The sequence below is a fragment of the Phenylobacterium sp. genome (assembly GCF_031360265.1).
In the GTDB taxonomy this organism is placed as follows: Bacteria; Pseudomonadota; Alphaproteobacteria; order Caulobacterales; family Caulobacteraceae; genus Phenylobacterium.
On sequence record NZ_JANMBF010000104.1, the window covers coordinates 1 to 56,325 of the forward strand.

General features: G+C 68.9%; 52 protein-coding genes and 1 tRNA gene. 33 read left to right on the forward strand and 20 right to left on the reverse strand.

All coding sequences use genetic code 11. The features are described 5' to 3' along the window. Window positions 1–175: 175 nt before the first annotated feature. Window positions 176–262 (reverse strand) — tRNA-Leu (locus tag RMN86_RS09400). 114 nt (window positions 263–376) lie between these two features. Between RMN86_RS09400 and RMN86_RS09405 the strand changes: the two genes are divergently transcribed. Further along, window positions 377–1,348, forward strand: coding sequence for a complex I NDUFA9 subunit family protein (locus tag RMN86_RS09405; protein WP_309605582.1), 972 nt, complete (start codon window positions 377–379; stop codon window positions 1,346–1,348). Window positions 1,349–1,361: 13 nt separating this feature from the next. On the opposite strand, the gene RMN86_RS09410 is transcribed toward RMN86_RS09405, so the two are convergent. The 4 genes from RMN86_RS09410 to RMN86_RS09420 form a co-directional block, all read right to left on the reverse strand. Further along, window positions 1,362–1,604 (reverse strand): BrnA antitoxin family protein, encoded by a 243-nt coding sequence (locus tag RMN86_RS09410; RefSeq protein ID WP_309605583.1) that lies wholly within the window; start codon window positions 1,602–1,604, stop codon window positions 1,362–1,364. 10 nt (window positions 1,605–1,614) lie between these two features. Continuing rightward, window positions 1,615–1,908: a BrnT family toxin gene (locus tag RMN86_RS18150; protein ID WP_405041337.1), complete on the reverse strand. Its 294-nt coding sequence runs from the start codon at window positions 1,906–1,908 to the stop codon at window positions 1,615–1,617. Window positions 1,909–2,000: 92 nt separating this feature from the next. Beyond that, entirely contained in the window at window positions 2,001–2,804 is an 804-nt protein-coding gene (locus RMN86_RS09415) for an undecaprenyl-diphosphate phosphatase (protein ID WP_309605584.1), read from the reverse strand. 200 nt (window positions 2,805–3,004) lie between these two features. Next, window positions 3,005–4,168, reverse strand: coding sequence for a citrate synthase (locus RMN86_RS09420; RefSeq protein ID WP_309605585.1), 1,164 nt, complete (start codon window positions 4,166–4,168; stop codon window positions 3,005–3,007). A gap of 89 nt (window positions 4,169–4,257) precedes the next feature. On the opposite strand from RMN86_RS09420, the gene RMN86_RS09425 reads away from it, so the two are divergent. The 7 genes from RMN86_RS09425 to rsfS all read left to right on the forward strand — a co-directional run bounded on the left by RMN86_RS09425 (window position 4,258) and on the right by rsfS (window position 10,779). Next, window positions 4,258–5,373, forward strand: coding sequence for a citrate synthase/methylcitrate synthase (locus RMN86_RS09425; RefSeq protein WP_309605586.1), 1,116 nt, complete (start codon window positions 4,258–4,260; stop codon window positions 5,371–5,373). Window positions 5,374–5,422: 49 nt separating this feature from the next. Next, window positions 5,423–6,367, forward strand: a complete 945-nt coding sequence (locus tag RMN86_RS09430; RefSeq protein ID WP_309605587.1) for a cation diffusion facilitator family transporter — start codon at window positions 5,423–5,425, stop codon at window positions 6,365–6,367. 65 nt (window positions 6,368–6,432) lie between these two features. Then, window positions 6,433–7,119: a glutathione S-transferase family protein gene (locus tag RMN86_RS09435; protein WP_309605588.1), complete on the forward strand. Its 687-nt coding sequence runs from the start codon at window positions 6,433–6,435 to the stop codon at window positions 7,117–7,119. Continuing rightward, a complete protein-coding gene (gene queG, locus RMN86_RS09440; protein WP_309605589.1) occupies window positions 7,100–8,293 on the forward strand; it encodes a tRNA epoxyqueuosine(34) reductase QueG in 1,194 nt (397 codons plus the stop codon). Before RMN86_RS09435 ends, queG begins: the two co-directional genes overlap by 20 nt. 70 nt (window positions 8,294–8,363) lie before the next feature. Continuing rightward, on the forward strand, window positions 8,364–9,641 hold the full coding sequence (locus RMN86_RS09445) for a glutamate-5-semialdehyde dehydrogenase (protein ID WP_309605590.1): 1,278 nt from the start codon (window positions 8,364–8,366) through the stop codon (window positions 9,639–9,641). Next, window positions 9,607–10,269: a nicotinate-nucleotide adenylyltransferase gene (locus RMN86_RS09450; RefSeq protein WP_309605591.1), complete on the forward strand. Its 663-nt coding sequence runs from the start codon at window positions 9,607–9,609 to the stop codon at window positions 10,267–10,269. Before RMN86_RS09445 ends, RMN86_RS09450 begins: the two co-directional genes overlap by 35 nt. Window positions 10,270–10,302: 33 nt before the next feature. Continuing rightward, a complete protein-coding gene (rsfS, locus tag RMN86_RS09455) occupies window positions 10,303–10,779 on the forward strand; it encodes a ribosome silencing factor (RefSeq protein ID WP_405041340.1) in 477 nt (158 codons plus the stop codon). A 14-nt stretch (window positions 10,780–10,793) separates the two neighbouring features. On the opposite strand, the gene RMN86_RS09460 is transcribed toward rsfS, so the two are convergent. Beyond that, entirely contained in the window at window positions 10,794–11,060 is a 267-nt protein-coding gene (locus tag RMN86_RS09460) for a DUF2061 domain-containing protein (RefSeq protein ID WP_309605592.1), read from the reverse strand. A 166-nt stretch (window positions 11,061–11,226) separates the two neighbouring features. On the opposite strand from RMN86_RS09460, the gene RMN86_RS09465 reads away from it, so the two are divergent. The 3 genes from RMN86_RS09465 (at window position 11,227) to RMN86_RS09475 (ending at window position 13,297) form a co-directional block, all read left to right on the forward strand. Beyond that, window positions 11,227–12,612 (forward strand): amidase family protein, encoded by a 1,386-nt coding sequence (locus tag RMN86_RS09465; protein WP_309605593.1) that lies wholly within the window; start codon window positions 11,227–11,229, stop codon window positions 12,610–12,612. A 42-nt stretch (window positions 12,613–12,654) separates the two neighbouring features. Continuing rightward, the gene (locus tag RMN86_RS09470; protein WP_309605594.1) at window positions 12,655–12,852 is read left to right on the forward strand and encodes a hypothetical protein; all 198 of its coding nucleotides are present in this window, start codon (window positions 12,655–12,657) and stop codon (window positions 12,850–12,852) included. Window positions 12,853–12,928: 76 nt separating this feature from the next. After that, window positions 12,929–13,297, forward strand: coding sequence for a hypothetical protein (locus RMN86_RS09475; protein ID WP_309605595.1), 369 nt, complete (start codon window positions 12,929–12,931; stop codon window positions 13,295–13,297). Between the two features lie 143 nt (window positions 13,298–13,440). Here RMN86_RS09475 and RMN86_RS09480 read toward each other — a convergent pair whose 3' ends face one another. Together RMN86_RS09480 and RMN86_RS09485 are read right to left on the reverse strand one after the other, a co-directional pair. Continuing rightward, on the reverse strand, window positions 13,441–14,556 hold the full coding sequence (locus RMN86_RS09480) for a serine hydrolase (RefSeq protein ID WP_309605596.1): 1,116 nt from the start codon (window positions 14,554–14,556) through the stop codon (window positions 13,441–13,443). Beyond that, window positions 14,553–15,476, reverse strand: coding sequence for a cation diffusion facilitator family transporter (locus RMN86_RS09485; RefSeq protein ID WP_309605597.1), 924 nt, complete (start codon window positions 15,474–15,476; stop codon window positions 14,553–14,555). The genes RMN86_RS09480 and RMN86_RS09485 overlap by 4 nt, the downstream gene beginning before the upstream one ends. Window positions 15,477–15,618: 142 nt before the next feature. Between RMN86_RS09485 and RMN86_RS09490 the strand changes: the two genes are divergently transcribed. After that, window positions 15,619–16,101, forward strand: coding sequence for a 2Fe-2S iron-sulfur cluster-binding protein (locus RMN86_RS09490; RefSeq protein ID WP_309605598.1), 483 nt, complete (start codon window positions 15,619–15,621; stop codon window positions 16,099–16,101). Next, complete coding sequence (locus tag RMN86_RS09495) at window positions 16,098–18,194, forward strand: molybdopterin cofactor-binding domain-containing protein (protein WP_309605599.1); 2,097 nt, start codon at window positions 16,098–16,100, stop codon at window positions 18,192–18,194. Before RMN86_RS09490 ends, RMN86_RS09495 begins: the two co-directional genes overlap by 4 nt. A 23-nt stretch (window positions 18,195–18,217) precedes the next feature. On the opposite strand, the gene RMN86_RS09500 is transcribed toward RMN86_RS09495, so the two are convergent. After that, window positions 18,218–19,048: an enoyl-CoA hydratase-related protein gene (locus RMN86_RS09500; protein ID WP_309605600.1), complete on the reverse strand. Its 831-nt coding sequence runs from the start codon at window positions 19,046–19,048 to the stop codon at window positions 18,218–18,220. Between the two features lie 58 nt (window positions 19,049–19,106). Further along, on the reverse strand, window positions 19,107–19,739 hold the full coding sequence (locus RMN86_RS09505) for a glutathione S-transferase family protein (protein ID WP_309605601.1): 633 nt from the start codon (window positions 19,737–19,739) through the stop codon (window positions 19,107–19,109). A 79-nt stretch (window positions 19,740–19,818) separates the two neighbouring features. On the opposite strand from RMN86_RS09505, the gene RMN86_RS09510 reads away from it, so the two are divergent. Continuing rightward, complete coding sequence (locus tag RMN86_RS09510) at window positions 19,819–21,465, forward strand: acyl-CoA dehydrogenase family protein (RefSeq protein ID WP_309605602.1); 1,647 nt, start codon at window positions 19,819–19,821, stop codon at window positions 21,463–21,465. A 225-nt stretch (window positions 21,466–21,690) separates the two neighbouring features. Here RMN86_RS09510 and RMN86_RS09515 read toward each other — a convergent pair whose 3' ends face one another. Both RMN86_RS09515 and RMN86_RS09520 read right to left on the reverse strand, forming a co-directional pair. Further along, a complete protein-coding gene (locus RMN86_RS09515) occupies window positions 21,691–22,911 on the reverse strand; it encodes a CoA transferase (protein WP_309605603.1) in 1,221 nt (406 codons plus the stop codon). A gap of 1 nt (window position 22,912) precedes the next feature. After that, window positions 22,913–23,842 carry an aldo/keto reductase gene (locus RMN86_RS09520; RefSeq protein WP_309605604.1) on the reverse strand — a complete coding sequence of 310 codons (930 nt, stop codon included), beginning with the start codon at window positions 23,840–23,842 and terminating at the stop codon, window positions 22,913–22,915. A gap of 201 nt (window positions 23,843–24,043) precedes the next feature. On the opposite strand from RMN86_RS09520, the gene cpaB reads away from it, so the two are divergent. From cpaB to RMN86_RS09555, 7 genes are all read left to right on the forward strand, one after another. Then, window positions 24,044–24,988, forward strand: coding sequence for a Flp pilus assembly protein CpaB (cpaB, locus tag RMN86_RS09525; protein WP_309605605.1), 945 nt, complete (start codon window positions 24,044–24,046; stop codon window positions 24,986–24,988). Window positions 24,989–25,008: 20 nt separating this feature from the next. Continuing rightward, entirely contained in the window at window positions 25,009–26,403 is a 1,395-nt protein-coding gene (locus tag RMN86_RS09530) for a type II and III secretion system protein family protein (protein WP_309605606.1), read from the forward strand. 5 nt (window positions 26,404–26,408) lie between these two features. Next, the gene (locus tag RMN86_RS09535) at window positions 26,409–27,605 is read left to right on the forward strand and encodes an AAA family ATPase (protein ID WP_309605607.1); all 1,197 of its coding nucleotides are present in this window, start codon (window positions 26,409–26,411) and stop codon (window positions 27,603–27,605) included. Beyond that, window positions 27,605–29,029, forward strand: a complete 1,425-nt coding sequence (locus tag RMN86_RS09540; protein ID WP_309605608.1) for a CpaF family protein — start codon at window positions 27,605–27,607, stop codon at window positions 29,027–29,029. Before RMN86_RS09535 ends, RMN86_RS09540 begins: the two co-directional genes overlap by 1 nt. Next, window positions 29,026–29,985: a type II secretion system F family protein gene (locus RMN86_RS09545; protein WP_309605609.1), complete on the forward strand. Its 960-nt coding sequence runs from the start codon at window positions 29,026–29,028 to the stop codon at window positions 29,983–29,985. The genes RMN86_RS09540 and RMN86_RS09545 overlap by 4 nt, the downstream gene beginning before the upstream one ends. A gap of 15 nt (window positions 29,986–30,000) precedes the next feature. Then, the gene (locus RMN86_RS09550; RefSeq protein ID WP_309605610.1) at window positions 30,001–30,960 is read left to right on the forward strand and encodes a type II secretion system F family protein; all 960 of its coding nucleotides are present in this window, start codon (window positions 30,001–30,003) and stop codon (window positions 30,958–30,960) included. 100 nt (window positions 30,961–31,060) lie between these two features. Continuing rightward, window positions 31,061–31,471: a hypothetical protein gene (locus tag RMN86_RS09555; RefSeq protein WP_309605611.1), complete on the forward strand. Its 411-nt coding sequence runs from the start codon at window positions 31,061–31,063 to the stop codon at window positions 31,469–31,471. Window positions 31,472–31,492: 21 nt separating this feature from the next. Here RMN86_RS09555 and RMN86_RS09560 read toward each other — a convergent pair whose 3' ends face one another. After that, on the reverse strand, window positions 31,493–32,575 hold the full coding sequence (locus RMN86_RS09560; protein WP_309605612.1) for a hypothetical protein: 1,083 nt from the start codon (window positions 32,573–32,575) through the stop codon (window positions 31,493–31,495). A 97-nt stretch (window positions 32,576–32,672) separates the two neighbouring features. Between RMN86_RS09560 and RMN86_RS09565 the strand changes: the two genes are divergently transcribed. The 7 genes from RMN86_RS09565 to RMN86_RS09595 all read left to right on the forward strand — a co-directional run bounded on the left by RMN86_RS09565 (window position 32,673) and on the right by RMN86_RS09595 (window position 39,358). After that, window positions 32,673–33,983, forward strand: a complete 1,311-nt coding sequence (locus RMN86_RS09565; protein ID WP_309605613.1) for a cytochrome P450 — start codon at window positions 32,673–32,675, stop codon at window positions 33,981–33,983. A gap of 12 nt (window positions 33,984–33,995) precedes the next feature. Continuing rightward, window positions 33,996–35,021 carry a phosphotransferase family protein gene (locus tag RMN86_RS09570; RefSeq protein WP_309605614.1) on the forward strand — a complete coding sequence of 342 codons (1,026 nt, stop codon included), beginning with the start codon at window positions 33,996–33,998 and terminating at the stop codon, window positions 35,019–35,021. After that, window positions 35,018–35,401: a hypothetical protein gene (locus RMN86_RS09575; RefSeq protein ID WP_309605615.1), complete on the forward strand. Its 384-nt coding sequence runs from the start codon at window positions 35,018–35,020 to the stop codon at window positions 35,399–35,401. The genes RMN86_RS09570 and RMN86_RS09575 overlap by 4 nt, the downstream gene beginning before the upstream one ends. A gap of 9 nt (window positions 35,402–35,410) precedes the next feature. Beyond that, window positions 35,411–36,940 (forward strand): DHA2 family efflux MFS transporter permease subunit, encoded by a 1,530-nt coding sequence (locus RMN86_RS09580; RefSeq protein WP_309605616.1) that lies wholly within the window; start codon window positions 35,411–35,413, stop codon window positions 36,938–36,940. Between the two features lie 70 nt (window positions 36,941–37,010). Further along, window positions 37,011–37,703, forward strand: a complete 693-nt coding sequence (locus RMN86_RS09585; RefSeq protein WP_309605617.1) for a winged helix-turn-helix domain-containing protein — start codon at window positions 37,011–37,013, stop codon at window positions 37,701–37,703. A 91-nt stretch (window positions 37,704–37,794) separates the two neighbouring features. Continuing rightward, a complete protein-coding gene (locus tag RMN86_RS09590; protein ID WP_309605618.1) occupies window positions 37,795–38,193 on the forward strand; it encodes an OB-fold domain-containing protein in 399 nt (132 codons plus the stop codon). A 4-nt stretch (window positions 38,194–38,197) separates the two neighbouring features. Next, complete coding sequence (locus tag RMN86_RS09595) at window positions 38,198–39,358, forward strand: thiolase C-terminal domain-containing protein (RefSeq protein WP_309605619.1); 1,161 nt, start codon at window positions 38,198–38,200, stop codon at window positions 39,356–39,358. Here RMN86_RS09595 and RMN86_RS09600 read toward each other — a convergent pair. Continuing rightward, entirely contained in the window at window positions 39,355–41,865 is a 2,511-nt protein-coding gene (locus tag RMN86_RS09600; RefSeq protein WP_309605620.1) for an ATP-binding protein, read from the reverse strand. The genes RMN86_RS09595 and RMN86_RS09600 overlap by 4 nt on opposite strands. Before the next feature lie 107 nt (window positions 41,866–41,972). After that, entirely contained in the window at window positions 41,973–42,398 is a 426-nt protein-coding gene (locus RMN86_RS09605; protein ID WP_309605621.1) for an Lrp/AsnC family transcriptional regulator, read from the reverse strand. Between the two features lie 119 nt (window positions 42,399–42,517). Here RMN86_RS09605 and RMN86_RS09610 point away from each other — a divergent pair, with 119 nt between their 5' ends. Continuing rightward, window positions 42,518–43,624: a saccharopine dehydrogenase family protein gene (locus RMN86_RS09610; protein ID WP_309605622.1), complete on the forward strand. Its 1,107-nt coding sequence runs from the start codon at window positions 42,518–42,520 to the stop codon at window positions 43,622–43,624. A gap of 10 nt (window positions 43,625–43,634) precedes the next feature. Then, window positions 43,635–45,182 carry an aldehyde dehydrogenase family protein gene (locus RMN86_RS09615; RefSeq protein ID WP_309605623.1) on the forward strand — a complete coding sequence of 516 codons (1,548 nt, stop codon included), beginning with the start codon at window positions 43,635–43,637 and terminating at the stop codon, window positions 45,180–45,182. A 6-nt stretch (window positions 45,183–45,188) separates the two neighbouring features. On the opposite strand, the gene RMN86_RS09620 is transcribed toward RMN86_RS09615, so the two are convergent. Beyond that, window positions 45,189–45,689, reverse strand: coding sequence for a group 1 truncated hemoglobin (locus RMN86_RS09620; protein ID WP_309605624.1), 501 nt, complete (start codon window positions 45,687–45,689; stop codon window positions 45,189–45,191). 1 nt (window position 45,690) lies between these two features. Then, a complete protein-coding gene (locus RMN86_RS09625; protein ID WP_309605625.1) occupies window positions 45,691–46,563 on the reverse strand; it encodes a DUF3034 family protein in 873 nt (290 codons plus the stop codon). Window positions 46,564–46,651: 88 nt separating this feature from the next. Here RMN86_RS09625 and RMN86_RS09630 point away from each other — a divergent pair, with 88 nt between their 5' ends. Next, on the forward strand, window positions 46,652–47,290 hold the full coding sequence (locus RMN86_RS09630; protein WP_309605626.1) for a methylamine utilization protein: 639 nt from the start codon (window positions 46,652–46,654) through the stop codon (window positions 47,288–47,290). Between the two features lie 16 nt (window positions 47,291–47,306). On the opposite strand, the gene RMN86_RS09635 is transcribed toward RMN86_RS09630, so the two are convergent. Further along, a complete protein-coding gene (locus RMN86_RS09635; protein WP_309605627.1) occupies window positions 47,307–49,631 on the reverse strand; it encodes an EAL domain-containing protein in 2,325 nt (774 codons plus the stop codon). Between the two features lie 248 nt (window positions 49,632–49,879). On the opposite strand from RMN86_RS09635, the gene RMN86_RS09640 reads away from it, so the two are divergent. Together RMN86_RS09640 and RMN86_RS09645 are read left to right on the forward strand one after the other, a co-directional pair. After that, complete coding sequence (locus RMN86_RS09640; protein ID WP_309605628.1) at window positions 49,880–50,848, forward strand: MoxR family ATPase; 969 nt, start codon at window positions 49,880–49,882, stop codon at window positions 50,846–50,848. Window positions 50,849–51,035: 187 nt separating this feature from the next. Continuing rightward, entirely contained in the window at window positions 51,036–52,388 is a 1,353-nt protein-coding gene (locus RMN86_RS09645) for a VWA domain-containing protein (RefSeq protein WP_309605629.1), read from the forward strand. A gap of 38 nt (window positions 52,389–52,426) precedes the next feature. On the opposite strand, the gene RMN86_RS09650 is transcribed toward RMN86_RS09645, so the two are convergent. Both RMN86_RS09650 and RMN86_RS09655 read right to left on the reverse strand, forming a co-directional pair. Further along, on the reverse strand, window positions 52,427–52,789 hold the full coding sequence (locus RMN86_RS09650; protein WP_309605630.1) for a hypothetical protein: 363 nt from the start codon (window positions 52,787–52,789) through the stop codon (window positions 52,427–52,429). 83 nt (window positions 52,790–52,872) lie between these two features. Continuing rightward, window positions 52,873–56,241, reverse strand: a complete 3,369-nt coding sequence (locus tag RMN86_RS09655; protein ID WP_309605631.1) for a carboxyl transferase domain-containing protein — start codon at window positions 56,239–56,241, stop codon at window positions 52,873–52,875. Between the last annotated feature and the right edge of the window lie 84 nt (window positions 56,242–56,325).

Here is a 56,325-nt window from a genome sequence, read left to right on the forward strand (position 1 = left end):
TCTGCACCACGCAGAGCGGATCGCGGCCGAGCCGCAGGCCCATGGTCTCGGAATCCACCGCGACCGAGGTCGCGCCGGCGAAGGCGCCCTTGGGTAAATCGCCGATGTGCAAATGATTCGCCAAGGTCGCCTCGCTCCGGCGCAAACTAGATCCTCTCCCATATAGAGAGAGGGATGGTGCCCAGGAAAGGACTCGAACCTTCACGGCCGTTAAGCCACTGGCACCTGAAGCCAGCGCGTCTACCAATTCCGCCACCTGGGCCCGACCCGTCGGATCGCGCGAGCCGGCTTCCTTAGGGCGCCGCCCCTCCCTGGTCAACGCTGCTGAAGGCCAGCGGATTGCGGCGCCGCGCGGCATCGTCTATCCGCATCGGTCATGCAGAACCTCGTCACCGTATTCGGCGGATCCGGCTTTGTCGGCGCGAACGCCGTGCGCCAGCTCGCCAAGGCCGGCTGGCGGATCCGCGTCGCCGTGCGCAATCCGAACCTGGCCTACGCCATGCGCCTGGCCGGCGATGTCGGTCAGATCGACATTGTCCAGGCCAATGTCCGCAACGAGGCCTCGCTGCGCCGCGCGCTCGCCGGCGCGAGTGCGGCGGTGAACCTGGTGGGCGTGCTGCGCGAGTCCGGCCGCCAGGGTTTCCAGGCGGTCCACGCCATGGGCGCACGCAACATCGCCGCCGCTGCCCGGGCCGAAGGCGTGACGCGGATGGTGCAGATGTCGGCGCTGGGGGCCGACCCGGCGTCTGAGTCGAGCTACGCGCGCAGCAAGGCCCACGGCGAGGCCGCCGTGCGCGAGATCTATCCGGACGCCGTCGTGCTGCGCCCCTCCATCGTGTTCGGGGCCGAGGACGCCTTCTTCAACCGCTTCGCCGCCATGGCGCAGATTAGCCCGGTGTTGCCGCTGATCGGCGGCGGCCACACCCGGTTCCAGCCGGTGTTCGTCGGCGACGTGGGGCAGGCGCTGGCCCACGCCGTCAACCTGCCCCAAGCCGGCGGTCAGACCTATGAACTTGGCGGCCCGGCGGTCCTGACCTTCCGACAGCTCATGGAACTGTTGCTGGCGCAGATCGGCAAGCGCCGGTTCCTGGCGCCGGTGCCCTGGCCAGTGGCCGGGCTTCTGGGCGCGGCGGGAAATCTGGCCGGCGCCCTGATCGAGCCGCCGGTGACCGCCGATCAGGTCCGGCTGCTGAAGACCGACAATGTGGTCAGCGGCGCCCATCCCGGCCTGGACGAACTCGGCATCTCGGCCACGACGCTGGAAGCTGTGCTGCCGAGCTATCTCTATCGCTACCGCAAGGGCGGCCAGTACGCCGACCAGGAAGACCGCGAGCTGGCGGCGATCTGAGCGGCAAACCGTCCTATTTCACGCCGCCGTGGGCCTTGGCGTAGGCGCGCAGCACCGCGTTCATCCGCGTCTGCCACCCGCGACCCTGCGTCTTGAACCAGCCCATCACGTCGCTGTCGACGCGGATCGACGTGGCGATCTTGGCGACGGGGATGACCAGTTCGGCCTGCCGGAACCAGTCCGCGTCGAGAGGGGGCGCGGAATCGGGATCCTCGGCGATGGCGCGTTCGATATCTTCGTCCGTAAGGGCATCCACGCGCGCCCAGTCACTGTCCCCACGTCGGAGCTGTGCGGCGGATACTCTGACGATAGTGTTCTTGCTCATGCTTCCTCGCAGCGCGCGCCGAGATGAGGCGGATGGCGCCAAATCGCGGAGTCCAAACGACGGCGATCAACCGACCGTTGGTTTCGCAAAGGGACGTAAAACGGTTTTCGCCTCCACGCGGACTGGCGACCGTGCAGCTCAAACCGAGCAGCGACGATGACGCGTCTCGAAAGCCGATCCCGTGTTTGCGGAGGTTTTCCTCAGCTTTTGCCTCATCCCATTCAAAATTCGCCATGGACGGCCCAGTCCGGGTGTTGAGGTCCGGCGCCGAAGGGCAAGTTCGCCACAGCGCATAGCATGTACAGTCGTATATACATGCCGTCAACCCTAGCCCATCGTCAGCAGCGCCAGGCCGGCGCCTCCAATCAGGATGCGCAGCCAGCCGAAGGGCGCATAACCGCGTCGGGTGACGATGTTCAGCATGGCGCGGATCACCGCCAGCGCCACGAAGAACGACACGACGAAACCCACCGCGACCAGGCCGATGTGGTCGATGTTGGCTAGCTCATGGCGGCTCTTCCAGGCGTCGACGGTAAAGGCGCCGGCCATCACGGGAATCGCCAGCAGGAAGGAGAATTCGGCAGCGACCCGCTTTTCCACGCCCATTAGCATGGAGCCGACAATCGTTGCTCCGGAGCGGGAGACGCCGGGTACCAGCGCCAGGCACTGGAAGAGACCGATGATGAACGAGGTCTTCAGCGGCAGTGCCATCGGGTCGCGGCGGGTCGGATAGGGGGCAAAGCGGTCGATCACCAGCAGCACGACGCCGCCGACGATCAGCGCCCAGCAGATCAGCCGAGGGCTCTCGAACAGGATCTGCTTGATCACGTCATGCAGCAGCAGCCCGAAGACGGCGGCGGGCAGGAAGGCGACCAGAATGCTGAGCACGAACCCACGGGCCCGCGGCACCGTGGGGACCAGCACCGCCACCGCCCACAGCCGGCGGAAATAGAGCACCACCACCGCCAGGATCGCGCCCAGTTGGATCAGCACGCAGAAGGTGTCCCAGAACGGGTCCTTCAGGCCCATCGCCTGCTTGGCCAGCAACAGCATGCCGGTGGAGGAGACCGGGATGAACTCGGTCAGGCCTTCGATCAGCCCCAGGATGATGGCGTGAATCCAGTCCGACATGGTTTTCCCCCGAATAGGCAGCGTTGAGGAATGGGCGCCTAGGGTGAAGAAGCCGTTTACCAGGCTTCCACTCGCCGACGCCGCCGGGGCTTGCTTAACCCTGTCGCTGCGGTGGCAGCCAGCTTGCCCCGCATCATGCGCCAGGCTTTCTCGTGGGCTGGCGCGCCGGATCAGGCGTTCGCTCGATTGCTGAATCGAGGTTACCCGAAGTCCGGCTCCGGGCCGACATAGCGGGCGCGGGGGCGGATCAGGGTGTCGGCCTGGCCCTGTTCGATGGCATGGGCGATCCAGCCGGCGCAGCGGGCGACGCAGAACAGCGCGAACGGAGCGTCGGGGGGCAGACTGAGCGCTTCGCAGGCGGCCATCAGGGCGAAATCCACGTTGGGCGCGAGGCCGGCGAAGGTCTGCACGGCCGCTCGCAGCGCCAGCAGGTCCGGCGGCGGGGTGAAGCGATCCAGCAGGGCTGCGGCCCTGGGGTCGTCGCCCGGATAGAGCGGGTGGCCAAACCCAGGCAGGGCGCGATCCTCCACCAGGCGGTTGGCGATGGCCTGGCTTGGCCCTAGCTGGGCGGCCTCGGCGGCGAAGGTGCGCACCGCCGCCGTCGCCCCGCCGTGACGCGGGCCGGACAGGGTCGCCAGCCCCGCCAGCGCCGAGGCCGACAACGAGGCGCCCGTCGAGGCCGCCACCCGTGCGGCGAAGGCCGAGGCGTTCAGTTCATGGTCGGCCACCAGCACCAGGATGCGCCGGATCAGGTCCGCCCCCGCCCCGCCGGGACCCAGCCCCCAGGCCAGCGCCAGTCGGTTGTGGATCGCCCCGCCGCCGACCTCGCCGGCCACCGCGTCGGCCAGTACGTCCAGCAGGGTCGCGGCCTCCACCGCCAGCGCCAGGGGGTGGCGGCCGCGCGCCGGCGGATCGCCGCCGGCGCGCGCGGCTAGCGCCAGATAGGCCCGCGTGCGCATGTCGGGATGATCGGGCGGCGCGGGCCGTTCGGTGCGCTTCAGCGCCGCGCCGTGGCCGCCCCGTAGCAGGCGCGCCACCGACTCCAGGGTCTCGCTGTCGGCCAGCCGGATCGCATCGCGACCGCGATAGAACAGCCGCCCGCCGGCCACCGTGGTGATCTCCGAGGCCAGCACCGGCTCGCCCCAGGCGATGGCCCCGGCCGCCACCTCGGAAACCTTGCGGCTGCGCGATTTGCGCAGCGCCAGCGCGGCGATGTCGGCGGCGCGATAGAGACTGCGACGCGGGTCGGCGGGGTCGGCCCGGACCTGCACGCGGCCGCGGCTGACATAGGCGTAGAGCGTCTGCGCGCGCACCCCCAGCCGGGTGCGGGCCTCGTCGACGGCGATCCAGTCCGCGGTGGGCATCGATGTTATATTGATTATATTGATCAAGATTGACGAACTAAGACTGACGGCATTTCTGGCAGGCCGCAAGCAGGTTTCTGGAGACCGTCATGTCGGATGGATTGGAAGGCGTCGTCGCCGCGGACACCGTGCTCTCGGAGGTGGACGGCCAGGCCGGCCGGCTGATCATTCGCGGCCGATCCCTCGACCAGCTGGCCGGTCAGGTGAGCTTTGAACAGGTCGCGCGGCTGTTGTGGGACGGCTTCTTCGATGACCTTCCGGAAGACCTGGTCCCTGCGCTCGGCGCGGCGCGGATGGAGGTTTTCGCCGAAGTCTCGGCGCTGGACACCGGGCTCCTGGACCGCACGCCGATCGAGGCGATGCGCGCCTTGACCGCGCGACTCGCCGACGGCGACGACCTGGCCACGGCCCTGCGGCTCGCCGCCGCGCCCGCCGTGTTCACCGCCGCCGTGGTCCGCGCCCAGGCGGGCGAGGCGCCGGTCAGGCCCGATCCATCGCTGGGCCACGCCGCCGACGCCTTGCGGATGCTGCGCGGCAGGCCCGCCAGCGCGGCCGAGGTCGCGGCGCTGGACAGCTATCTGGTCACCGTCAGCGACCACGGGCTCAACGCCTCGACCTTCGCCGCCCGGGTGATCGCCTCGACGCGGGCGGGCCTGACCTCGGCGGTGCTGGGCGGGATCAGCGCGCTGAAGGGCCCGCTGCACGGCGGCGCGCCCGGCCCGATCATCGCGATGCTAGACGCCATCGGCCGGCCGGAGAACGCGCGGGGCTGGATCGAGGCGGCGCTTGATCGCGGCGACCGGCTGATGGGCTTTGGCCACCGGATCTATCGCGTCCGCGACCCCCGCGCCGACGCCATGAAACTCGCGGTGCGCCGGCTGACGCAGGCCGGCGTCGTCGCGGGCAGCAACATCTCGGGCAGCAAAGGCGCCCCCGGGCGCCTGGCCTTCGCCGAGGCGGTGGAGGCCTCGGTGCTGGCGATCCTCAAGGACCGCAAGCCCGACCGGGCGCTCGACACGAATGTGGAATTCTACACCGCCCTGCTGCTTGAGGCGCTGGCCTATCCGCCGTCGGCCTTCACCTGCGTCTTCGCCTCCGGACGGGTGGTCGGCTGGATCGCCCATGCTCGCGAACAGCTGGCCGGCGGGCGGCTGATCCGCCCTCAATCGCGGTATGTGGGGCCAAAGCCGCGGATCGCCGCCTGAGGTCCGCGTTCCCTCCCCACGAGCCGGAGGGAAATGCTAGGGTCCGGCGATGACCGCGCCGCACGCCCTGACCCCCGCCGAAACTGCTGAGCTGACGCGGCGCGTGACGCTGCTGTCGGTGGCCACCGCGACCGTGCTGGTGGCGATCAAGATCGCCGCCTGGCTGGCCTCGGGATCGGTGGCCCTGCTGGCCTCGACGGCGGACTCGGGCCTCGATCTGGTGGCCTCGCTGATCACCTTCTTCGCCGTGCGCTATGCCGCCGCCCCGCCGGACGCAGAGCACCGCTTTGGCCACGGCAAGGCCGAAGCCTTCGCCAGCCTGGTGCAGGCCGGTCTGGTGTTCGCCTCGGCCGCCCTGATCGCCCGCGAGGCGGTCGGCGACATGCTGGCGCCGCACCCGCTGAAACAGCAGAGCTGGGCCATCGCGGTGATGGTCGTCTCGATCATCCTGACCGCCGTTCTGCTGATCGCCCAGGGCCGCGTTCTGAAACGGACGGCTTCGGTGGCGGTGTCCGGCGACCGGGCGCACTACGCCAGCGATCTCGCCTCCAACCTGATCGCCCTGGTGGGGATCGGGATCTCGGCCTGGTTCGGCCTGAACGGCCTCGACGCCCTGGCGGCGCTGGCCATCGCCGTGGTGCTGCTTTGGGGCGCGGTGAGCGTCTTCCGCGAAGCGTCTGGCCAGCTGATGGACCACGAACTCTCCGACGAGGCGCGGGCGAAGATCGTCGCCCTGTTGACGAAGGACGCTCGGCTGACCGATGTCCACCAGCTGCGCACCCGCGCCTCCGGCCCCTATGTGCACATCCAGATGCATGTGGATCTCGACCCCGACCTGACGCTGGAGGCCGCCCATCAGGTTATTGTGGCGGCGGAAAAACGCGTGCTCGCTGTCTTCCCCTCGGCCGACATCATTATCCACGCCGACCCGCGGGGGCGGGCCGAGCCGCACGGCGGGGCGTTCGCGGAAGTCCGACCGGAACAGGTACAGTAAACGAGACCTTAAGAGGTCCGGCGTCCACTGCGCCGTTCAGATCCACCCCTTCGCGTCAGCCGGACATGAGCCTCGAGCGCACCCTGCATCATTTCCCACTCGATCCCGCTTCGCGGCAGGTGCGTCTGGCGCTGGGCGAGAAGCGGCTGGCCTTCACCGGGGTCGAGGTGCGCTATTGGGAACGGCCCAAGGCGCTGACCGCGATGAACGCCTCGGGCATGGTCCCAGTGCTGGTGGAGACCGACGGCGAGACCCGCCTGGTGATCTGCGAGGCGCGCGCCATCCTCGACCACCTGGAGGAAACCACGCCGGAGCCGGCGCTGCTCGGGCGCGACCCCGCCGAACGGGCCGAGGCGCGGCGGCTGCTGGCCTGGTTCGACCGCAAGTTCGAACACGAGGCCGGCGGCTATATCCTGCACGAGAAGATGGAAAAGCGCCTGCTGGGGCTTGGCGCGCCGGATCTCAGCAACCTGCGCCAGGGCCGTGACGGGCTCAGGACCCACATGTTCTACATCGACAAGCTCCTGCAGGAGCGCGAGTGGCTGGCGGGACGCAGGCTGTCGCTGGCCGATTTCGCGGCGGCCGCCCACCTGTCGGTGATCGACTATTGCGGCGATATGCCCTGGCAGGACTTCCCGGCGGTGAAGACCTGGTACATGAAGCTGAAATCCCGGCCATGTTTCCGGCCATTGCTGGCGGACCGGTGGCCGGGCCTGACGCCGGCCAAGCACTATGACGACCTCGACTTCTGAGCCTGCCGAAGACCTGATCCCCCCCGAATCTGAACTTCGGGCGGAATCGCAGATCAGGGCGGCAGCGCTGAAGCTCGGTTTCGACACCTGCCGTTTCACCTCGATCGCCGACGCCTGGCCCGCCGGTGCGCGGCTCGCCGAATTCCTAGCCGCCGGTCGCCACGGCGAGATGGCCTGGATGTCCGATACCGCCGCGCGACGCGCGCACCCGCGCGCCATGTGGGCCGACGCCCGCTCGGCCATCGTGCTGGGCATCAACTACGGCCCCGACCACGACCCGATGGCGGTGCTGGCCGAGCCGACCCGAGGGGCGATCAGCGTCTATGCCCAGGGCGACGACTATCACCAGCTGATCAAGGGCCGGCTGAAGACCCTCGCCCACTGGATGCAACACCGCTTCGGCGGCGAGATGAAGGTCTTCGTCGACACCGCGCCGCTGCTGGAAAAACCCCTGGCCGAGCAGGCGGGCGTGGGCTGGCAGGGCAAGCACACCAACCTGGTCAGCCGCGAGTTCGGCTCGTGGCTGTTTCTGGGCTCGATCCTGACCACCCTGGAGCTGGCGGCCGACGCGCCGGACCCGCCGTCCTGCGGAACCTGCCACGCCTGCCTGGACGTCTGCCCGACCAACGCTTTCCCGCAGCCGTTCCAACTTGATGCGCGCCGCTGCATCTCCTACCTGACCATCGAGCTGAAGGGGCCTGTGCCGCAGGAGCTCCGTCCGGCCCTAGGAAATCGCATATATGGCTGCGACGACTGCCTGGCGGTCTGCCCCTGGAACAAGTTCGCCAGCCGTGCGGCGGAACAGAAACTGGCCGCCCGCGCGGCGCTGAGGGCGCCCTCCCTCTCCGAGCTGGCCCGCCTGGATGACGCCCAGTTCCGCGCGCTCTTCGCCAGAAGTCCTGTCAAGCGTATCGGCCGCGACCGCTTCGTCCGCAACGTACTCTACGCCATCGGCAATTCCGGCGCGCCGGCGCTGGCGGAGGAGGCCAGGCGGCTGCTGGACGACCCCGCGCCGGTCGTGCGTGGGGCGGCGGTGTGGGCGTTGGGGCGGTTGTTGGGCGCACAGGCGTTTGCGGCGTTGCGTCAGTCGCGGCGGCGCCAAGAGCCAGACCGGGAGGTGACCGCGGAATGGCGCGCCGCCCCTGCCCCGACGGAGCCGCGCCGAGGCGGGTAGGAAGAGGCGGCGCTTGGGGAGAGGCGCCAAACCAGTTAGGTAAGGCTCAGTCTGAGCATATGGGGTGCGGATGGACGACGCGGGCGCGAACTTGTCGGCGCAGATGGGGGCGATGGGACGCGGGGCTCGCCAGGCCACCGTGGCCCTGCGCCTGGCCGACGCTGCGACTCGTACCCGGGCCATCGCCGCCATGGCCGCCGCCGTGCGCGCCGCCTCGGCCGGGATCATCGCCGCCAATGCCCGTGACGTCGCCGCCGCCAGGGGGGCCGGGCTGGCGCCGGCCATGGTTGACCGCCTGCTGCTGGACGCGACCCGCGTGGAGGCCATGGCCCAGGGGCTGGAGACCGTCGCCGCCATCCCCGACCCGTTGGGCGTCGAGACGGAACGCTGGGATCGGCCCAACGGCCTCGATATCGCCCGCGTGCGCACGCCCATCGGGGTGATCGGCATCATCTACGAGAGCCGCCCCAACGTGACCGCTGACGCCGCGGCGCTGTGCATACGTTCGGGCAATGCAGTGATCCTGCGCGGCGGCTCCGAGTGCCTGGGCTCCAACCTCGCCATCCACGCCGCGGTCGCTACGGGGTTGGCCGATGCGGGCCTGCCGGAGACCTGCGTCCAGATCGTGCGCACTGCCGACCGCACCGCTGTGGGCTTGATGCTGACCGGTCTCGACGGGGCGCTCGACCTGATCATTCCCCGCGGCGGCAAGAGCCTGGTGGCCCGCGTGAAGGACGAGGCGCGGGGCGTGGCCGTGCTGGGCCACCTCGAGGGCCTCTGCCACGTCTTCCTGCACGCCAGCGCCGACCTGGCCAAGGCCACGGCCATTGCCGTCAACGCCAAGCTGCGACGCGTCTCGGTCTGCGGTGCGGCAGAGACCCTGCTGGTAGATTCCGCCGACGCCCAGAGGCTCCTGCCGCCGGTGGCGAAGGCGCTGAGCGACGCCGGCTGCGAACTGCGCGGCGATGCGCGGGCCCGGTCCCTGGTCCCTGGCATGGCCGAGGCCACCGAGGACGACTGGCGCACCGAATATCTGGCCCCGATCCTCAGCGTCGCCGTGGTCGACGGGGTCGACGGCGCCGCGGCCCACATCGCCGCCTATGGGTCGGCGCACACCGACGCCATCGTCGCCGAGGATCTGGTCGCCGCCGAACGCTTCGCGACGCTGGTGGATTCCGCCATCGTCCTGATCAACGCCTCCACCCAGTACGCCGACGGGGCGGAATTCGGCTTCGGCGCCGAGATCGGCATCGCCACCGACCGCCTGCACGCCCGCGGGCCGGTCGGCGCGGAACAGCTGACGACCTACAAATATGTGGTCCGCGGGACCGGCCAGACGCGTCCCTGACGGGGGACGTCCAGCCGCGCTGCGGCTCGGATTCCATCTGACGCCCGGACTGCGCGTGGGCCTCTACGGCGGCTCGTTCAACCCGGCCCACGAGGGCCACGCCCATGTCGCCGAGACGGCGCGGCGGCGCCTGCGGCTCGATCGGGTGATCTGGCTGGTCTCGCCGCAGAACCCGCTGAAGTCCGCCCACGAGACGCAGAGCCTGGAGGCGCGGATGTCGGGCGCGCGCGCCCTGGCGACAGGCCCCGGGATGATCGTTTCCGACGCCGAGACACGGCTCGGCAGCGCCTACACCATCGATACCGTGCGCGCCCTGAAGCGCCGGTTTCCCGGGGTGAAGTTCGTCTGGATCATGGGCGCCGACAGCCTTGCCGGTTTCCACCGCTGGCGCGGCTGGACCCAGATCATGCGCGAGGTTCCCGTGGCCGTGGTCTCGCGGCCGTGGATCTCGCTAAGGAGCCGCTTTTCGCCCGCCGCGCTCCGCTTCGCGCGTTCCCGGCGCACGTCCAGGAGCGCACTGACCCTTGCCGACGCCCGCCCACCGGCCTGGACCTTCCTGTTCGGCCGCTTCAATTTCCAGTCCTCGACGGCGCTGAGGGCGCGCCAGGCCGCTCAGACCTGCCGATGACTGCCCCCCGATGATCGGCTGACCGACGTGCCTTTGCGTGCTAGGGTCTCCTGGCGAGGACATCAAAGGAGCACCGCGCTGAACCGTAAAGTTGCGCCAAGTGCGCAGGAAGTCACCACGCCTTCCCAAGCTGCCCCAAAGGATCCCGGGGCCCGTATCGCCGCCCTGGAACAGTTGATTCTGGCCCGCCTGGACGACGACAAGGCGCAGGACGTGGTTTTCATCGATCTGAAAGGCAAGTCCGCCGTCGCCGACGGCTTGGTGGTGGCGTCAGGCCGCTCGCATCGCCATGTCGGCGCCATGGCCGACCACCTGCTGCGGGCGCTGAAGGACGAGGGCTATGGCCGCGCCCGGGTCGAGGGCCTGCCGCACTGCGACTGGGTGCTGATCGACACCGGCGACGTGATCGTCCACCTGTTCCGGCCCGAGGTGCGAACCTTCTACAACATCGAGAAAATCTGGGCGGTGGATAGCGCTCACCACACCCAGGCCGCCGGCCAGGTGGTCTAAGGGGTGTGGCGCGCTCAGGCGACCCGCTCGGGGACGGCCGTGGGCGCGGGCTGGGCGACGACCGTGTCCGCGCGACCCCAGGGCACCGCGGCCCAGGCGCGTTCGTGCCCATAGAAAAGGATGATCTTGGTCACCGTCTCCACCGAGGCGATCGACAGCGCGAAGACCAGCTTGCCGGTGACGAAATAACTGATCACGAAGGTGTCGATGCTGCCGAGGATACGCCAGCTGATCGCCTTGATGATCGAGCGCGAGTGGGCTTCGGGCGCGCGAATGAACATGGGTCTTGGTCCCTGGCTGTCCTGAACCATAATCACAGGTGGAGTGCGGTCGCAGTCAATTAATCGCGACCAGATCGATAGGTTTTCTGAGTGGGGTGCGGAGCAATCGCGGTCCTGGACTTCGCCGGCCGGCGATGTTCGGATCGGCGCGAAGGAGATTTTCGCCATGTCCGAGACCCTGAGCCGCGACATCCCGGACGCCTCGGCGACCGATCTGGTCGCGGCCCTCGCCGCCCGCCGCGTGAGCGCCCTGGAGCTGGCCGACGCCGCCATCGCTCGCATCGAGGCGCGCGATACCGCCATCAACGCGGTGGTGGTTCGCGATTTCGACCGGGCGCGCCAGACGGCTCGCGACGCGGATGTGGCCCTGGCGCGGGGCGAGCGCCGGCCGCTGCTTGGCCTGCCGATGACCGTCAAGGAATCGCACAATGTGCAGGGCCTGCCGACCACCTGGGGCTTCGAGCCTTTCAGGGAGTTCCGCGCACCGGAGGACAGCGTCGCCGTCGGGCGCCTGAAGGCGGCAGGGGCGGTGATCCTCGGCAAGACCAATATCCCGCCCTTCCTCGCCGACTGGCAGAGCGCCAATCCGGTCTATGGGCGAACCAGCAATCCCTACGACCTGACGCGGACGCCGGGCGGCTCGTCCGGCGGCGGCGCGGCCGCGCTGGCGGCCGGCATGGTCCCGCTGGAGTTCGGGTCCGACATCGGCGGCTCGATCCGCGTGCCCGCCGCCTTCTGCGGGGTCTATGGCCACAAGCCGTCCTTTGACCTGATCCCGGTGCGCGGACACCAGCCGCCGGGGACGCAGGGCGGCGGGGGCCTTCCGCTGGCCGTGGTGGGTCCGCTGGCGCGCACCGCGCGCGACCTGACGCTGGCGCTGGACGTTGTCGCCGGCCCGGATTTCCCGTTGTCGATGGCCTATCGTCTAGACCTTCCCGGGGCGCGCCATGCCGGGCTCAGCGACTTCCGGATCCTGATCATCGACCGGCACCCTTCGGCGAGTGTGGACGCTGAGATCTGTGCCGCCCTCGCGACCCTGGGCGGTCGCCTGGAGGCCCTGGGCGCCCGGGTGGACCGCGAGAGCAATCTCCTCCCAGATCTTGCCGCGGCGCAGGCGACCTATGGGGCCCTGCTCGGCGTCGCAATGTCGCGTGGCGGGCCAGAACCAAGCACCGTCACCGCCCATGAGTGGATGGCCCTGCTGGACGCCCAGGTGGCGGTGCGACGGCAGTGGCGCGGGCTGTTCGAAACCTTCGACGTGGTCGTAGCGCCGGCCTTCGGGCAGGTGGCGTTTCTGCACACCGACGAACCGGACCGAAACCGGCGGACTCTGGAGATCGACGGCAAGCCGACGCCCTATTTCGCCCAGCTGGCCTGGCCGGGTCTGGCGACGCTGGCCAACCTGCCGGCCACGGCTGTCCCCATCGGGCGGACGCTCGCCGGCCTGCCGATCGGCGTGCAGATTGTCGGGCCTTACCTGGAGGACCGCACGACGCTGGCTTTCGCCGAGCTTCTGGAGCGTGAATTTGGCGGGTTCCAGCCCCCATCATAGGGGAAACAGGCAACCATATCTGCCTGAATCCGTTGGACTCGTATGCCCAGGATCATCATCAGCTGCCCGACCTCAGGTCAGGACGTTCCCACAGGCCACCGTAGCCAGGACTTTGAGCTCACGACGATGGTGGAGACGCGGTCGTTCCGCTGTCCGGTCTGCCATCAGGTGCATGCCTGGTCGGGCGTCGACGCCCGCGTCGAGCACGGCCTGACACCGGTGGCCGCCCTGCCGCAATAGCCCCTTCAGGCGCGGTTCACCTCGCGCGCCGGCAAGGTGGCGCCTTGTCGCTCCTCCTCCTAGTTTTGGATCCGCCATGCCTATGAAGATCTTGCTGATCGCCGCGGCTGCCATGGCCTGCGCCGCCCCGCCCGCCCTGGCCGAACCGCCTGCCGGTATCGCCTCCACCTTCGGCAATACAGTGATGTCGATCTATCCTGACGGGCGCTCCCAGAAGATCTGGCTGAAGCCCGATGGAAGCTGGACCGGCCGCAGTCGGCGCGGCAACCCGCTGGCCGGCAAGTGGTCGATGCGGGGTGAGAAGGTCTGCCTCAAGCAGACCAGCCCGGCCATGCCGTTCAGCTTCTGCCAGGTCCTGCCCGCCGATCCGGAGGTCGGGCTGACCTCCAGGGACTTCGTCGGGACGCCGATCCGGCTGAAGCTCGTGAAGGGTTTGCCGAAATAGCGTCGCGGCGGCGGCAAGGGCCGCCAGACGCTGTTCTTTCCCGGCTGGCTTGGATCAAGTCAGCCGGGAAAGAACAGGGCCATCGCTTATATCTGGAGCCCTTCTCCTCCACCCAGGTTGAGCCAGCCTGAGCGGGAAGGACACTAGTTCGCGGTCTGTGTCTGGGCGCTGAACCCGCCGGTCTGCCACTGGGCGGCCACCGCTCGGGTGACATTTCGCATCAGGGCGTGGCGGGCCGACGCCGGCCGTGTGGTCTGGCGGATCAGCACCGCCACCGCATAGACGTGGCCGTCCGGCGCGGTCAGCAGGCCCACGTCGTTGATGCCCACCGAGGCGCCACGCCAGTCTGGCCCGGTGCCGGTCTTGTGAGCCAGCGCCCAGCCAGGGGCCAGACCGCCGCGAAGGCGCATCGCTCCGGTGCGCGCCTCACCCATCAGCTCCAGCATGAAGTCCGTGGAGGCCTTGCTGAGCAATTTTCCGTCGCTGAGCGCGCGCAGCGCCGTGACGATCCCGATGGGTGTCGCCCCGTCCGGCGGATCGGCGAGATAGCCAGCCAGCGCCTGGTCGCGCACCGCATCGGGCAATTGTGCGCGGGCCTGCTTGAAGAGCCAGGTCGCGCCATATTCCGGCTTCCAGGTCAGTCCGGCGGTGCGAGTCTGGACGTCGCGCTCGGTGCCGCCCAGCGACAGGCCGGTCAAACGCTTGGCGAGGATCGTCCGGGTCACCGCGCCGGGACCTCCGACCTCGCGGATCAGCCGATCATTGGCGGCGTTGTCACTTTCGATCAAGGCGTGGCGCAGCAGGTCGGCAATGGTGATGTCGAGTGTCCCGCGCTCGCCGCGGATGCGGCGGGTCAGCGGCTGATAGAAGACCGAGCGATCCTGCGGTCCCATCGTCACCGTGCGGTCCAGCGACAGACGCCCCTCGTCCACCGCCTGGAGCACGGCCAAGGCCACCCAGAGCTTGGAGACGCTCTGCTGGGGAAAGCGGTCCTCGCCGGCCACAGCCGCCGTCCAGCCCGCGCTGAGGTCGGTGACCGCGATCCCCATCGGGTCGCCGTAGGCGTGCGCGAGCCGTTCAAGTTCATCCTGGAATTCGGCAGGCGCTGGCGGACCTGTCCGCACCGGACGCGACGGCGCCGGGCCCGCGACATAGGCGACCTTCTGCGTCGTCAGCCGGCTGACCCCCGCCCAGGCGCCCAGCCCGCCGAGCGCCAGACCGGCCAGGGCCAGCGCCACGATCCCGCTGCGCGCCATCATGGCCGCACCCCGCCGCCGCGCGCCTCGACGGTGACGTGACTGAGGCCCTCCAGCCCGTTCAGCCGCGCGTGCAGGGCCTCCGTCGAAGGCGCGGGCTCGGCGCTGACCACCGCCACGGCGGCGTGATGTCCAGGGCCAAGGCGCCAGACGTGCAGATCCAGCACGCGTTCGCCCCCGGCCTGCAGGCGGGCGCGAATTTCGGCGGTAAGATCTGGTGAGGGGTTCATGTCGAGCAAGGTGGCGGCGGTCCTGCGGATCAGACTGACAGCAAATTGCGCCACGAGCGCGGCGCCCGCCAGGCCCGCGATCGAATCGGCCCAGGACCAGCCCAGACGCCATCCCGCCAACAGGCCCGCGATGGTCAGCACGCCGACCGCGGCGTCGGCGGTGAGATGTAGGTGCGCCGCCGACAGGTTGAGGTCCTGCGCTGCGCGCCGGTCGGGCCGCAGGAGCCAGACGCAGACCAGCGTCACGACCAGGCCTGCGCCAGCCAGGGGCAAGGCCGAGGCATAGTCCACTGCCTGCGGCTGGAGCAGCCGCCGCCCGCTCTCGACTGCGATCAGAATGGCGGTGAGGCCCAGCACCACCGCGTTGGCGAACCCAGCCAGATCGCCCAGCTTGCCGGCGCCCCAGGTGAACCGCGGACTGCCCGCGTAGCGCCGCGCCAGCCTATAGGCGCCGGCCGCCACCAGCAGCGCCGCCACATGGGCGGCCATGTGCAGCCCCGCCGCGGTCAGCGCCATGGATCTGAACAGCAGGCCGCCGGCGACCTGCGCCGCCAGGGTGATCGCGCAGACCGCCGTCACCAGCCAGGTTCGCCGCTCGTTACGGCGATGGTCCGCGCCCAGAAACGCGCCCAGGTAGGCCTGGCTGCTGCGATAGGCGTCGAGCGCTTCGGGCACGGGGGCGGTCTCAGTCAAGGCGGGCTTTCGGCGACCGGGGGGAAACGTGTTATTGTATAACACCCGCAATGGGTCAAGCGCGGGCTCCGGGGTCGCCAGGCGCATGGTTGCCAGCTTGGCGCGCGTCAGCCTTTAGTGGCGACTTCCCCGGAGGCAGCCTGTGCGACGCCAGATCGAACTCATCCTGAACGGCCGCGCGGTCAGTCTTGAGGCTGAGGAGACCGACAGCCTGCTCGACGCGCTGCGCGGCCCGCTCGGCGTCAGCGGCGCACGGTTCGGCTGCGGCATGGCCCAATGCGGAAGCTGCGCTGTGCTGGTCGATGGCGAGGAGAAGGCCGCCTGCGCACTGGAGATCGCCGCCGCCGCCGGTAAGGCGGTGCTGACCTCCGAGGGCCTCGGGACACCGGAGCGTCCCCACCCCCTGCAGGCCGCCTTCCTCGAGCTGCAGGCCGGCCAATGCGGCTACTGCCTCTCCGGCATCCTCGTGGGCGCCAAGGCGCTGCTGGACCGCAACCCCGATCCGAGCCGCGGCGAAATCGCCCAGGCGCTCGACTGGCATCTCTGCCGCTGCGGGGTGCACAACCGCATCCTCGAGGCGGTGGCCCTGGCCGCGCGGCGGATGCGCGAAGGAGCGTCCGCATGATTCCCGCCATGCTCGCCGCCAATCCGCGCCTTGACCGGTGGGTCAGCTTCGATCCCGATGGCCGCGTACGCGTCGCCTTCGGGCGCATGGAGTACGGCCAGGGGATCGCCACCGCCCTGGCCCAGATCGCCGCCGACGAACTGGACGCGCCCTTCGCCAGGCTGCGCGTCGTGCCCGCGGCGACCGGCGACATTCCCGACGAAGGGCTGACCGTGGGGTCGATGTCGATCGAGTTTTCCGGCCCGGCCCTCCGCGCGGCCTGCGCCGAGGTGCGCGCGCTGTTCACCGCCGCCGCGGCCGGCAGGCTGGGCTGCGACGCCGCCGAGCTGGATATTCGCGACGGCGCGTTCCTCAAGGGCGGCCAGGCGAGCGGCCTGGACTATTGGAGCCTGGCCGGCGAGGTCGACCTCGCCCGGGCGCCCACCGGGGAGGCTGCGCCGAAGACGTCGGACCGTCTTCGCGTCGTCGGCCAAAGCGAGCCCCGCCTGGACCTGCCGCCCAAGCTGTTCGGCGAGGCCTTTCTGCACGACCTGAGGCTGCCGGGGCTGCGCCACGCCCGCGTGCTGCGCCAGCCCAGTCCGCAGGCGAGACTTAAGAGCCTCGACGAGGCCGCCATCCGCCGGGCTGTCACCGACGTCGACATCCTGATCGACCAGGACTTCGTGGCCCTGATCTGCGGGACCGAGGCCGAGGCCGCCCGCGCCCATGCCGCCGCCGAAGGCGCCGCGCGCTGGGAGGGCGTCCGCGCCCTGGACCCCGCGCTCAGCGAGCCCGCCGCGCTCAAGGCCCTTCCATGCGAGGACTTCGCCGCCGGCGCACCGCCCGCCGGGCCGTCTAATCGCAGGCGGATCACCGCGGCCTATGGCAAGCCCTTCCTCAGCCACGGCTCGCTCGGCCCCTCGGCGGGCCTGGCCCAATTTCAGGACGGCCAGCTGACGCTCTGGACCCACAATCAGGGCGTCTATCCGATGCGCGCGCTGGCGGCCCGGATCACCGGCCTGGCCCCTGAGGTCATCAAGGTGATCCACGGCCAGGGGCCGGGCTGCTACGGCCACAACGGCGCCGACGACCCGCCGATCGACGCCGCGCTGATCGCCATCCGCCGCCCCGGCGCACCGATCCGCGTGCAGTGGCGACGCGAGGACGAATTCGGCCACGCCCCCGTCGGCACGGCGATGCTGATGGAGCTCTCCGCCGAGCTCGATGCCTCGGGCCGGCTGGTCGACTACACCGCCGAGATCTGGAATACGCCGCACACCGGCGCCCGCGGGACGGCGGTGGCCGAGAGCGCGCTCCCCGGCTACGTGGCGCCGCCCAAGCCGCCGCAGCGGCTGATGCCCGATGGTTCGCGCTTCTCCGGGGGCCTGCTCAACGCCACGCCCTCCTACGACATCGCGGCGACACGGACGCTGGAGCACGTCATCGAGACGCCGATCCGCTCGTCCTCGCTGCGCAGCCTGGGCGGGGCGGCCAACACCTTCGCCGCCGAAAGCTTCATCGACGAACTCGCCGAGGCCGTGGGTCAGGACCCGCTCGCCTATCGCCTGGCCATGCTGAGCGACCCGCGCGGCCGCGCGGTGCTGACGAGGCTGGCGGAGATGTGCGGCTGGGCCGGGCGCTGGGAGGCTGCGACCGGTCGCGGCCTGGGCCTGGCCTACGACCGCCACCGTGGCCGCGGCGCGATGGTGGCCTGCGCGGCCGAGGTCGAGGTCGACACCGAGGTCAGGCTGAAGCGGCTCTGGTGCGCCTGCGACGGCGGGCTGATCATCAATCCGGACGGAGCGAAGAACCAGATCGAGGGCGGCATGATCATGGCCGCCAGCTGGACGCTCAAGGAGCAGGTGAAGCTGGGGGGGGCCGGGGTCGCGTCGGTGACCTGGGGCGACTATCCGATCCTGCGGTTCAGCGAGATTCCGCCGGTGGAGATCGAACTGCTGAACATCCGCGATCCCAGGCCCGTCGGCCTCGGCGAGGTCAGCCAGGGTCCGGTGATGGCCGCCATTGGCAACGCCGTCGCCCATGCGCTCGGCGCGCGTATCCGCGACCTGCCGATGACCCGGGAGAGGATCGCCCAGGCCCTGTTGGCGGAGTGATCCCGCCGGTCGGGTGGGGCGGCTCAGCGGCCGTGGAAGTCCGCCGGGCGCTTTTCCAGGAACGAGGTCATGCCTTCGCGGAAGTCCTGGGTGCGGACCAGCTGCAGGAACTGCAGATAGACGTGGTGGACGTGGTCGTTGAACGTCTCCTCCAGGCCCATGCGCATGAGTCGCTTGGCCGACTGCACCGCCAGCGGCGCGTTGCCGGCGATCTCCGCGGCGACGGCGCGGGCGCGGGTCAGCAGCTCGGCGTCGGCGACCACCTCGTTGGCCAGGCCCAGCGCCAGGCTTTCGGCGGCGGACAGCGTGCGGCCGGTGAAGATCAGCTCGGCGGCCTTCGACCAGCCCACCAGCCTGGGCAGCAGCCAGGTCCCCCCGCTTTCCGGCACCACGCCGCGCCGCACGAAGGCCGCGGCCAGCTTGGAGCTCTCGCCCATGATGCGGATGTCGCAGCCCAGCGCGGTGTCCAGGCCATAGCCGGCGGCGGCGCCGTTCAGCGCGCAGATCGTCGGCTTGTCCATGCCGAACAGGATCGTCGGCGGCGTGTTGCGAAGGTCCAGGTTCACCGAAACCGCCTGGGCCTGCCGGTCCGACCCGATGCCGGAACCCTGCGTCGCGTCCACCAGGTCGAGACCGACACAGAAGGCGCGGCCCGCCCCGGTCAGGATCACCACGCGGACCTTGCTGTCGGCATTGGCCTCCAGCAGGTACTCGCTGAGGCTGGCCAGCATCGGCCCGGAGATCGCGTTCATCCGCTCGGGCCGGTTGAGCGTGATCGTGGCGACCCCGTCGGCCGCCTCGTAGAGCACCTCCGCCGTCTGATCCGCCACCGGCTTGGCCAGGGTCTCGCTCATCTCGCCCATCCTCGTTTCAAGGTTACATCCGTCAGCCCAGAGCGTTCCAGGTCGCGGGTCAGGTCTTCGGGCCCATGTTGTAGGGTCCGCCTTTTTCCAGCGCCGTGCGATAGGCCGGGCGGTTCTGGAAACGGTCCACCCAGGCCTTGATGTTCGGATAGCGGTCGCCCTGCCCGAAGGCGTTGCAGACCTCGCCGACGAAGCTCATCTGCACGTCGGCGCCGGTGATGTCCTTGCCCATCAGCCAGTCGCGGCCTTCCAGCGAGGCGTTCACATAGCCCAGGTGGTTGGCCATCTCGTCGGCGATACGCGGGTGCAGGGGTGCGCCGGCTTCGGCCAGACGCATGACGTACATGTTCAGCATCAGCGGCAGCATGGCCGAGCCCTCGGCATAGTGCAGCCACTCGTTGTACTTCTCGAAGTCCGCCGCGCCGGGCGTCCGCGCCAGCCGGCCGGCGCCATATTTGCGCACAATATAGTCGATGATGGCCCCGGATTCGGCGATCGTCTCCGCGCCGTCGGTGATCACCGGCGACTTGCCGAGCGGATGCACGTCCTTCAGTTCCGGCGGCGCCAGCCGGGTCGTGGCGTCACGCTTGTAGAACTTGATCTCATAGGGCGCGCCCAGCTCCTCGAGCAGCCACAGGATGCGCTGTGAGCGCGAATCGTTGAGATGGTGGACGACGAGCATGGGGAACGCCTCTCTTTTTCTGGGTCCCAGCAGAACCGCCTGACGCTACGCAAAGCAAGCTTCCCCTATAGTGTGCGCGATGAGCCTGATCCTTCCAGACCTCCTCGAACTCCTGGATCTCGCGGCGAGCCGCGCGCAGGCGCTTGTCAGCAAACTCCAGGTGGCGGTGGCCGGCCGCACGACGCGCGACGGTCGGACCGACCGCGCGCTGCTGGACGCCGAACAGCACGGCGCCCATGGCCTGGCGTGGATGGCCGCCTATGCCGAGACCCTTCGCCAGACCGCGCTCTGGGCGCGGGCGCTGACCGCGCAGGGGCGTTTCGGCGAGGCCGACGCGCTCGCGGCTCAGCTGCTGGCCTACGAATACGCCAGCCAGGTGCTGGGCGGCATTCCCATGAACCAGGGCGAAACCTTCCGGACGTGGGACCTGGGCGTTTCGTCGCTGCCGATGGGGCCCGTCGTGGGTCGCCTGGCGGCCGGCGCGACCCAGGCGGTGAAGTCGCGGATCGTCGAGCTGCTCGACCTTGCGCGGGGCCATCCTTCGCTGGAGGCCAGTGGCCTGGACGAGACCCTCGAGGCGATCCGCGACCAGTTTGACGCCTTCGCCGCCGAAAAGATCGCGCCCTTCGCTCACGGCTGGCACATGCGCGACGAGCTGATCCCGCTCAGCCTGCTGGAGGAGATGGGGGCGCTGGGCGTCTTTGGCCTGACCGCGCCGGAAGAATGGGGCGGCGCGGGTCTTGGCAAGGTGGCCATGTGCGTGGTCACAGAGGCCCTGTCGCGGGGCTATATCGGGACCGGCTCGCTGGGCACCCGCTCGGAGATCGCCGCCGAGCTCCTGCTGGCGCACGGGACGGCGGATCAGCAGGCTCGCCTGCTTGCGGGCGTGACCTGCGGCGCGATCATCCCCACCGCCGTCTTTACCGAGCCGCAGGCCGGGTCGGATCTGGGCTCGCTGACCACGCGCGCGGTGCGCGATGGCGATGTCTGGCGGATCACCGGCGCCAAGACCTGGATCACCCACGCCGCCCGCGCCGACCTGATGACCTTGCTGGTGCGCACCGATCCGGCGTCGACGGACCACCGGGGCCTGTCGATGTTCCTGGCCGAAAAGCCGCGCGGGATCTCAGGCGATCCCTTCCCCGCGCCCGGCATGAGCGGCGGCGAGATCGGGGTGATCGGCTATCGCGGGATGAAGGAATACGAGATCGCCTTCGACGGGTTCGAGGTCGCCCACGCCAATCTGCTCGGCGGACAGGCGGGCCAGGGCTTCGCCCAGCTGATGGCGACCTTCGAGAGCGCCCGCATCCAGACCGCCGCCCGGGCCATCGGCGTCGGCCAGAACGCGCTGGACCTGGCGCTGGACTATGCGCTTTCGCGCCGCCAGTTCGGCGAACCGCTGGCGGCCTTCCCGCGGGTGGCCAACAAGCTGGCGATGATGGCCGCCGAACTGCTCGGCGCGCGGCGCCTGGCCTGGTTCGCCGCGACCGCCAAGGACCAGGGACGCCGCTGCGACCTGGAGGCGGGGATGGCCAAGCTGGTCGCCGCGCGTATCGCCTGGGCTTGCGCCGACAACGCCGTGCAGATTCATGGCGGCACGGGCTTCGCGATGGAACAGCCGATCAGCCGCCTGCTGGCCGACGCCCGCATCCTCAACATCTTCGAAGGCGCCGGCGAGATTCAGGCCCAGGTCATCGCGCGACGTCTGCTGGAGGGAGGGAATTGAACGGGTGCGCTTGCCGCTGAGGGAAAAGGCGGGGCGCCGTCCTCGCGTGACGGGCGCCGCCCCAGTCCGCCGCAGGGGTCTGGGATGCCGCTCCGGGATCGTCGCCCCTGTTGCTGGGCGTCACCCAAGGCCCCGGGGCGAGGCGCGGAGGGTTTGGAAGGCGCAGAGATTTGTGAATCCGGCCGCTCGCCGAAGGCGGTGGGAGCAGGAGGTTGGGGCGCCTGCCTATCCGTCCTGGCCCGCCACCACACCAGCATCGTGGAGCTGCCCGATCTCGGCGCCGGACATCCCCAGCACATCGGCCAGCACCTCGTCGGTGTGCTGGCCAAGCCGCGGGGCGGGGCGGACGTCCCCGCGGGCGTCCTGCGGGATCGTCGCCATGGCCCCGGGCGCGGGGTAGCTCAGGCCGCTGGGGTGAGCGACGGTCTCGAACAGCGGATTGTCCTTGTAGAGCCTGGGATCCTCCAGCGCCTTTTCGAGCGGTTGATAGGCGCCCCAGGTGACCCCGCCGGCGTCGAAGGCGGGCCCCAGTTCGGCGGCGGTGCGATCTGCGAAGGCCCGTTCGAACAGCGGATAGAGCCGCGACCGATGGGTGAAGCGCAAACCCTCGTCGACTGCGAAGGAGACACCGAGTTCGGCCTCCAGCCCGGCGACCCGCGCCGCCAACCCCAGGACCTCGAGCGCCTTGGACCATTGCTTGGGGGTGATCGCCAGCAGCATCAGGGTCTGGCCGTCGCGGGTGGTGAAGTCGCGGCCGAAGGCGCCGAAGATGTCGTTGCCCATCCGCGGCCGCTGATGGCCCGCGAGCAGGGTCTCGGCGGTGAATCCCAGATTGGCCATGGTCGCCGCGCCGATATCCGACAGGGGCGCCCGGATCTCGCGTCCCTGACCCGTCCGCATCCGCGCCAGCAGCGCTGAGACCAGGCCGAAGGCGCAATAGGCGCCGGTGAGCAGGTCCCAGGCGGCCAGCACATGGTTCACCGGGCGCGCGTCGTCCGCAGGGCCGGTCATCTGCGGTAGGCCGAGCGCGGAGTTGATCGTATAGTCCATCCCCTGCGAGCCGTCGGCCCACCCCATGACGCGGACGCAGATCAGGTCGGCGCGAAGCTTTTCCAGCACCGCGTAGGAGAGGAACCCCTCCACCGGGAAGTTGGTGACGAAGAGGCCGGCGTCCTGGCCAGGCGCGGTCGCCAGACGCTGGGCGATCTCGCGGCCGGCCGGGGCCGACAGGTTCAAGGCGATCGACTTCTTGCCCTTGTTCAGGCCTTCCCAATAGAGGCTCGAGCCGTCCGGCGCGAGCGGCCAGCGGCGGAAGTCGGGACCTCCCCCGATCGCGTCGAAACGGATCACCTCGGCGCCCATCTGGGCGAGATAGAGCCCGCAGGTCGGCGCGGCGACGAACGCCGAGCCCTCCACGACCCGCAGGCCCTTCAACAGATCGTACATTTCAGGCGACCAGGTCCCCGACCTCTTTAACCTCTTCCGGCGTCAGGGCCCAGGCGGCCGTCGCCGCATTGGTCCGGACCTGTTCGGCGGTGGTGGCTCCGGCGATCACCGAGGACACCGCCGGGTGACCGAGCAGCCAGGCGAAAGCCAGCTCCAGGATCGTGTGGCCGCGCTCCCGCGCCCAGCCGGTGAGTTTCTCGACCTTGTCAAAGTTCCTGTCGCTGAGCGCGGCCGCCCCGCGCGAGCCCCAGGCGGCCAGGCGGCTGTCGTTGGGCGGCGGCTCGCCGCGCCGGTACTTGCCGCTGAGCAGGCCCGAGGCCAGCGGGAAGAACGGCAGGAAGCCCAGGCCGAAGTGCTCGGCCGCCGGCAGCACCTCGTGCTCAACCTTGCGCTCCAGCAGGGAATAGAGGTTCTGCGCCGAGACGAACCGCGTCCCGCCCGCCGCCGTCCAGTCCGCGTCGGCGATCTGCCAGCCCGTGAAGTTGGAGTTGCCGATGTAGCGGACCTTGCCTTGCGTCACCAGGTCGTCGAGCGCGCGCAGGGTCTCGTCGACGGGGGTGTCGGCGTCGGGCTGGTGGAATTGATAGAGATCGATCCAGTCGGTCCCCAGGCGGGTCAGGCTGTCTTCCACCGCGCGCAGGATCCAGCGCCGCGAACCGCCCATGCGCCGCGGATCCTCACCGATCCGATTGCCGAACTTGGTGGCCAGCACGATGTCGCCGCGCCGCTTGCCCAGCGCCTTGCCGAGGAATTCCTCGGACTTGGTCCCGCCGTAGACGTCGGCGGTGTCGAAGAAGGTGATCCCGGCGTCCAGCGCGGCATCGACGACGCCTTGCGTGGCCTTCTGGTCGATCCGCATGCCGAAATTGTTGCAGCCCAGCCCGACCTCGCTGACCTTCAGGCCCGAGCTTCCCAGCCGGCGCATCCGCATGATCGTTCCCTCCGAGATCGCAGGCGCCAGATGACCGGGACGCGGGGCCGGAGCCAAGCACTTTCCGCAGCCCATGCGGGCGGCGGCGGGCCTGGACCCGCGACAGGGTTGACGAAGAATTCACCCTGTTTGTTGGCAATGTCGCAAGTGTCCGTTGCCTAAGTTCACAATCTACAACGGTTTTTTCGAACGGTTGAGCCCATGCGCGTCGTCACGATCGTCAGCCTCGGAGCGTCCGCGGTGCTGGGCCTGGCGGCGCTCCTCGTCGCCAAGGCGATGCTGCCGAACGCCGCGGCGGCAAAGGCCACGGCTGCGCCGCCCATCGTCGGCGTGCCAGTGGTGGTGGCCAAGGCGGCGCTGAAGTTTGGCGACCGGCTGGACGCCAGCAAGCTGGTGGTCCTGAAACTGCCGTCGAACGCCGTGCCGGAAGGCGCCTTCTCGACCCTGGGACAGGTGCTGTCGAAGGATGGCGGCGGCGCGCCAGTTGTCCTGACCGCAATCGCCGCGCGCGAGCCGCTGCTGCCAGCCAAGCTCTCCGGGCCAGGCGCGCGCGCCTCCGTGGCCGCCGAGATCGGCGACGGGTTTCGCGCCTACACGATCAAGGTTTCCGACGTGACCGGCGTCGGCGGCCACGCCCTGCCCGGCGACCGGGTCGATGTGGTGCTGATGCGCGACCTGACGCCCGACGGAAACATCCGCACCTATGTCTCCGAGGTCGTGACGCAGAACATCCGCGTCCTCGGCGTCGACCTCAATGCCGACCTCACCTCCAACAAGCCCGCGACCCCTTCCACCGCCACGCTCGAAGTCAGCGTGGCGGACGCCGAGAAGCTCGCCGTCGCGGGCGATCTCGGCAAGCTCTCGCTTGCGCTGCGCAGGACCGGCTCGACCGATCTGGCGCAAACCAGCCCCATGCGCGCAGGCGCCTTCGGCGGCGGCGGCGGCCGTGCGTCCGGCGCCCGACATCGCCGCGGCGCCCCCGGCGTCCCGCAGCCCACGCCCAACCTGATCCTGATCGTCGAAAGCCAAGGTCGCGGCAGCCAGGGTAAATCCGCTTCGGCCAAGCCTGCCGCCGCGATCGCCGCGGCCGCGGCGCCGGCGACCGAAAGAGCTGGCGCGGTCACCGCCGCGGGTAAGCCGTCGTGACCGTTCTGGAGCGCCTGACAATGCCGCGTAGCCTGACCCTCGCGCTCTGCACCTCTGTCGCGTTGCTTGGCGGTGTCGCCACACCGGGGCCGGCCCGCGCTGACCCCATGCTCACCGAAGCGGCCGCCTCACGGGTGATCTCGGTGCCGCGGGACAAGTCCCTTTCGTTCCGGCTCAACGAGCCGGCGAGCAAGATCATCGTCGCCCAGCCGGACATCGCCGAGGTGGTCGCCACCACTGACCGCAGTTTCTATGTCCGCGGCATCGAGCCCGGATCGACCAATCTGCTGGTCTATGGACCGGCCGGGCGGCTGATCGAGGTCATCGATGTGCGGGTGGGCTACGATGCGAGCGCCCTGCAGAACGACCTGAAGACGGCGCTGCCCGGCGAGGATGTCCGCGTCCAGACGCTGGGCGAAGGCCTGCTGCTCACTGGCACGGTCTCGACGGCCAGCGTCGCAGCCCGCGCCAAGGCCCTCGCCGACCGCTTCGCCCCTGACGCGGCGACCTCGGCCCTGATCGTCAGCGCCTCGCAGGAGGTCGTTCTGGAAGTCCGGGTGATGGAGGCCACCCGCTCGGCCTTGCAGGACATCGGCTTCTCCGGCGCCATCACCAGCGGCAACACGACGATGAATTTCGGCAGCGGCCTGATCGGCAACACGCCCGCCAACGGGGTCCTCGGCTTTGCAACCCATGCCGGCCCCAATGGGGTCGATCTGAGGCTTCAGGCGCTGGAGGAGAAGGGCATCGTCCGGACCCTGGCGCGGCCCACCCTGGTGGCGGTGTCCGGTGGCAAGGCCAGCTTCCTGGCCGGCGGCGAATTTCCCTATCCCGTGCCGCAGGGCATCAACGGCATAACCATCGAATTCCGCACCTACGGCGTGAAGCTCGGCTTCCAGCCGACCGTCCAGGACAACGGCCTGATCCGCATGGCCGTGGCCCCCGAGGTCAGCCAGCTCGATCAGACCAACGCGATCAAGATCAATGGGGTGCAGGTGCCTGGCCTGATTACCCGGCGCGCCGACACGACCGTGGAAATCCGCGACGGTGACTCGCTCGCCATCGGCGGCCTGTTTCTCCACGACTACACCAACGACCTGCGCCAATACCCAGTCCTCGGCTCCATCCCGATCCTTGGGACCCTCTTCCGCTCGGCGCGATGGAAGCGCGACGAGACCGAACTGATGATCATTGTCACACCGCACGTGGTTACGGCCCGGGACTTCGCCAAGGCCGCCGCCACCACCTCCCTGGCGGCGCCGGAGCCCGGCACGGCCAACTTCATGCTCAATGGCAAGGAGTCGCTCGATAGGCCGATGACCCGGGACCTGCGCGGTCCCATCGCGGCCGAGTCGCCAAAACCGCCGCAGCTCCGCGGCGCTATCGTCCCGACAGTCCCCGTCTCCGGAAAATAGTACCCATGAGTTCCCAGCCCACCCCCGCCGGCGGTCTTGCCGGACGCCGCGTTCTGGCGCTCGGCAAGGGTCTTTCGGCGCTCGCCGACGGGCCGTTCGCCGGAGCTCATCTGGAAATCGGCGGGCTGGAGCGGTTGAGCGCCCTGGGGTTCGCCGACGCCGAGCTGATCGTCATCGACGCAGATGCCTGGGAGCCGCAGACCCTGGAGCTTATCGTCAAGGCGCTGGCGGCCTGCCCGGCGCCCCCGCCGGCCTTGCTGGTGGGCGCGCACCTGCCGACGGCGGTGGTCCGCGGCCTCCTGCGCCTGGAACGCTCCGACGTCCTCGATGCGCCCTACACCGATGACGACATTGCCTCGGCCATCGCGGCTCTGATGGTCGACACGACGCCGGTCTCGGCCCCCGCCGATGGCGCGGTCGCCCGCTGCTGGGCGATCACCGGCGCGGTCGGCGGCGCGGGAGCCACCACGGTGGCCATTGAGATCGCCAACGCGCTCTGCACACGGCAGGCGCCCGCCAAGGACCGCTCGGTCTGCCTGATCGACCTCAATCTCGCCGACGGCGCGGCGGCCGCCTACCTTGGCGCAAATCCGACGATGAAACTGGCCGAATTCAGCCAGTCCGCCGAGCGCATCGACGCGGCCATGCTGCAGGCTTTCGTCACGCCGGTGTCCAAGCAACTCGACCTGCTGGCCGCAATCCGCGACCCGTCCGCCTTCGATACGGTCAGCCGCGAAGCGGTGCTGCGCGTTCTGGAGGTCGCCTGCGAAAGCTACGAGTGGGTGATCATCGACATGCCGCGTCACCGCCGCGCCTGGACGCTGGAAGCCCTGGGCGGCTGCGACGAAGTGCTGGTGGTCTCCGAACTCACCGTGCCGGCGCTGATCGCCGCCCGCGCGCTGTCCGATGAAATCGATCGCGCGCCCGGCTCAGACCGCAAGCCGCGCATTGTGCTCAACCGCCTGGCCGGGCGCATGTTCGGTCCCGCGCCATCGATGTCCGAAGCCGAGAAGGCGTTGCAGCGCAAGGCGGAGGCGGGCATCAGTTCTGACTGGGAGGCCGCGGCGGCATCGGTCAACCTGGGCGGTCCCATCGCCACCCACCGGCCCAAGTCAAAGATCGTCAAGGACGTCCACGCCCTCGTCGAGCGGCTTGCCGCAGAGCCCGTCAGGCGCGTCGTCCAGCCCCAGAAGGCGGCCTGATGAGCCGCTTCGGCCTTCCCGGCGCGGCGCGGACGGCGGACCCCGCGCCCGCCGGGCCGCCGACGCCCGCGGCGCAACCCCAGCCCCCGCCCCCGTCCCACGCGGCGCAGATGTCCCGCCCGTCGGCCCCCGCCAAGGGGGCGGCGCCCTCGCAGCTGGACATCCGGCTGCGGCTGCACGCGCGGCTCATCGAGGAGCTGGATCTCGCCAAGCTGGACACGCTGGACGAGGCGGACATGCGCCGCGAGGTGCTGCGGCTGGTGGCCGACTTCGCCCGCGCCGAGCGCATGGCGCTGAACACGGCGGACCTGAACGAACTGGGCGCCTCGATCTTCGACGAGATGGTCGGGCTGGGGCCGCTGGAGCCGCTGCTCAAGGACGAGAGCATCAATGACATCCTGATCAACGGCCCGTTCCAGGTCTATGTGGAGCGGCGCGGCGAACTCGAGCTCACGCCCGTCACCTTCCGCGACAACGAGCACCTGCTGCGCATCGTCAACCGCATCGTCGCCGGTGTCGGCCGGCGCATCGATGAGAGCCAGCCGATGGTCGATGCCCGCCTGCCCGACGGCAGCCGGGTCAATGCCGCGATCGCGCCGATCGCCATCGATGGCGCCTGCGTCTCGATCCGCAAATTCTCCAAGAAGCCGCTGACCCTAGAACGCCTGGTGGAATTCAAGGCCATGCCCATGGCCGTCGCCGACTTCATCCATGGCGCGGTCAAGGCGCGCGTCTCGACGGTGATCTCCGGCGGCACCGGTTCGGGCAAGACCACCTTGCTGAACGCCCTGTCCGCGGCCATCAGTCACGGCGAGCGGCTGATCACCATCGAGGACGCCGCCGAGCTGCAGCTTCAGCAGCCGCACGTGGTGCGCCTGGAAACCCGCCCGCCGAACATCGAGGGCAAGGGGGAGATCCGTCAGCGCGAGCTGGTCAAGAATGCGCTTCGCATGCGGCCCGACCGGGTGATCCTTGGCGAGGTCCGGGCCGACGAGGCATTCGACATGCTGCAGGCCATGAACACCGGCCACGAAGGCTCCATGGCCACCATCCACGCCAACAACCCGCGCGAGGCGATCGGTCGCCTGGAGCAGATGATCGCCATGGGCGGGCTGACCATCAGCCCCGACGCCATGCGTCAGCAGATCGCCTCGGCCATCGGCCTGATCATTCAGGTGATGCGCCTGTCGGACGGCAAGCGGAAGATCACCCATGTCACCGAGATCACCGGCATGGAGGGCCAGGTGGTGCAGATGCAGGATATCTTCGTGTTCAACCGCACCCACACCGACCCGGACGGCACGGTGCACGGCGAGTTTCGCGCCACGGGCCTCCGGCCCCGCTGCATCGAGGAGATGCAGCGCCGCGGCATCAGCTACGACACCGCCAACTTCGATCCGACGCGCGCGCTGGGCACATCATGAAGTTCGACAGCCACCTCATCGTCCTGATCCTGGTGTTCGCTGCGGTGTTCACCGCCGGCCAGGCCGCGTTCGGTCTGTTCACCGTCGCCACCCAGAAGCGCCTCGTGAACAAGCGACTGAAGGTGGCTGACAAGGTCGATGGGGTCTCCGCCCTGGTCATGGAACTGCGCAAGCAGCGCGGCCTCAACGCCGCCGGCGACAAGGGCGGGCGGCTGCGCTGGCTCTCCGACCTGATCGTCGCCTCGGGTGTGACCTATGACGCGAAGAAGTGGGTGCTCTATGCGGTGCTGGCCGCGCTGGTCGGCGGCATGGCCGCCGCGGTGCTCACCAAGGTCCCGCTGATGTTCGTGGTCGGCGCCCTTCTGTTCGGGCTCGGCGGTCCGATCGTCTATCTGAAGACCATGGCCGGCAAGCGCGCCAAGGCGCTCGGCTACCAGCTGCCGCAGGCCCTGGAGATCATCGTCCGCAGCCTCGAGGCCGGCCACCCGGTGCCCACCGCGATCAACCTCGTCGGGCGCGAGATGAGCGATCCGATCGGTTCGGAATTCGGCATGGCCGCCGACGAGATCGCCTTTGGCGCCACCATGGAGCAGGCCATCGCGCGGATGTCCGAGCGATGCCAGCACCCCGACGTGGATCTGTTCGCCGCCACGGTTCGCCTGCAGGAGCGCGCCGGCGGCAATCTGACCGGCCTCTTGAAACTCAACGCCGCCACCGTGCGCGATCGTCACAAGATGCGCCTGAAGATCAAGGCGGCGTCCTCCGAAGGCCGCGCCTCGGCGATGATCCTGACCTCGGCGCCCTTCCTGGCCATGGGCTTCATCATCATCTCCGCCCCGCACTTCTACGGCGACGTGATCCACGAGCCGGTGGTCAAGTACGGCCTGGCGATCCTGGGAGTCTGGATGTTCATCGGCAATATGGTCATGCGGCGCATGATCGATCTGCGGCTCTAGGGCGGGGCGCCGCGCATGGACCCGACCCAGCTGCAGACCCTGATCTCCGGCGCCGGCGCGATCCTGGTGCTGGCCGGCGTCGGCGGGGTGGCCTGGATGGCCGCCACCGAGCTTCGCCTGCGCGCCATTCGCCGCAACCGGCTGCAGACCGCCGGCGGGGGCGGCTATGGCGGGCAGGCTGGCCGCCATGGCTCCGGCGCGAGTCTTGGAAGCCAGCTGCTCGGAGGGGTGCGGCGCCTGGGTCAGCAGGCCGCGGTGCGCGATCCGGCCCAGTTGTCGGTGCTGCGCAATCGGTTGATGCAGGCCGGCTTCTACAACCGCGAGGCGCCGACCATCTATCTCGGCGTCCGCGCCGCGGCCCTGGCTCTGGCCACGCTTGGCGTCATCGTGCTGTTGCCACTGATCGCCGGCGGCAAGGGCGGCCTGGGCGGCATCGCCATCGCCGGCGTGATGGCCGGCGCCGCGATCCTCGGACCTGACCAGGTGCTGAAGATGCGCCGCACCACCCGTGAACGGGAATACTCCGACGGTTTCCCCGACCTGCTGGACCTGCTGGTGGCCTCGGTCGAGGCGGGGCTCAGCCTGGACGCCGCCGTCACCCGGGTGACCGAGGAACTGGCGCGGCGCTATCCGAACCTGACGGTCCACCTGCGGTTCCTGGTGCTCGAACTGCGGGCCGGCAAGTCGCGCAAGGACGCCTGGTCAGCCTTTGCCGACCGCCTGGGCATCGATGACGCGCGCCAACTCGCCACCATGCTGCGCCAGGCCGAGGAGATGGGCACCAGCCTGGGCGACACGCTCACGGTGTTCTCCCAGGACATGCGCGCCAAGCGGATGCTTCGCGCCGAAGAGAAGGCCCTGGCCCTGTCGGCCAAGCTCACCGTGCCGCTGATCCTGTTTATCTTTCCCTGCCTGCTGGGCTCCCTGATGCTACCCGCCGCCGCCCGCCTGATGCAGGTGTTCGGCAAACACTGAGGCTGCAGGGTCCGGGAGGCGTCCACCAGTCGGGGCGTCGCCTTCGTGGTCCATCCCTGACCCGTCCAACCTTCAGCGATTTGCGCCGGAGAGGATCAGCATGGCGTTCGCGATCAAGGCCGAAGTTGCCGATCCGTTGGCCATGACGTTCACATTCACCGCTCAAAAGACGATGTATGGCGGCAGGCATATTGCCCGCGGCGATACGGTTTTCGTGTTCGCGAGCGAGACCGAGGGCGGGCGCGGCATGATCGCGCGCGGCGTCGTCCTGTCCGCCGACGCCATCGCCCGGCGGCCCGGCGTCGCCCGGCAGACCCCGCGGGTGAGCATCTCGATCGCCCGGACCGCGCTGGCGAGACGGCCGCTGGGACGCAACGAACTGAGACCGCTCACCGACTGGACCGACGGCCAGCCCGGGACCGAGCTCAATTTCAAATTCTACCGCCAGGCCACCAACAAGATCGTCGGCATCTCGGACGAGGCGGCGGCGTTCCTCAGCGGGTTCTTCTAGGGCGACAGGCTGACGCCGGCCTCACCCCAGCCCATACGGCCGATATGGTCCCGCGATCAGCTGTTCGAACACCCCGACCCCCCGCTGCTCGGGGGCGTTAGGCTGGCTCATCACCGCTGTCGAGATCGCCTGGATGTGCCAGTTTTCCGGCGCGGCCATGTCGACCGTGGCCAGGTCGATGTCCTCGCGGGCCACCGCCAGCTCGCCCTTCAGGCCCCCGTGGCGCCAGTCGCCGCCATAGCCAATGCCCCGCATCAGGAAGACGCCCTTGGGCTCGATGCGCACCGAGGCCTCGCCCTGGACCAGTGGGATCTTTAGCGTGCCGCCGAGCGCGTGGCGCGTGGCCCGCTTCAGAGTCACCTCCTCCATCCGCGGCGCGTCGGAATGCCAGCCGCCGTCGGCGTCCGCCCCGTCCGGCAGGATCACCGCGCGGGTGTTCCAGGGCTTGCCCTCGGTGTCGGCGTTGACGTGGAAGAACACCGACGTGTCGGCGAAATTGAGCGGCGTCCACTGCCAGAAGAACCCCGCCAGTCCCGCGCCCGGCGTGGCTTGGGTGTCCGGAGCGCCCACCGGCCGGATGCCCCAGGAGCGGTCGCGCGTGCCGGTCCAGCCGGCGCCGGTCGCGCGCCGGTCGCCGTCCACCTCGGTCCAGCCGCTGACGCGCACATTCTGCGTCAGCCGCGTGTAGTCCATGAACATCCTGGGTCCGTTGCGACGGGTGAAGCGCGGCTCCTCGATCGGGAACGACCGGCCCTCGAAGGTCAGTTCGATAGCCAGGCCCTCGGCGCGCTCCAGGGTCACCTTCAGTGTCTGGAGAGGTTCGATCACCTCGATCCGCACCGGCCCGACCATCAGGTCCATGCGCTCCATGCCCAGGATGCGCGAGGCGTGCAGGCAGCGCTGGACCCCGTCGCGGATGATCGAGACATGGGCGTCGGCGACGTTCAGCGCCGGATAGACCCCGAAGGCCACCGCCACGAACTCCGAGCCGTCCGGCGAATAGCCGTTGAAGAAATAGCGGTCGTAGAAGTTCCGGTCCGAGCCGGAGTAGGCGATCGGCTCCGGCGTCTGGTGGATCGGATAGTCGTCACCCTTGGTCAGCATCGAAGGCCCTCAGCTCCCTTGACGTGCGGTCATGCTTGCGAGCCGCCGTCGGCGCGTATCAAGTGCGCGCGGCGACCAGAACACAAGGGACGACCGGATGAGCGTCATGACCGAGGCGGACCACCGCATCCCCAAGGATGTGGCCGATCAGCTGGCCCAGCCGGGCGCCTACGCCGACGGGCGCATACACGACGCCTACGCCTGGTTGCGCAAGAACGAGCCCTTCGGCATGGCGACCATCGAGGGTGTCGATCCGTTCTGGGTGGCCACCCGCCACGCCGATATCCTGGAGATCAGCCGCCAGAACGACCTGTTCCACAACGGCGACCGCTCGCCGACGCTGACCAGCCAGGCGGTGGACCAGAAGGTCCGCGAGATGATGGGCGGCAGCCCGCACCTGTTGCGCACCCTGATCCACATGGATGCGCCGGACCATCCGAAGTACCGGGCGCTGACGCAAGGGTGGTTCATGCCGCCGAACCTGCGCCGGCTGGAGGACCAGATCCGGGTGATCGCCAAGGCTTCCGTGGCGCGCATGGCCGCCCGGGTGGGCAAGGATGGGGTCGGGCGCTGCGACTTCGTCCAGGAGGTGGCCCTGCACTACCCGCTGCATGTGATCATGAGCATCCTGGGCGTGCCGGAGGAAGACGAAGGCCGGATGCTGAAGCTCACCCAGGAGCTGTTCGGCGCCGCCGATCCCGAGCTTGGCCGAAGCGCCGACGGCCCACCGCCGGAAGCCCAGGCCGCCCCGATCGACTTTGGCGTGATCGTCGACTTCTCGAACTATTTCCGGGCGCTGTCGGAGCGCAAGCGGGCCAACCCCACCGACGACCTGGCGACACTGATCGCCAACAGCCAGATCGACGGCCAGCCTATCTCCGACCTGGAGGCGATGAGCTACTACATCATCGTCGCCACAGCCGGGCACGACACCACCTCCTCCTCGGTCGCCGGGGCGTTTTGGGCGCTGGCCGAGAACCCCGCCGAGTTCGCCAAGGTCAAGGCCGACCCGTCGCTGATTCCCAGCCTGGTGGACGAGAGCATCCGCTGGACGACCCCGGTGAAGACCTTCATGCGCACCGTCACCGCCGACGCCCAGTTCGCCGGCCGCGACCTGAGGAAGGGCGACTGGCTGATGCTCTGCTACGCCTCGGGCAACCGCGACGAGACGGTGTTCGACGACCCCCAGAGTTTCCAGGTCGATCGCAAGCCCAACCGTCACCTGGCCTTCGGCTATGGCGCGCATCTGTGCCTGGGCCAGCACCTGGCCAAGATGGAGATGCGCATCCTGTGGGAGGAGCTGATCCCCAGGCTTTCCGACCTGGCGCTCGACGGGATCCCGGCGATGAGCGAGGGCGTGTTCGTCAACGGCCCCAAACGCCTGCCGATCCGCTTTTCGATGAGCTGAGGGGGAGGGCTGTTGAGCCACCCCCTGGAGCCCCGGGTCGCGGCCTATATCGCGACGCGGATGCCGGATGCGTCGGGGATCGTTGTCGCCAATCTTGAGCGCATTTCCGGCGGGGCCAGCCGCGAGACCTATCGCTTTCGACTGAGCTACCGGCAGGGCGGCCAGGCTCGCGACCGCCAACTGATCCTGCGGCGCGACCCGCCGGCCAGCCTGATCGACACCGAACGTCGGGTGGAATTCGAGGCTTACCGCGCCTTTGCTGGTTCTCCCGTCCCGGTCCCGAAAATGCTGTGGCTGGAAGAGACCGGCGCCGCCCTCGATCACCCGTTCTTCATCGCCGAGGAGATCGTGGGGTTTCAGGCCTCGCCGCAGGTGCTGTTCGCCGGCGGCTACGAAGCTGTGCTGCCTCGGGTAGCCGAGCGCAAGTGGACCATCCTGGGGGAGATCGCCCGCGCTGACCCCTGGGCTATGGGCCTGGATCGATGGATGGCCGCGCCCACGCTCGGGGATTGCTGGGGCCGCGAACTCGATCACTGGGAAGCGATCCTCGACCGCAGCGAGGCCGAGCCGCAGCCCATCGCGCGCGCCGCCGTCCGCTGGCTGCGGGCCAACCCCCCGCCGCCGGCCCAGAAGCTTGGCGTGGTCCACGGCGACTATCGGACCGGCAACTTTCTCTATGACGCGGCTGGCGAGATCCACGCCGTCCTGGACTGGGAGATGGCCCATCTCGGCGACCCACTGGAGGATCTCGGCTGGGGCTTCAATCCGGTCTGGCAGTTCGGCCGTGGCCTGGAGGGTGGGTTGCTCGCCCGGGACCGCGCCATCGCAATCTGGGAGCGGGCCAGCGGCCTTGTGGCCGATCCGGCCGCGTTGCACTGGTGGATCCTCTTCAACTGCGTGAAGGGCCAGGGTATCTGGGTGGGCTCGGCCAGGGCCTTCATCGACGGCGGCAACAGGGAGCCGATCATGGTCTATCCGGCGTGGTGGCTGATGAATGCCCAGGACCGGGCGATCCTCAAGGTGATGGGCAAGCTGTGACCCCCGATGTCCCCAGCGTCCTTGGCGAGCTCGCCCAACTGCTGATCCGCAGCGCCGCGCCCGGCGTGCCCGACGGCGAACGCGCCGGCGCGCTTGGCCTGTCGTCCATGTTGCTGGCAATGGCCGCGGAGGTCTGGGACGGGGCGGCCGAGACCCTGGTCCAGGAAAATCGAGCCCTGGCCAGGCTGCTGGGCGGGGCCGCCTGCGAGGACGACCTGCGGCTGTCCATCCTGCGCACCGAGAACGCCCGGCTTCGGACCCTGCTGATCGCCGCCCAGATCGATGCGGAGACCACTGGCGACGTTACGCGTCAGACCGCCATCTGGACCGAACTCCGCGTCTCGACGGAACGCCGCAAGCTTTCCGTCTCCCTGGTCTGAGTCTCGCGCATGGCGTCGGCAAAAGACATCGAGAACCGCATCCCGATCACCGGCGGCCTGATGCTGGCGACGCTTATGAACACCCTGGACTCGACCATCGCCAACGTCGCCCTGCCGCATATCCAGGGCAGCGTCTCGGCCGCCTCCGACCAGGTCGTCTGGGTGCTCACATCCTACATCATCGCCACCGCGATCATGACCCCGCTGTCCGGCTGGCTGTCGCAGAAATTCGGCCGCAAGCGCATGTTCCTGTTCTCGATCGCGGGTTTCACAGCGGCCTCGATCCTCTGCGGCATGGCCACCAGCCTGCCGGAGATCGTCATCTTCCGGCTGATCCAGGGGGTCGCCGGCGCGTCGTTGATGCCGCTCTCACAGGCGACGATGCTTGACGTCTATCCGCTGCGGCTGATCCCGCGGGTGATGAGCATCTGGAGCGCGGCGGTGATCCTGGGGCCGATCCTGGGGCCGACGCTGGGCGGCTGGCTGACCGAGGAACTGTCCTGGCGCTGGGTCTTCTACATCAATGTGCCGATCGGCATCGTGGCCTTCCTGGCCATCTACACCTTCATGGACCGGGACGACGGGGGCCGGGAACGCCCCTTCGACTTCCTCGGCTTCGGAGCGCTGGTGCTGTTCATTGGCGGCTTCCAGATGCTGGTTGACCGAGGGCCCAGTCAGGACTGGTTTGAATCCCGGGAGATCTGGATCGAGACCGCCATCTGTATCGCAGGCCTCTACGTCTTCGTCATCCAGACCATGACCGCCGAGCATCCGTTCTTTCATCGCGACCTGGCCAAGGATGCGAATTTCGTTGTCTGCACGGCGTTCGCCATGTTCGTCGGCGTACTGCTGTTCTCCAGCAGCGCGCTGCTGCCTTCGTTCATGCAGAGCCTGCTTGGCTATTCGGCCTTGCAGAGCGGTGTCGCCAGTATGACACGCGGCCTAGGCTCGCTCGCGGCCTTCCTGGCCGTTCCGCTGCTGATCGCGCGGTTCGGCCCACGGATGGTCCTGCTGGTCGGCGTTCTGCTTTCCAGCTGGGCGCTTTGGCAGATGGGTCATTTCGATCTTTCGATGACCGCCAGACCCATCGAGATTTCCGGCCTGATCCAGGGACTGGGGACCGGCCTGCTGTTCGCGCCGCTCAACACCCTGGCCTACGCCAGACTTTCTCCGATCCATCGGGTCGAGGGCACAATCGTCGGCACCATGGCCCGGAGCCTGGGCTCGAGCCTGGGGATTTCACTCGTGCAGGCCATGCTGATCCGTGACGCCGCGGCCGCGCACTCCGGGCTGAGCGAGCATATCACCGTGACCGATCCGGTCCTGCGTTGGGCCATGCCGCAGATGTTCGCTCTGCAATCCCCCGCCGGCGTAGCCGCTCTCAACGCCGAGGTCACACGGCAAGGTTCGATGATCAGCTATGACGCCATCTTCGGGGCCATGGCGATCGGCTGCCTGCTGCTGGCGCCGAGTCTGCTGTTCCTGAAGCCGCCGGCAAGCGTGGTCGGAAGGCCGGAGCGGGAGCCTGTGCCCGACTAGCTGGCACACTTGGATGACGGTCGAACTGTAGTCCGTGGCCCGGCATCCGTTCTTCGGCTAGGGTCGCGGCATGAAGGTCGGTCCGGACATCGCAACCGTCGCCGCCCTGATGGGCGACCCGGCACGGGCCAATATCCTGGCCGCGCTCTGCGCCGGGCAGGCGCTGACGGCTGGCGAACTGGCTCGCGAAGCCGGCGTGACGGCCCAGACCGCCAGTTCGCACCTGGGCAAGCTCGCCGCCGGCGGCCTGATCGCCGGGCGAAAACAGGGACGTCATGTCTACTACGCGCTGGCCGGTCCCGACGTGGCGGGCGTGCTGGAGGCGCTGACCGGCCTGGCTGAACGGACCGGCCATACCCGCCTGCGCACCGGGCCCGCAGAGCCGGCGTTGCGCCGCGCGCGCGTCTGCTACGACCACCTGGCCGGGGACCTCGGGGTCGCGATCCTGGACAGCCTGACGGCGCGATCGCTGGTCGACGGATCTGGAGGGACCCTGGTTCTGACCGCGGCCGGCGAGACATTTGTCACGGCGCTGGGGCTCGACCTGGTCGCGATGTCGGCGCAGCGGCGCCCGCTGTGCAAGGGCTGCCTCGACTGGAGTGTCCGGCGCTCGCATCTGGCCGGCGCCCTGGGCGCTGCGCTTCTTCAGCGCTTCTATGGCCTGGGCTGGGCGGCGCGGGAGCCGGGGACCCGCATCGTCAGTTTCAGCCCTCGCGGCCTGGCGGCCCTGCGGGAAATCTTCGGCGTCGCCGTCGAGGCGTGACAAACCCCATCGGGTCGGCTTTGCTGCGCCGACCCCGGATCGGGGGCCGTAGAGATTTTGACCGGGGATCCATTTCCAGATGCCACCAAGGATGTTGCCTGAGCCCACGCCGGAGACCCGGCATTTCTGGGACGGCTGCAAGGCCGGCGAGCTTCGCCTGCAGCGCTGCACCGCCTGCGACGGGGGAAGCTATTTCCCCCCGCGCCCCTTCTGCCCCTTCTGCGGAAGCCGCAAGGTCGAGGTCTATCCGGCCAGCGGCAAGGGCGTGCTCTGGTCCTACGTGATCAACCACCGTCCGCGTCCCGACATGGGGACCGAGCCCTACGCCATCGCCGTGGTGAAGCTCGAGGAGGGCCCGAAAATGATGACCAACATCGTCGGCTGCCCGCAGACCCCGCAAGCTCTGCCGCTGGACATGCCGGTGACGGTGACCTTCGCCAAACAGAACGACGACATCTCCCTGCCCTTCTTCGAACCGGCGAAGGGATAGGCGCTTGAAACCGAAAACCATCGCGGTCGTGGGCGCCGCTGAAACCACCCAGATGGGCAGAATCCCCGACATGTCGGTGATCGGCCTGCACGCCGACGCGGCGCTGAACGCGCTGGCCGACTGCGGCCTGAAGCCCTCGGACATCGACGGGGTCGCCACCGCCGGCGCGAGCCCGGTGGAGCTGGCCCACTATCTTGGCATCACGCCCACCTATGCTGACGGCACCAGCGTCGGCGGCTGCTCGTTCATGCTGCACGTGCGCCACGCGGCCGCGGCGATCAACGAGGGACTCTGCAACACCGTGCTGATCACCCATGGCGAATCGGGGCGAAGTCGCATCGGCGCGGGCAGGTTCGGCGGCTCGGCATCCAGCCTCGCCGGACAGTTCGAGATGCCCTACGGCCCCTCCGGCCCGCCGACGATGTTCACCATTCCGGTGCTCCGCTACATGAAGACCTATGGGGTGACCGAGGAGGACCTGGCCATGGTCGCCGTGGTCCAGCGGGAATGGGCGGCGATGAACCCCCGGGCCAGCTTCAGGGACCCGATCAGCGTCGCCGACGTGCTCGGCTCCGACATGATCGCCTGGCCGTTCCGCAAGCTGATGTGCTGCCTGGTCACCGACGGCGGCGGGGCGCTGGTCCTCACCTCCGCCGAGCGGGCCAGGGATTTTCCGCAAAAGCCGGTCTACATCCTGGGGACGGGAGAGAGCGTCGAGACCCCGCTGGTCAGCCAGATGGAGGACTTCACCTCGTCCAAGGCGTTCCGGGTCTCGGGCAAGAAAGCGTTCGGCGAGGCGGGGATCACGCCCTCCGATGTCGATCACCTGATGATCTACGACGCCTTCGCCCACCTGCCGCTCTATGGTCTCGAGGACCTGGGGTTCTGCCAGCCGGGCGAAGCCAAGGACTTCATCAACGGCCGCAACACCGCCCCGGCGTCCGCCCAGGGACCAGCCGGCAAGCTGCCGCTCAACACCAATGGCGGCGGGCTCTCCTACATGCACTCCGGGATGTATGGGATGTACGCCCTGCAGGAGAGCGTGCGGCAGATGCGCGGGATCGCACCGGCTCAGATACCGGGCGCCAAGGTGGGTGTCAGCCACGGCGTCGGCGGCATGTTCGCCGCCTCCGGGACGATCATCTTCTCCAACGAGGCGCCCTAAGCGGCCCTGGTCGCGCCCGCCGCGTCGCCGGCCTGACTGCGCAAGGCCATGGCGGCGGCGATGCTCTCGAGCAGGACCTGGGCGTGGATCGGCTTGGACAGGTGCAGGTCGGCGCCGGCGTCCTGGCTGGAACGGACATGTTCGTCGAGCGCGTTGGCGGTCAGCATGATCACCGGCGTCCTGGCCTGGCCAGACTCATGCTCATAGGCGCGCAGCTGGGCGGTGGCCGAGAGCCCGTCGAGCTCCGGCATCTGCATGTCCATGAGCACCACGTCGAAGGGCTGGGTCTTGAGCAGCGCCAGCGCCAGCGCCCCGTTCTCGACGATCACCGGGATGACGCCGACGGACTCCAGGATCAGCTCGACGACCTTCTGATTGGTCGGATGGTCTTCGGCCACCAGCACGCGGCAGCCGGCGATGTCGATAGGCGCGACCGGCGCCTGGTCCTCGTCGCTCGCCCCGCCCTCCAGGCGCTCCAGCGGCGCGAAGACGGAGAAGATGGACCCGTGGCCCGGCGCCGAGGTGACCTCGATGCGACCGCCCATCAGCTCGACCAGAGACCGGCTGATCGCCAGACCAAGGCCGGTGCCCCCGAAGCGGCGGCGGATCGAGGCGTCGGCCTGTTCGAAACGGCGGAACAGGCGCGCGCCGGTCTCCTCGTCAAAGCCGATGCCGGTGTCGGAAACGTCGAAGCGAATGGACCCTCCATCGACCCGCACGGTCAGCGTGACGTCCCCGGCTTCGGTGAACTTCACCGCGTTGCTGAGCAGGTTCGAGAGCACCTGGGTCAGGCGCACGGTGTCGCCGGCGAAGCGCCCCTCGGCGTCAGGCGCGATGGTCCAACGGAAGTTGAGGCCCCGGCTCTGGGCCGACGCGCGGTGCAGCTCGGCGATTCCGCCGACCAGCCGGCGCATGGTGAAGTCGTCGCGGACCAGCGTGATCTCGCCGGCCTCGATCTTGGAGAAGTCCAGGATGTCTGTCAGCACCCGCTCCAGCAGGCGTCCCGACGAGACGATCAGTTCGGCGAGCTCGCGGCCCTTGGCCGAAGTCTGTTTGCCCGCGAGTGTCTCGGAAATGGCGATGACGCCGTTCAGCGGCGTGCGCAGCTCGTGGCTCATGTTGGCCAGGAACCGCGACTTCTCGGCGTTGGCGCGCTCCAGCTGGGCGGTGCGCTCGCGGACGCGATCTTCCAGCGAGGCCAGTACGGCCTCGACCTTGTCCCGCTCGGCCCGGAGCGACTTGGCCAGCACGCCAATCTCGTCCTTGCGGCGTTCCACGTCGCCGACGTCGGGCCGTTGGTCGTCGCCGTAGGCGGACGGTTCCCAGGACGCAGCCAGGCGCTCGATCGGGGTGACGATGCTGCGGCGGGCCAGGAGGACCACGGCCAGGGTCTGAATCATTGAGGCGATGCCGCCGATCAGCAACACCCAGGAAGCCGACTTTGCCGCCGAGGCGACCACTTCGGCCTTGGGATAGCTCAGCAGCAGGTACCAGTTGGGGCCGTTGAGGCGGCCAAAAGCGACGATCTGGCCGCCGTCGGGACTGGTGATCACGCCGCTTCCGCGCCCGTCCTTCGCCACGGCGGCGACCAGCCGCCGCAGGTCGAAGCGCTTCTGATAGGCGGCCAGGGTCTTCTCCGGCGCGCCCTGGTTGGTGAAGCCGGGATAGGCGATCAGCTCACCCTTGGAGGTGACGATCAAGGGCGAGGCGCCCGAGGGCGTGTTTTTGACCGCATTGAGGAAGAAGCCGGTGAGCTCCATGGAGGAGCCGAACGAGCCCACATAGCGGCCGTCCACATAGGCCGGCGTCAGGCAGGCCGTCGCCAGCCGCTTGCCCACCTTGTCCTGGATCAGTCGCTGCAGGTTGGTGCAGCGGGTCGCGCGCTCGGGATCGGCGGCCGGGAGGGTGACCTTTGCCATCTCTTCCTGGGCGATGCTCAGATCGGCGGGGGCGTCGCGGCGGTAGAACATCAAGTGGTCGGGCCGGTCGGGGCCGTACATTACCAGTCGGGTCGCCGGCGTGAAGAAATAGAGGTTGTCGTAGTCGCGGCGCGCGGCCTGGCCGAGGTCGGCGACCAGACGGAAGGCCGCCACCAGCGCCTTCAGCTCCTGCGGCGGCGTCTCCCGGGCGTGGCTGATGAAGGCGCCCATGCCGTAGGTGAAGTCGCCCTGGTCGCCGACGCCTTCGAAATACTCCGGCCGGCTGCGGCGCGTGCCGTCGGCCTGCAGCGGCATGTAGAGATCGGCCAGGCGCGTGACGTCGGCGGTCGACAGATGGTCCATCCGCCGCTGCAATTCCTCACCGGCGGCCTTGTGCAGGGTCGAGAGGTTGGAGAACTGGCGATCGACGTTGCTGGAACGCTCGCGCACGTAGTCGGTCAGGTAGCCGATCTGGCGGCTCGACAGCTCGCGTTCGAACACCACGAAGGCCCCAAGCGTGCCCAGAACCGTCATGACCAGCGACATCAGACCAACGCTGATCAGGAATCGGCGGGAGAGCGACTTCATCGGGTTTGCAGTTCCATGGCCAGCCAAGCATGGAGCTTCTTTGTTAGGGTCCGGTTGACGACCTAGACAATGGTCCGCGCTGCGGGGCCGAGGAACCTCGGCCGCGCCTATCGATCGAACTTGGTGGCCAGCACGATGGCGGAGTTGGTCCGCTCCACACCCTTCAGCGCGCCGATCTCGTCGATCAGGCCGTCCATCTCGCTGACATTGGGGGCCTCGACCGTGGCGATCATGTCGAAGGGACCACTGACCGACTGCAGCCTTCGCACGCCGGAGAGGCGTTTGAGCGCCGCGGTGACGGCGGACGCCTGCTTGGGTTCGACCGTCAGCATGACAAAGGCGTGGATCAGGGCGGCTTCACGGGCCTGCGAGAGCCTGACGGCATAGCCGGCGATCACCCCCGATCGCTCCAGGCGGGCCAGTCGGCTCTGGATCGTAGTGCGCGAGAGGCCCAGGGCTCGAGCCAGTTCGGCCACCGGCGCGCGGGCATTGTCGCGCAGCCGGGCCAGGAGATGCTGGTCGAGATCGTCCATCGTCGTTTCGCCTGTTTTAATCAGCAATAAGTCGGATTCATCCCACAATATCGCCGATCTGCAAATTGATTCCGGTTTTCCCCGACTGCATCCTGGTTCGAACGTCAGGGGAACTTCGCATGTTGAAAGTGGCAATCGTCGGCGCCGGCAAGATCGGCTCGACCATCGCGGGCCTGCTGGCCGGCGCCTACGAGGTGTTGGTGATCGACCAGAGCGCCAAGGCGCTAGCGGAGATCAAGGGTGCGGCGAGAATCCGCATCGCGATCGACGACCCGGCCGCACTCGCCCAGGCGCTGGGCGGCTGTTTCGCGGTGGTCAACGCCGCGCCCTATCAGCTGACCACCATCGTCGCCCGCGCGGCGAAAGAGGCCGGCGCCCACTACCTGGACCTGACCGAGGACGTGGCCGCGAGCCGGGTGGTGCGCGAGCTGGCCGAGGGCGCGGCCACCGCCTTCATTCCCCAATGCGGCCTGGCGCCGGGGTTCATCACCATTGCCGCCTGGGACCTGTGCAAGCATTTCGACGAGCTGCACGACGTGCGCCTGCGGGTCGGCGCCTTGCCGCGCTATCCGTCCAACGCGCTCAACTACAACCTGACTTGGTCCACCGACGGGGTGATCAACGAATATTGCGAGCCCTGCGAGGCCATCGTCGGCGGAACGCTCCGCGAAGTGCCGGCTCTGGAGGAATGCGAGGAATTCGCCCTCGACGGGGTGACCTACGAGGCGTTCAACACCTCCGGCGGCCTGGGGACGCTGTGCCAGACACTGGCGGGCAAGGTACGCAATCTCAACTATCGCACCATCCGCTATCCCGGCCACGCGGCGATCATGAAGGCGCTGCTGAACGACCTGAACCTGCGCAATCGGCGCCCGCTGCTGAAGGACATCCTGGAGAACGCGGTCCCGGCCACCCTGCAGGACGTGGTTATCGTCTTCGTGACCGTCAGTGGACTGAAGGCCGGCAAGCTGATGCAGGAGACCTATGTCAACAAGGTCTATGCCGAGGTCGTCGGCGGCGAGATGAAAAGCGCCATCCAGATCACCACCGCCGGCGCGATCTGCGCGGTGCTGGACATGCTGGCCGACGGTCAGCTGCCGCAGTCGGGCTTCATTCGCCAGGAAGACATCCCGCTCGCCGATTTCCTGGGCAACCGCTTCGGACGCTTCTACGCTCCGGACGACCAGACCCATCGCGCCGCCCCCCCAAGCCTCGCCGCCGAATAGGGAAGACACCATGACCCTGCAGACCAAGATCGGCTCCGTCGCGGCCGAAGCCGCGCAAGTGCTCGCACGCCTGGGCGTGCCCCAGGCGATGTGGACCGGCGGCGATCGCTCGGTCCGGTCTCCGGTGACCGGCGAGACCCTCGGCCATGTCCACGACACCCCTGTGGCCGTCGTCGGCGCGGCGATCGAGGCGGCGCAGGCGGCGTTCCTGGCTTGGCGCAATATTCCCGCGCCGCGCCGCGGCGAACTGATCCGGCTGCTGGGCGAGGAACTGCGCGCCGCCAAGGCCGATCTGGCCCAGCTGGTGACGCTGGAAGCCGGCAAGATCGTCTCCGAGGCCAATGGCGAAGTTCAGGAGATGATCGACATCTGCGACTACGCCGTGGGCCTGTCGCGCCAGCTGTTCGGCCTGACCATCGCCACCGAACGGCCGGACCATCGGATGATGGAAAGCTGGCGGGCGCTGGGGGTGGTCGGCGTGATCTCGGCGTTCAACTTCCCCGTCGCCGTCTGGTCGTGGAACGCCGCCCTGGCCATCGTCTGCGGCGACGCGGTGATCTGGAAGCCCTCGGAGAAGACCCCGCTGACCGCGCTGGCGGTCCAGGCCCTGTTCGATCGCGCCGCCGCTCGGTTCGGCGACGCGCCGCGGGGTCTGTCAACGGTGATCCTCGGCGGCCGCGAGGTCGGTGAGGCCCTGGTCGACCATCCGCGGGTCGCGCTGGTCTCGGCCACCGGATCGACGGCCATGGGCCGCGCCGTGGCGCCCCGGCTGGCCGCCCGATTCGCCCGCGCCCTGCTGGAGCTCGGCGGCAACAACGCCGCCATTGTCGCCCCCACCGCCGATCTGGACCTGACCCTGCGCGGTGTCGCCTTCGCGGCGATGGGCACCGCCGGCCAGCGCTGCACGACGCTGCGGCGACTGTTCGTCCATGATAGCCTCTACGACGCCTTTCTGCCGCGCCTGAAGGCGGCCTATGCCTCCGTGCCCGTGGGCGATCCCCGGCAGGCAGGGACGCTGGTCGGTCCGCTGATCGACGCCGGTTCCGGCCAGGCCATGCAGCGCGCTCTGAGCGACGCGAAGGCTGCCGGCGGCCAGGTTTGGGGGGGCGATCCGGTCGTCGTCGCCGGGTGTCCCGAGGCGATCTACGCCCGCCCGGCCCTGGTCGAAATGCCGCCTTCGGCAAACGGCGGCCAGGCCGAGGTGGTGCGCCGCGAAACCTTCGCCCCGATCCTCTACGTGATGCGGTACACGGAGCTTTCGGATGCGATCGCCCTGCAGAACGACGTGCCCCAGGGGCTCTCGTCGTCGATCTTCACCAACGACCTGCGCGAGGCCGAGCTGTTCGTCTCCGAGCGCGGCAGCGACTGCGGCATCGCCAACGTCAATATCGGTCCGTCCGGTGCGGAGATCGGCGGGGCGTTCGGCGGCGAGAAGGAAACCGGCGGCGGCCGCGAAGCCGGCTCCGACAGCTGGCGGGCCTATATGCGCCGCGCCACCAACACCGTGAACTATGGCGCGACCCTGCCGCTCGCCCAGGGCGTCGAGTTCGACGTCTGATAGGCTCTAACGTTCCACCGTCGTCCGCTGCATCGGGGCCAGTCGGGCGAGGAACCGGTTCTGGGCGCGGAAGCCGATCTTTTCGTGGTCCATCGCCGTCTGCAGGTGCTCGACCAGCAGGTTGAAGTCGGTGTTTTGCAGGCCCAGGTCCTTGTGGGCGGCCTTCATGTCGCGGCCGGAATAGTCACAGCCGCCGTTCAGCAGGAAGCAGAACTGCTCCTTCAGCGTCCGGCGCAGGCGCGCCATGTCGTGGCTCCTGAAGATGTCGGCGATGCGCGGGTCGGCCAGGCTCAGATCGACCAGTTCGTCCACCACGCGATTGACGCCGGCCTGGCGGTGAAAGGCGGTCCACATCGCGCCGCCATCGAACGGCGCTGCGCCGGCGTTGGCGGGGCTTTGCGCATAGGCGGCCACGGCCTCCTCGCCAGGATGGGTCAGGGACGGATGTTCGATCACGAAGGCCGGCGCCGTCGACAGGGCCGCGGCCAGGATCAGCGCGTGGATCATCTCAGAACCCCGCCTGCAGAGAGAGGTAGAGCCCGCGCTGGCCGCGGAAGGTGGCGATCTGCCCAAGGTCCGCATAGGCCGCCGTGACCGAGAGGTTTTTGCTGATCGCGAAGGCGGCGAAGATATCCATCCAGTCGTCCTCCTTCAGGCCCAGGTTGCTGGGCTTGGTGCGGTATTCCACGCCGATGGCCAGGCGCCGGGTGACCAGCAGCGCGGCCGACCCTTCGAACTGGGGCTGGTAGCTGTCGTTCCCCGGTCCGCCAAATCCGAGCAGGCCGGTCTGGTTGGCTTTGGTGGCCCGCATCGCGCCGTTCAGCACCAGGCTTTCGTTCAGCAGCACCTTGCTGGCGGCCACGTACCAGTCGACGCCCTGATCATGCTTGCCGCCCAGCAGGCCGATCACCGCCCCGTGATCGGCCTGCTTGACCTGCACGCCCACCGCGACCTGAGGTCTCCAGCTGTCCTGGTCGTAGACCGCATCCCCCAGCACCCGCAGTTTCGCGCCCAGGACGTCCTGGTGAAAGGTGAAACCGGACCCCAGTCCCAGCTTCGCGCCCGTCCCCTGGGTGTCGAAGTCCTGCCGGGCGTAGGAGAGTTCGAGGCGATCATAGAGTCCGACCGCCGTCCCATAGGTGGTGAACTTGTAGTCGGGCAGGGTCAGCCGGGTCGCGTGCAGATTGCCGCCGATCCCGTCGCGCGTCTCATAGCCGGTGATCAGCGCCCAGCTGGCGATCCCGCCCCCGCCGGCGCCCTCGACGTTGCTGACGCCACCGGTGAGCAGCAGCTTGCCGCCGGCCCGCAGGTCCTTGGCATGAACGGTGTGCGCGCTTGTCAACAGAATCGCACACAACAGCGCCAGCCGAAGCTCACCCATGTCCCAGACGTCTCCGCGACCACAGTTGGGGTGACGCTGAGCGAAATTAATTTACATCGCGTTCAGGCTGACACGTTAGGCCTCGGGCATGGGCCATGCTTCCACCTGCGCCGCGGCTCTCGTGCTCGCCGCCCTCCTGCCGCTAGCCCAGTCCGCGACGGCCGCCGACCTCAGCGTCACCGTTCGCGGCGAAGACGGCGCAGCCCTGGCCGATGCCGTGGTTGTCGTCCACCCGGCGGGCGGCGCCGGCCCGATGGCCGCCGTGCGCTACAGCTGGCCGCTGACGATGGCGCAGCAGAACATCGCCTTCAATCCCTATGTCCTGATCGTCCCCCTGGGCTCGACCGTCGGCTTTCCCAACAGGGACAAGGTGCGCCACCACGTCTATTCGTTCTCGGCGGTCAAGAAGTTCGAACTGAAACTCTATGGCCAGCAGGACGAGCGCACGGTGACCTTCGACAGGCCCGGGATCGTGGCTCTGGGCTGCAACATCCACGACAGCATGATCGGCTTCATCTACGTGGCCGACAGCCCCTTCGCGGCCAAGACCAACGCCGCCGGCGAGGCGGTGATCCATGGCCTGCCCACCGGGGGCGCCCAGATCTCGATCTGGCATCCGGACATGAAGGCCAAGGCGCCGGTCAGCCAGCCGCTAAGCCTGGCGGCCACGACGGTGAAAGTGTTCGTGCTGGGCCTGCGCCCCCCGGCGACGCGGCACAAACACTGATCCGGCGACGCGGGCGTCAGCCATAGGCGCGCGCCTTTGCGGCATCCTCGGCGAGAAACGCGATCAGGTCCTCGAGCGGCAGGGGCCTGGCGATCAGATAGCCCTGGGCCTGGTCGCAGCCCATGGCGGACAGGATGGCGAAACAGGCGTCGGTTTCCACGCCCTCGGCGGTGACCTTGAAGCCCAGGCTGTGGGCCAGGTCGATGGTCGAGCGCACGATCAGGGCGTCGCGCTGGCTCTCGGTGACGCCCTGGACGATGGACATGTCGATCTTCAGTTCCTGGCCGCGAATGCGCTTCAGATAGGCCAGGGAGGACAGTCCGGCGCCGAAATCGTCGATGGAGATGGCGATGCCTGCCTGGGCGAAGCGGTCGAGCATGGCCAGCGCCACCTCGGGGTTCTCGATCACCGCCGTTTCGGTGATCTCGAAGATCAGCCGCCCCCGCGCCTGCCTGGCCTGGGCCACGGCGAAATCGGCGAAGTCGGGCTCGCCCAGCGTCCGGCCGGAGATATTGATGGCCATTTCGACCGGATAGCCGGCATCGGCAAGCCGCGCCTGGTCGGCGATGGCGCGTTTCAGCGCCCACTCGGTCAAGGCCCGGATGTGTCCGGTTTCCTCGGCCATGGGGATGAACAGGTTAGGAGGCAGCAGGCCGCGAACCGGGTGGCGCCAGCGCGACAGCGCCTCCACCCCCGTCACGCCGCGTTGGCGCATGTCGAATTTCGGCTGGTAGAACAGTTCCAGGCCGCCCTCGGCGATCGCCCCCAACATGCCGCTCATCAACGACAGGTTCGAAGCCGGGTCGCCATAGGCGTCCGCGTCGAAGACGGCCACCTTACGCCGGGATTCGCGCGCCTGGCTGAGCGCGATGTTGGCCTGCTCGATCGCGGCCCCCGGCCCGGCGCCGCGGACCACCGGCGCCAAGCCTAGATGGAAGCTGACATCGATCGCATCGCCACCCACCTGCAAAGGATGCTCGAGGTCGGCCATCAGCCGGGTGGCCCTGTCGGCCGCGTCCCGCGGACCTTCGGCGACAAGGGCGAACCCCAACACGTCGCTGGCGATGCGCGCGACGCCTGAGCCGGACGCCAGGCCCGCAAGCCGGTCGCCGATCGTCCGCAGGGCCTGGGCGGCCAGGACATAGCCGACCGCGCCGCGCAGGTGGTCGAAGCGGTGAACACCCAGCGCCGCCACATAGAGCTCGCCGCCCGGTGGATCGCTGAGCGCCTCGACCACCCGTTCCAGCGCCAGCCGATTGGGCAGGCCGGTCTCGCCGTCGTGCAGGGCCAGATGGGTGATCCGCCGCTCTCGGTCACGGATCTCCGTGGCCATGCTGTTGAAACTCTGCGCCAGGCGGCCGATCTCGTCGGTAGTCTCGATCTCGACGCGGGCGTCCTCGCCCCGCTGCAGGCGCCGCGCCGCCTCATCCAGCGCCGAAATCGGGCGGGTGATGCCCCGCGCCAGCGCCCAGGACCCCCAGCCGACGACCGCCAGACCGCCGAGACCCGCCAGCGCCACGATCACCAGCATCAGCCGGTAGGGTTTCAGCGCCAGCGCCAGGGGATAGCGCAGAACCAGCACGGCGGGGGCGTCGGCGCTGAGTTCCGGCAGGCGCTTCACCAGGGCCAGGGACCTGCCGCCAAGTTCGTCGATGACTTGGGGAGTGGCCAGCCTGCCGGCCAGCGCACGGTCGATGAAGCCGCTGAGACGCAGGCGATCCGGCTCGCCCAGGCTTGCGTCGAAACGCCAGCCCTTGACGCCGCGATTGAACACCGCGGCGTTGAGCGGGATCGCGGAAAGCCGCTCCAGGGCACGCATCTCGGTCCGGTCCAGGCGGACGGCGAACACCAGCCAGCCGATCTGATCGGGCGACATCACCGGGGAGGCCATGACCTGGTAGGGGACCCCGCCCAGCGACACCACGCCGGAGGGATCGTCAGCCGCGTCGAAGGCCGCGGTGAGTCGTCTCGCCTCGCCGCCCAGCGCGCGCGCATCCGCGCCGATCACCCGCCCGTCGGTGGCGACGATGAAGGCGCGGTCGATGCTGAACCGCTGTTTCAGGTTGTCCATCGCTGAGACGATGGTCGCGCTGTCACCCGTGGCCACCGCTTCGCGGAAGCCGAAGTCCTTCGACAACAACGCCGCGCCTTCGCGCAGCCGCTCCGAGCGGAGCGACCAGACGCGGTCGAACACGGTGCCGCTGGCGGTCAGTTCGGCGCGCACCTGCCGCTGGGCGGCCTGGTCGATGGCGGCGAAGACCGAGATCGAGACCAGCAACAGCGTCGCGCCGAACAGGGCGAGATAGAGCACGGTCAGGCGGGTGCGCAGACGGGTGAACATCGGTGCGCGCGTTCAGGGGCCGTCGGCCGGCGCGACAGCGGCGCGCACGGAGATCAGGGGCCAGGTGGAACGCACACGCATGGCCGCACGCTAGCCGCGGCGGGTGAAGGTCACGTAAACCCCGGTAAAGGCGTGATATCCTGGCTGGCGACGGTTGGGGTTTGCCCTGCCCGCGGCGGCTTGGCACAATCGCGCATTGCCGATCGCCTCGCGGGGATTTCCCGCCTTCGTTTTGAAAGTTCGAGACTTTGACGATTTCCAACCCGGCGCCCGCGCGCGCGGCCACGGCGACTCAAGGGGCCGGGTCCTTTGCCTCGGTCGAGGCCCTGGTCGAGGGCCTGGGAAGCGTCGGTTACATCGCCTCGCGGCGGATCGCCACCGCGCTCTACATGGCCGTCCACCTGCAAAAGCCGATCCTGGTCGAGGGCTCCGCCGGGGTCGGCAAGACCGAGCTGGCGCTGTCCACCGCGCGCCTGCTGGCCCAGCCGCTGATCCGCATGCAGTGCTACGAGGGCCTGGATGAATCCAAGGCGCTCTATGAGTGGAAATACGGCAAGCAGCTGCTCTATACCCAGATCCTCAAGGACAGGATGGGCGTGGCGCTGGCCGATGCGCCCGACATGGACGCGGCCATGGATCGTCTGCACGGCATGGGCGACCTGTTCTTCTCCGAGCCCTTCCTGGAACCCCGACCGTTGATGCAGGCGCTGCGCCAGGACGATGGCTGCGTGTTGCTGATCGACGAGATCGACAAGTCCGACGAGGCGTTCGAGGCCTTCCTGCTGGAGGTGCTGTCGGCCTACCAGGTCTCGGTGCCGGAACTGGGGGTGATCGTCGCCAAGACTCCGCCGCTGGTGTTCCTCACTTCCAACAATGTCCGCGACCTGGGCGATGCGCTCAAGCGCCGCTGCCTGCACCTGCACATCCCGCTGCCGGAGCCGGCCCTGGAGGAGCGGATCGTCGCCACCCGGGTGCCTGGTATCGAGCAGACGCTAACCAAACAGTTGGTGGCCTTTGTCCAGTCGCTGAGGACTCTCGACCTGCGCAAGGCGCCCTCGATCTCCGAGACCGTCGACTGGGCCCGGGCGCTGGTGCTGCTGCACGCGGGCGCGCTGGAGCCGGCCATGGTCCGCGACACGCTCAACGTGATCCTCAAGTTCGAACAGGACATCGTCGCCGTCGAACCGCAGATCGTCGAGCTGATGCACCGGCGTTGATGCGCGTGCGCGCCCACCAAGCCATTACCTCCCCCGCGAAGCGGCGGGAGGGGGACCGGTCGCCAAAGAGCGACCGGTGGAGGGGGCAAGCCTCAAGCACCGCGCGTTGGGGCGGCTGTCGTCAACTCGGCAACTGGGGCTCGCCCCCTCCACCCCTCCCGCCATCGCTGCCGCGATGGGGGAGGTGATGCAGCACACCCTTGAGGAATTCCTGCGCGCGCTGCGCGCCGCCGATGTGAAGGTCTCGCCGGCAGAGGCGATCGACGCGGCGCGGACGGTCGCGGCGGTGGGCTATGGCGACCGCGAACTGTTCAAGGACGCCTTGTGCGCCACGCTCGCCAAGTCACGCGACGAGGTCGGCCGCTTCGATGCGACCTTCGAGACCTTCTTCACCCGCACCTCGCTCGACCTGGCTCCGCCCCCCGAGGCGGACGAACAGCGGTCCGGCGAGGACCCGCCGGGCGTGGCGGACTCGCCCCTGGCCCAGATGCTGCTGGCCGGCGACGCCGCGACCGTGGCCCAGGCCATGGAGGACGCCGCCCGCCGCGCCGGGGTGGCCGAGATCCGGCTCTCCACCCAGCGCAGCCGCATGACCCGCCGGCTGCTCGACGAGATGGGTCTGGCCGAGGTCGAGGCGATCATCGCCGGCGCCCGCACGCTGCCGGAGCATCAGGGTCTCGCCGAACGCCTGGACGCCGCGCGCAAGGCGCTGGCCGGCGAGGCGCAACGCTTCGTCGAGCGCCAGCACGCGCTCTACGCCGCCGGCTCCGGCAAGGCGCTGCGCGAGGAGATGCTGGCCAAGAAGGCGCTCAACGCCGACGGAGGCATTGACCCGGTGGACCTGGTGATGATGCAGGCGCTGGTCAGGCGCATGGCCAAGCGGCTGGCCGACCGCTACTCGCGCCGCCGCCACCGGGCCAACCGCGGCCACCTGGACGTGCGCAAGACGCTCCGCCGCTCCATGGCCCACGGCGGCGTGCCCTTTCAGATCGCCTGGAAGATCAAGAAGGTCGACAAGCCCTCGATCGTGGCGATCTGCGACGTCTCCAAGTCGGTGGCGGCCGCCGCCCAGTTCCTGCTGACCTTCCTCTATTCGCTGAACGACGTGGTCGACCACCTGGACGCCTACGCCTTCTCCGGCCGGCTGATCCCGGTCAACGCCATCCTCGACGACAATGGCGTCGAAGGCGCGATCCTCAAGGTGCTGCAGACCATCGGCTTCCAGCAGACCGACTATGGCCGGGCGCTGCAGGACTTCTGCGAGAACCACCTGGACGGCGTCGACCGCCACACCACGGTGATCTTCCTGGGCGACGGCCGCTCCAACTTCGCCGACCCGCGCCTGGACCTGATGCAACTGATCCAGCAGCGCGCGCGGGCGGTGATCTGGCTCAACCCGGAACCGGAGAGCTATTGGGGCCAGGGCGACAGCGTCATGCACCGCTACGCCCGCTTCACCCACGTGGCCAAGCCCTGCAACACGCTGGGGCAGTTGGAGCGGATCATTGAGGACGTGCTGAGGACGTACTCGGCGCACTAGGCGTAGCGTTCAAGACGCCCCCCGACATCGGCCTATGACTAGCTGCGCCCTAATCCGAGCGGCCAAGTTTGACGGACGGCAAGCGCGAGGCCGATAATTGGGGCCGAAAGCAAACCCAAAAACCCACCCGTCGCCGGGCCGAACTCGAACAGGAAGAAGCCGAGGAAAACTGCCCCGTCTATAATGGTGCAGGCTCGGAAATTTGCCAGGAACGCACGACCGCCAATACCGCCCGGCCGGAAGAAACCTAGGATGAAGAGCGAAAGTCCGAAAAAGAGCGCGACCCCGCCAAGAGCCACCTTCGCTTGACCGATAGAATGCCACCCGCCAAGCGCAGCAGCCTCTTCGCAAACTGCCGCGATCACGCCCGTTGTGACCAGCAGCCGCCGCTTCTCGGGCATGACTTCGGTTGGGAAACTCATGTTGGCATGTGGTGGTGGCAAACCGACAACCGTCAAGGTCCGCGATAGGCGAAGCGCGCCGGCTACCAGCTATCGATCCACCTGAGCTTTTTCTCCGTCCTTACCGGAACCGGCGGCAGAGCCTTCAGTCCAGCCACCACCCACCGCCGCGTATCCGCCGGGTCGATGACGTCGTCCAGCGCCGGGTAGGAGCCCCGGGCCATGGCCTTGCCGCCCGCGTAGGCCGCCGCCACCATCTCGTCGAACCTGGCCTTGCGGGCCCCCGGGTCCTCGATGGCGGCCAGCTCGTTGCGGTAGCCGAGCTTGACCGAGCCCTCCAGCCCCATGCCGCCGAACTCCCCGGTCGGCCAGGAGACGCAGAAAGCCGCCGCCTGATAGCTGCCGCCGGTCATGGCGATGGCGCCCAGGCCGTAGGACTTGCGCAGGATCACCGAGAAGATCGGCACGGTGAGGTTCGCCCCGATCACGAACAGCCGCGAGCAGTGGCGGATCAGGCCGGTCTTCTCGGCCTCCGGCCCGACCATGTTGCCCGGCGTGTCCGAGAGCGACAGCAGCGGGATGTCGAAGGCTTCGCACAGCTGCATGAAGCGGGCGGCCTTGTCGGAGGCGTCTGAATCGATCGCGCCGCCGATATGCATCGGGTTGTTGGCGAACACCCCCATGGGCCGGCCTTCGACACGGATGAAGGCGGTAACCATGGCCAGGCCGAACTTCGGGCGCAGCTCCAGCACGCTGCCGTCATCGGCGATCAGGGCGATCAGCTTGCGGATGTCATAGACCCGCAGGCGGTTCTCGGGGATCGCGCGGCGCAGCAGCCGTTGATCCGCACACGTCCAATGGGCCACCGGACCCTGGAAATAGGACAGGTACTGCCGGGCCGCCACGACCGCGGCCTGCTCATCGTCCACCAGCACGTCGATGGTGCCATTGGCCTGCATGACCTTGATCGGGCCGATCTCTTCCGGTCGGAACACGCCAAGTCCGCCGCCCTCGACCATGGCCGGGCCGCCCATGCCCAGCGCTGAGTCCTTGGTGGCGATGATCACGTCGCAGCAGCCGAGGATCGCGGCGTTACCGGCGAAACAGCGGCCGGAATTGATCCCCACCAGCGGCACGGTCCCCGACAGCCTGCCCCAGAACTCGAAGCCGCGGGTATAGCCGCCGCCCTCTGTGTCGCCCGGCCGGCCGCCGCCCCCCTCGGTGAAGAACACCGTCGGCAGTTTCCAGCGATGGATCAGCTCGCTCATCCGGTCGAGCTTCCAATGGTTGTTGGCCCCTTGGGTCCCGGCCAGCACGGTATAGTCGTAGGACAGCACCGCGCATCGCGCCCGGTCCTCGGCGAAGCGGTCGCCGTTCACCGAGCCCAGGCCCATCAGCATGCCGTCGGCCGGCGTGGTGGCGACCAGTTCGTCCAGGCTGTGCCGCCGCCGCCGCGCGGCGACCACCAGCGGCCCGTATTCAACGAAGCTGCCGGCGTCGAGCAGGTCATCGACGTTCTCGCGCGCCGTCCGCTGGCCGGTCTTGCGCCGCCGCGCCACCGCGTCGGGCCGCGCCGCGTCGAGGGTCAGGCGGTGGCGTTCCAGCACCTCGGCCAGGTCGGGGCGAATATAGTCCAGATCAATGACGTCTTCGTCCTGGTCGCCGGCGCCCGCGATCTCGGCCTCCTCCAGGAAGGCCAGCGGATGGTCCTCGAACACCGTGTCCCCCACTGCCACGGTGACCTGCCGCACGATCCCGGAGACTTCGGCTGTGATCACATGCTCCATCTTCATGGCTTCCATGATCATCAGCGCCTGGCCGGCGCGGACCTCATCGCCCGCGGCCACGGAGATATTGATCACCGTGCCCTGCAGCGGCGCGCGGAGCGGCCTGGCGCCTTCCGGGCCCTCGGGTTCGTCCGCCTCGACGACGGCCTGCGTCGCCTGCTTGCCAAGCGCCAGGATCGCCAGGGGATCGCCGGCGTCGACCTGGTAGCCGACCTTCTGCGCCGCCGGCGGCGCGGCCCCGCGCGCCGCGGCGTCGAAAAAGAGCCGGGGATGGGCCTGCGACACGCCGGCGAGGTCGGCCATCTGCTCTTCGATGTAGCGGGTGTGGATATCGCCGGACGCCACCGCCGGCTGGGCCAGCAGGTTTTGCAGGAAGGCGATGTTGGTGGCCGAGCCCTCTAGGCGGAATTCCGCGAGCGCGCGATAGGCCTTGGCGACCGCGCGCGAGAGGCCGGCCTCCCTTGTAAGATCCGGGCCGACATGGACGATCAGCTTGGCCAGCAGGCTGTCGAACCGAGCGCTGGTGCGATAGCCGGCATAGCCGAAGCCGTCGACCCGCACGCCCGGCCCCGAGGGCGGCTCAAAGGCGGTGAGCAGGCCGCCCGCCGGCCGGGCCGAACCGTCCGCCGCCATGGTCTCCAGATTGACGCGCACCTGCACCGCATGACCCCGGGGGGCGGGGACGTCGCCTTGCGACAGGCGAAGCTCCCCCAGCGAGCGGCCCGCCGCGATCTGCAACTGCAGCCGCACCAGATCCAGGCCCGTGACCTCCTCGGTGACCGTGTGTTCCACCTGCAGGCGCGCGTTGCCCTCGATGAAGACGAACCTGTCCTCCTCCACCAGGAACTCGATGGTCCCCAGGCTCTTGTAGGCCGCCGCCTGGCCCAGGCTGACCGCCGCGGCGAACAACCGCTCGCGCAGGTCCATGGGCAGCATGTCGGCGGGCGCAATCTCCACCACCTTCTGCCGCTGACGTTGCAGACTGCATTCTCGGTCCCACAGGTGGACGACCGAGGCGCCGTCGCCGACGATCTGCACCTCGATATGCCGCGCCCTGGGCAGGAACTGCTCCACATAGAGGTCGCCGGCGCCGAAGGCGGCCTGGGCCTCCGAGGCGCAACGTTCGAACGCCGCCGCCAGATCCGTGGGCTGCATCACCGGCCGCATGCCGCGCCCGCCGCCTCCGGCCACCGCCTTGACCATCACCGCCCCGCCCGGGCCGAGTCCGGCGAAGAACGCCCTGGCGTCCTCCAGGCTGGTAGGCCCATCGGTTCCCGGCAGCACCGGCACGCCGCACCGCTGGGCCAATCTCCGCGCGCGGCCCTTGTCGCCGAACAGCGCCAGGGTCTCCGGCGTCGGCCCCACGAAGGTCAGCCCCGCTTCGGCGCAGGCCCGCGCGAAGGCCGCGTTCTCACTGAGAAACCCGTAGCCCGGATGCACCGCGTCACAGCCGGCCGCCGTGGCCGCGGCCACCACATGGGCGATGTCGAGATAGGCCGCCGGCCCGGAGCCCTGTAACGCAACCGCCTCATCGGCCTTGCGGATGTGCAGCGAGGCCGCGTCGTCCTGCGAATAGACCGCCACGGTGGCGATGCCCATCTCGGCGGCGGTGCGCGCGATGCGGACGGCGATCTCGCCCCGATTGGCGATGAGAAGCTTCTGCACTGGCGTCCCCGAACCTTGAACAAGCGGTCTGACGCCGCCTGGAGAGCATCATGCCGATGCGGAGCGCGAGGCCAAGCGCCTTAA

Bases quoted from the DNA above. Each gene is read 5' to 3' on its own strand.
- RMN86_RS09405 (WP_309605582.1), top strand. From the start codon at position 377: ATGCAGAACCTCGTCACCGTATTCGGCGGATCCGGCTTTGTCGGCGCG.
- RMN86_RS18150 (WP_405041337.1), bottom strand. From the start codon at position 1,908: ATGGCGAATTTTGAATGGGATGAGGCAAAAGCTGAGGAAAACCTCCGC.
- RMN86_RS09415 (WP_309605584.1), bottom strand. From the start codon at position 2,804: ATGTCGGACTGGATTCACGCCATCATCCTGGGGCTGATCGAAGGCCTG.
- RMN86_RS09420 (WP_309605585.1), bottom strand. From the start codon at position 4,168: ATGCCCACCGCGGACTGGATCGCCGTCGACGAGGCCCGCACCCGGCTG.
- RMN86_RS09425 (WP_309605586.1), top strand. From the start codon at position 4,258: ATGTCGGATGGATTGGAAGGCGTCGTCGCCGCGGACACCGTGCTCTCG.
- RMN86_RS09430 (WP_309605587.1), top strand. From the start codon at position 5,423: ATGACCGCGCCGCACGCCCTGACCCCCGCCGAAACTGCTGAGCTGACG.
- RMN86_RS09435 (WP_309605588.1), top strand. From the start codon at position 6,433: ATGAGCCTCGAGCGCACCCTGCATCATTTCCCACTCGATCCCGCTTCG.
- queG (WP_309605589.1), top strand. From the start codon at position 7,100: ATGACGACCTCGACTTCTGAGCCTGCCGAAGACCTGATCCCCCCCGAA.
- RMN86_RS09445 (WP_309605590.1), top strand. From the start codon at position 8,364: ATGGACGACGCGGGCGCGAACTTGTCGGCGCAGATGGGGGCGATGGGA.
- RMN86_RS09450 (WP_309605591.1), top strand. From the start codon at position 9,607: ATGTGGTCCGCGGGACCGGCCAGACGCGTCCCTGACGGGGGACGTCCA.
- RMN86_RS09460 (WP_309605592.1), bottom strand. From the start codon at position 11,060: ATGTTCATTCGCGCGCCCGAAGCCCACTCGCGCTCGATCATCAAGGCG.
- RMN86_RS09465 (WP_309605593.1), top strand. From the start codon at position 11,227: ATGTCCGAGACCCTGAGCCGCGACATCCCGGACGCCTCGGCGACCGAT.
- RMN86_RS09470 (WP_309605594.1), top strand. From the start codon at position 12,655: ATGCCCAGGATCATCATCAGCTGCCCGACCTCAGGTCAGGACGTTCCC.
- RMN86_RS09475 (WP_309605595.1), top strand. From the start codon at position 12,929: ATGCCTATGAAGATCTTGCTGATCGCCGCGGCTGCCATGGCCTGCGCC.
- RMN86_RS09480 (WP_309605596.1), bottom strand. From the start codon at position 14,556: ATGATGGCGCGCAGCGGGATCGTGGCGCTGGCCCTGGCCGGTCTGGCG.
- RMN86_RS09495 (WP_309605599.1), top strand. From the start codon at position 16,098: ATGATTCCCGCCATGCTCGCCGCCAATCCGCGCCTTGACCGGTGGGTC.
- RMN86_RS09500 (WP_309605600.1), bottom strand. From the start codon at position 19,048: ATGAGCGAGACCCTGGCCAAGCCGGTGGCGGATCAGACGGCGGAGGTG.
- RMN86_RS09505 (WP_309605601.1), bottom strand. From the start codon at position 19,739: ATGCTCGTCGTCCACCATCTCAACGATTCGCGCTCACAGCGCATCCTG.
- RMN86_RS09510 (WP_309605602.1), top strand. From the start codon at position 19,819: ATGAGCCTGATCCTTCCAGACCTCCTCGAACTCCTGGATCTCGCGGCG.
- RMN86_RS09515 (WP_309605603.1), bottom strand. From the start codon at position 22,911: ATGTACGATCTGTTGAAGGGCCTGCGGGTCGTGGAGGGCTCGGCGTTC.
- RMN86_RS09520 (WP_309605604.1), bottom strand. From the start codon at position 23,842: ATGCGGATGCGCCGGCTGGGAAGCTCGGGCCTGAAGGTCAGCGAGGTC.
- cpaB (WP_309605605.1), top strand. From the start codon at position 24,044: ATGCGCGTCGTCACGATCGTCAGCCTCGGAGCGTCCGCGGTGCTGGGC.
- RMN86_RS09530 (WP_309605606.1), top strand. From the start codon at position 25,009: ATGCCGCGTAGCCTGACCCTCGCGCTCTGCACCTCTGTCGCGTTGCTT.
- RMN86_RS09535 (WP_309605607.1), top strand. From the start codon at position 26,409: ATGAGTTCCCAGCCCACCCCCGCCGGCGGTCTTGCCGGACGCCGCGTT.
- RMN86_RS09540 (WP_309605608.1), top strand. From the start codon at position 27,605: ATGAGCCGCTTCGGCCTTCCCGGCGCGGCGCGGACGGCGGACCCCGCG.
- RMN86_RS09545 (WP_309605609.1), top strand. From the start codon at position 29,026: ATGAAGTTCGACAGCCACCTCATCGTCCTGATCCTGGTGTTCGCTGCG.
- RMN86_RS09550 (WP_309605610.1), top strand. From the start codon at position 30,001: ATGGACCCGACCCAGCTGCAGACCCTGATCTCCGGCGCCGGCGCGATC.
- RMN86_RS09555 (WP_309605611.1), top strand. From the start codon at position 31,061: ATGGCGTTCGCGATCAAGGCCGAAGTTGCCGATCCGTTGGCCATGACG.
- RMN86_RS09560 (WP_309605612.1), bottom strand. From the start codon at position 32,575: ATGCTGACCAAGGGTGACGACTATCCGATCCACCAGACGCCGGAGCCG.
- RMN86_RS09565 (WP_309605613.1), top strand. From the start codon at position 32,673: ATGAGCGTCATGACCGAGGCGGACCACCGCATCCCCAAGGATGTGGCC.
- RMN86_RS09580 (WP_309605616.1), top strand. From the start codon at position 35,411: ATGGCGTCGGCAAAAGACATCGAGAACCGCATCCCGATCACCGGCGGC.
- RMN86_RS09585 (WP_309605617.1), top strand. From the start codon at position 37,011: ATGAAGGTCGGTCCGGACATCGCAACCGTCGCCGCCCTGATGGGCGAC.
- RMN86_RS09590 (WP_309605618.1), top strand. From the start codon at position 37,795: ATGTTGCCTGAGCCCACGCCGGAGACCCGGCATTTCTGGGACGGCTGC.
- RMN86_RS09600 (WP_309605620.1), bottom strand. From the start codon at position 41,865: ATGAAGTCGCTCTCCCGCCGATTCCTGATCAGCGTTGGTCTGATGTCG.
- RMN86_RS09605 (WP_309605621.1), bottom strand. From the start codon at position 42,398: ATGGACGATCTCGACCAGCATCTCCTGGCCCGGCTGCGCGACAATGCC.
- RMN86_RS09610 (WP_309605622.1), top strand. From the start codon at position 42,518: ATGTTGAAAGTGGCAATCGTCGGCGCCGGCAAGATCGGCTCGACCATC.
- RMN86_RS09615 (WP_309605623.1), top strand. From the start codon at position 43,635: ATGACCCTGCAGACCAAGATCGGCTCCGTCGCGGCCGAAGCCGCGCAA.
- RMN86_RS09620 (WP_309605624.1), bottom strand. From the start codon at position 45,689: ATGATCCACGCGCTGATCCTGGCCGCGGCCCTGTCGACGGCGCCGGCC.
- RMN86_RS09625 (WP_309605625.1), bottom strand. From the start codon at position 46,563: ATGGGTGAGCTTCGGCTGGCGCTGTTGTGTGCGATTCTGTTGACAAGC.
- RMN86_RS09630 (WP_309605626.1), top strand. From the start codon at position 46,652: ATGGGCCATGCTTCCACCTGCGCCGCGGCTCTCGTGCTCGCCGCCCTC.
- RMN86_RS09635 (WP_309605627.1), bottom strand. From the start codon at position 49,631: ATGTTCACCCGTCTGCGCACCCGCCTGACCGTGCTCTATCTCGCCCTG.
- RMN86_RS09645 (WP_309605629.1), top strand. From the start codon at position 51,036: ATGCAGCACACCCTTGAGGAATTCCTGCGCGCGCTGCGCGCCGCCGAT.
- RMN86_RS09650 (WP_309605630.1), bottom strand. From the start codon at position 52,789: ATGCCCGAGAAGCGGCGGCTGCTGGTCACAACGGGCGTGATCGCGGCA.